45 protein-coding genes and 1 CRISPR repeat array (1 of these 46 running past the window's edge) are annotated in these 57,671 nt (G+C 49.2%); of the genes, 19 read left to right on the top strand and 26 right to left on the bottom strand.

All coding sequences use genetic code 11. From position 1 onward, the window contains the following. The 5 genes in view from ACQY6I_RS04555 to ACQY6I_RS04535 are tightly spaced (at most 23 nt apart) and all read right to left on the bottom strand, a layout consistent with a single transcriptional unit that may run on beyond the window. A protein-coding gene (locus ACQY6I_RS04555; RefSeq protein WP_428240289.1) for a HAMP domain-containing methyl-accepting chemotaxis protein crosses the window boundary here: on the bottom strand, positions 1 to 1,404 show its 5' portion. 558 nt of this gene lie to the left of the window's left edge; only the first 1,404 of its 1,962 coding nucleotides appear in the window; its start codon is at positions 1,402 to 1,404; its stop codon lies beyond the left edge, outside the window. Between the two features lie 23 nt (positions 1,405 to 1,427). After that, positions 1,428 to 3,608, bottom strand: coding sequence for a chemotaxis protein CheA (locus ACQY6I_RS04550; RefSeq protein WP_428240288.1), 2,181 nt, complete (start codon positions 3,606 to 3,608; stop codon positions 1,428 to 1,430). A gap of 19 nt (positions 3,609 to 3,627) precedes the next feature. Continuing rightward, the gene (locus ACQY6I_RS04545) at positions 3,628 to 3,930 is read right to left on the bottom strand and encodes an STAS domain-containing protein (RefSeq protein WP_428240287.1); all 303 of its coding nucleotides are present in this window, start codon (positions 3,928 to 3,930) and stop codon (positions 3,628 to 3,630) included. A gap of 22 nt (positions 3,931 to 3,952) precedes the next feature. Then, entirely contained in the window at positions 3,953 to 4,321 is a 369-nt protein-coding gene (locus ACQY6I_RS04540) for a response regulator (protein WP_428240286.1), read from the bottom strand. A gap of 13 nt (positions 4,322 to 4,334) precedes the next feature. Continuing rightward, positions 4,335 to 5,507, bottom strand: coding sequence for a methyl-accepting chemotaxis protein (locus tag ACQY6I_RS04535; RefSeq protein ID WP_428240285.1), 1,173 nt, complete (start codon positions 5,505 to 5,507; stop codon positions 4,335 to 4,337). Between the two features lie 410 nt (positions 5,508 to 5,917). On the opposite strand from ACQY6I_RS04535, the gene ACQY6I_RS04530 reads away from it, so the two are divergent. From ACQY6I_RS04530 to ACQY6I_RS04520, 3 genes are read left to right on the top strand one after another with little or no spacing between them, the layout of a single operon-like run. Then, positions 5,918 to 6,892, top strand: coding sequence for a rhodanese-related sulfurtransferase (locus ACQY6I_RS04530; protein WP_428240284.1), 975 nt, complete (start codon positions 5,918 to 5,920; stop codon positions 6,890 to 6,892). A 16-nt stretch (positions 6,893 to 6,908) separates the two neighbouring features. Beyond that, positions 6,909 to 7,502, top strand: coding sequence for a hypothetical protein (locus ACQY6I_RS04525; RefSeq protein WP_428240283.1), 594 nt, complete (start codon positions 6,909 to 6,911; stop codon positions 7,500 to 7,502). Beyond that, positions 7,502 to 8,593, top strand: a complete 1,092-nt coding sequence (locus tag ACQY6I_RS04520) for a rhomboid family intramembrane serine protease (RefSeq protein WP_428240282.1) — start codon at positions 7,502 to 7,504, stop codon at positions 8,591 to 8,593. The genes ACQY6I_RS04525 and ACQY6I_RS04520 overlap by 1 nt, the downstream gene beginning before the upstream one ends. Before the next feature lie 13 nt (positions 8,594 to 8,606). Here ACQY6I_RS04520 and ACQY6I_RS04515 read toward each other — a convergent pair whose 3' ends face one another. Both ACQY6I_RS04515 and ACQY6I_RS04510 read right to left on the bottom strand, forming a co-directional pair. Beyond that, positions 8,607 to 8,981 carry a DUF6164 family protein gene (locus ACQY6I_RS04515; RefSeq protein WP_428240281.1) on the bottom strand — a complete coding sequence of 125 codons (375 nt, stop codon included), beginning with the start codon at positions 8,979 to 8,981 and terminating at the stop codon, positions 8,607 to 8,609. Then, positions 8,981 to 9,910: a DUF808 domain-containing protein gene (locus ACQY6I_RS04510; protein ID WP_428240280.1), complete on the bottom strand. Its 930-nt coding sequence runs from the start codon at positions 9,908 to 9,910 to the stop codon at positions 8,981 to 8,983. The genes ACQY6I_RS04515 and ACQY6I_RS04510 overlap by 1 nt, the downstream gene beginning before the upstream one ends. Before the next feature lie 118 nt (positions 9,911 to 10,028). Between ACQY6I_RS04510 and ACQY6I_RS04505 the strand changes: the two genes are divergently transcribed. Next, positions 10,029 to 10,406, top strand: coding sequence for a hypothetical protein (locus ACQY6I_RS04505; protein WP_428240279.1), 378 nt, complete (start codon positions 10,029 to 10,031; stop codon positions 10,404 to 10,406). A 221-nt stretch (positions 10,407 to 10,627) separates the two neighbouring features. Then, the gene (locus tag ACQY6I_RS04500; RefSeq protein WP_428240278.1) at positions 10,628 to 11,290 is read left to right on the top strand and encodes a hypothetical protein; all 663 of its coding nucleotides are present in this window, start codon (positions 10,628 to 10,630) and stop codon (positions 11,288 to 11,290) included. Between the two features lie 106 nt (positions 11,291 to 11,396). On the opposite strand, the gene ACQY6I_RS04495 is transcribed toward ACQY6I_RS04500, so the two are convergent. Genes ACQY6I_RS04495 through ACQY6I_RS04470 form a run of 6 tightly spaced genes read right to left on the bottom strand, consistent with a single transcriptional unit; the run spans position 11,397 to position 18,178 of the window. After that, complete coding sequence (locus tag ACQY6I_RS04495; RefSeq protein WP_428240277.1) at positions 11,397 to 12,770, bottom strand: DUF58 domain-containing protein; 1,374 nt, start codon at positions 12,768 to 12,770, stop codon at positions 11,397 to 11,399. Next, a complete protein-coding gene (locus ACQY6I_RS04490; protein ID WP_428240276.1) occupies positions 12,767 to 13,759 on the bottom strand; it encodes an AAA family ATPase in 993 nt (330 codons plus the stop codon). The genes ACQY6I_RS04495 and ACQY6I_RS04490 overlap by 4 nt, the downstream gene beginning before the upstream one ends. Further along, complete coding sequence (locus ACQY6I_RS04485; protein WP_428240275.1) at positions 13,756 to 14,973, bottom strand: DUF4350 domain-containing protein; 1,218 nt, start codon at positions 14,971 to 14,973, stop codon at positions 13,756 to 13,758. Before ACQY6I_RS04485 ends, ACQY6I_RS04490 begins: the two co-directional genes overlap by 4 nt. Continuing rightward, positions 14,963 to 16,465 (bottom strand): hypothetical protein, encoded by a 1,503-nt coding sequence (locus ACQY6I_RS04480; protein ID WP_428240274.1) that lies wholly within the window; start codon positions 16,463 to 16,465, stop codon positions 14,963 to 14,965. The genes ACQY6I_RS04485 and ACQY6I_RS04480 overlap by 11 nt, the downstream gene beginning before the upstream one ends. After that, positions 16,452 to 17,420, bottom strand: coding sequence for a stage II sporulation protein M (locus tag ACQY6I_RS04475; protein WP_428240273.1), 969 nt, complete (start codon positions 17,418 to 17,420; stop codon positions 16,452 to 16,454). The genes ACQY6I_RS04480 and ACQY6I_RS04475 overlap by 14 nt, the downstream gene beginning before the upstream one ends. Continuing rightward, on the bottom strand, positions 17,417 to 18,178 hold the full coding sequence (locus ACQY6I_RS04470) for an RDD family protein (RefSeq protein WP_428240272.1): 762 nt from the start codon (positions 18,176 to 18,178) through the stop codon (positions 17,417 to 17,419). Before ACQY6I_RS04470 ends, ACQY6I_RS04475 begins: the two co-directional genes overlap by 4 nt. 248 nt (positions 18,179 to 18,426) lie before the next feature. Between ACQY6I_RS04470 and ACQY6I_RS04465 the strand changes: the two genes are divergently transcribed. Beyond that, complete coding sequence (locus ACQY6I_RS04465; RefSeq protein ID WP_428240271.1) at positions 18,427 to 19,488, top strand: alkene reductase; 1,062 nt, start codon at positions 18,427 to 18,429, stop codon at positions 19,486 to 19,488. Between the two features lie 218 nt (positions 19,489 to 19,706). Continuing rightward, positions 19,707 to 20,729: a DUF6976 family protein gene (locus tag ACQY6I_RS04460; protein ID WP_428240270.1), complete on the top strand. Its 1,023-nt coding sequence runs from the start codon at positions 19,707 to 19,709 to the stop codon at positions 20,727 to 20,729. A 220-nt stretch (positions 20,730 to 20,949) separates the two neighbouring features. On the opposite strand, the gene ACQY6I_RS04455 is transcribed toward ACQY6I_RS04460, so the two are convergent. Further along, positions 20,950 to 22,188 (bottom strand): M12 family metallopeptidase, encoded by a 1,239-nt coding sequence (locus tag ACQY6I_RS04455; RefSeq protein WP_428240269.1) that lies wholly within the window; start codon positions 22,186 to 22,188, stop codon positions 20,950 to 20,952. A 614-nt stretch (positions 22,189 to 22,802) separates the two neighbouring features. Between ACQY6I_RS04455 and ACQY6I_RS04450 the strand changes: the two genes are divergently transcribed. Further along, the gene (locus ACQY6I_RS04450) at positions 22,803 to 24,965 is read left to right on the top strand and encodes a methyl-accepting chemotaxis protein (RefSeq protein WP_428240268.1); all 2,163 of its coding nucleotides are present in this window, start codon (positions 22,803 to 22,805) and stop codon (positions 24,963 to 24,965) included. Between the two features lie 167 nt (positions 24,966 to 25,132). Here the strand turns inward: ACQY6I_RS04450 and ACQY6I_RS04445 are convergent, their stop codons facing one another. Further along, on the bottom strand, positions 25,133 to 25,474 hold the full coding sequence (locus tag ACQY6I_RS04445; protein WP_428240267.1) for a luciferase family protein: 342 nt from the start codon (positions 25,472 to 25,474) through the stop codon (positions 25,133 to 25,135). A 1,031-nt stretch (positions 25,475 to 26,505) separates the two neighbouring features. Here ACQY6I_RS04445 and ACQY6I_RS04440 point away from each other — a divergent pair. Further along, on the top strand, positions 26,506 to 27,474 hold the full coding sequence (locus ACQY6I_RS04440) for a transposase (RefSeq protein WP_428240266.1): 969 nt from the start codon (positions 26,506 to 26,508) through the stop codon (positions 27,472 to 27,474). A 532-nt stretch (positions 27,475 to 28,006) separates the two neighbouring features. Here the strand turns inward: ACQY6I_RS04440 and preA are convergent. Together preA and ACQY6I_RS04430 are read right to left on the bottom strand one after the other, a co-directional pair. Next, the gene (gene preA / locus ACQY6I_RS04435) at positions 28,007 to 29,281 is read right to left on the bottom strand and encodes an NAD-dependent dihydropyrimidine dehydrogenase subunit PreA (RefSeq protein ID WP_428240265.1); all 1,275 of its coding nucleotides are present in this window, start codon (positions 29,279 to 29,281) and stop codon (positions 28,007 to 28,009) included. Between the two features lie 21 nt (positions 29,282 to 29,302). Continuing rightward, on the bottom strand, positions 29,303 to 30,679 hold the full coding sequence (locus tag ACQY6I_RS04430) for an NAD(P)-dependent oxidoreductase (RefSeq protein ID WP_428240264.1): 1,377 nt from the start codon (positions 30,677 to 30,679) through the stop codon (positions 29,303 to 29,305). A 287-nt stretch (positions 30,680 to 30,966) separates the two neighbouring features. Between ACQY6I_RS04430 and ACQY6I_RS04425 the strand changes: the two genes are divergently transcribed. Then, entirely contained in the window at positions 30,967 to 31,623 is a 657-nt protein-coding gene (locus ACQY6I_RS04425; RefSeq protein ID WP_428240263.1) for a TetR/AcrR family transcriptional regulator, read from the top strand. Positions 31,624 to 31,655: 32 nt separating this feature from the next. Here ACQY6I_RS04425 and uxaC read toward each other — a convergent pair whose 3' ends face one another. From uxaC to ACQY6I_RS04395, 6 genes are all read right to left on the bottom strand, one after another. Further along, positions 31,656 to 33,068: a glucuronate isomerase gene (gene uxaC / locus ACQY6I_RS04420; protein ID WP_428240262.1), complete on the bottom strand. Its 1,413-nt coding sequence runs from the start codon at positions 33,066 to 33,068 to the stop codon at positions 31,656 to 31,658. Then, positions 33,061 to 34,536, bottom strand: a complete 1,476-nt coding sequence (locus ACQY6I_RS04415) for a mannitol dehydrogenase family protein (protein ID WP_428240261.1) — start codon at positions 34,534 to 34,536, stop codon at positions 33,061 to 33,063. Before ACQY6I_RS04415 ends, uxaC begins: the two co-directional genes overlap by 8 nt. A 3-nt stretch (positions 34,537 to 34,539) precedes the next feature. Continuing rightward, a complete protein-coding gene (gene manD / locus ACQY6I_RS04410) occupies positions 34,540 to 35,748 on the bottom strand; it encodes a D-mannonate dehydratase ManD (protein WP_428240260.1) in 1,209 nt (402 codons plus the stop codon). 61 nt (positions 35,749 to 35,809) lie between these two features. After that, complete coding sequence (locus ACQY6I_RS04405; RefSeq protein WP_428240259.1) at positions 35,810 to 37,087, bottom strand: TRAP transporter large permease; 1,278 nt, start codon at positions 37,085 to 37,087, stop codon at positions 35,810 to 35,812. Further along, a complete protein-coding gene (locus ACQY6I_RS04400) occupies positions 37,084 to 37,572 on the bottom strand; it encodes a TRAP transporter small permease (protein ID WP_428240258.1) in 489 nt (162 codons plus the stop codon). Before ACQY6I_RS04400 ends, ACQY6I_RS04405 begins: the two co-directional genes overlap by 4 nt. A gap of 81 nt (positions 37,573 to 37,653) precedes the next feature. After that, on the bottom strand, positions 37,654 to 38,637 hold the full coding sequence (locus ACQY6I_RS04395) for a C4-dicarboxylate TRAP transporter substrate-binding protein (RefSeq protein ID WP_428240257.1): 984 nt from the start codon (positions 38,635 to 38,637) through the stop codon (positions 37,654 to 37,656). A 234-nt stretch (positions 38,638 to 38,871) separates the two neighbouring features. Between ACQY6I_RS04395 and ACQY6I_RS04390 the strand changes: the two genes are divergently transcribed. After that, a complete protein-coding gene (locus ACQY6I_RS04390; protein ID WP_428240256.1) occupies positions 38,872 to 39,582 on the top strand; it encodes a GntR family transcriptional regulator in 711 nt (236 codons plus the stop codon). A 33-nt stretch (positions 39,583 to 39,615) separates the two neighbouring features. Here ACQY6I_RS04390 and ACQY6I_RS04385 read toward each other — a convergent pair whose 3' ends face one another. Then, the gene (locus ACQY6I_RS04385) at positions 39,616 to 41,109 is read right to left on the bottom strand and encodes an alpha/beta fold hydrolase (protein ID WP_428240255.1); all 1,494 of its coding nucleotides are present in this window, start codon (positions 41,107 to 41,109) and stop codon (positions 39,616 to 39,618) included. A gap of 1,313 nt (positions 41,110 to 42,422) precedes the next feature. On the opposite strand from ACQY6I_RS04385, the gene cas1f reads away from it, so the two are divergent. The 6 genes from cas1f to cas6f are packed head-to-tail and all read left to right on the top strand — an operon-like array spanning position 42,423 to position 50,583. Further along, a complete protein-coding gene (cas1f, locus tag ACQY6I_RS04380; RefSeq protein WP_428240254.1) occupies positions 42,423 to 43,382 on the top strand; it encodes a type I-F CRISPR-associated endonuclease Cas1f in 960 nt (319 codons plus the stop codon). Next, a complete protein-coding gene (cas3f, locus tag ACQY6I_RS04375; protein WP_428240253.1) occupies positions 43,379 to 46,777 on the top strand; it encodes a type I-F CRISPR-associated helicase Cas3f in 3,399 nt (1,132 codons plus the stop codon). The genes cas1f and cas3f overlap by 4 nt, the downstream gene beginning before the upstream one ends. A 2-nt stretch (positions 46,778 to 46,779) precedes the next feature. Further along, the gene (csy1, locus tag ACQY6I_RS04370; RefSeq protein ID WP_428240252.1) at positions 46,780 to 48,048 is read left to right on the top strand and encodes a type I-F CRISPR-associated protein Csy1; all 1,269 of its coding nucleotides are present in this window, start codon (positions 46,780 to 46,782) and stop codon (positions 48,046 to 48,048) included. Continuing rightward, a complete protein-coding gene (csy2, locus tag ACQY6I_RS04365) occupies positions 48,045 to 48,965 on the top strand; it encodes a type I-F CRISPR-associated protein Csy2 (protein WP_428240251.1) in 921 nt (306 codons plus the stop codon). The genes csy1 and csy2 overlap by 4 nt, the downstream gene beginning before the upstream one ends. Before the next feature lie 22 nt (positions 48,966 to 48,987). Further along, the gene (csy3, locus tag ACQY6I_RS04360; protein WP_428240250.1) at positions 48,988 to 50,013 is read left to right on the top strand and encodes a type I-F CRISPR-associated protein Csy3; all 1,026 of its coding nucleotides are present in this window, start codon (positions 48,988 to 48,990) and stop codon (positions 50,011 to 50,013) included. A gap of 9 nt (positions 50,014 to 50,022) precedes the next feature. Further along, positions 50,023 to 50,583, top strand: coding sequence for a type I-F CRISPR-associated endoribonuclease Cas6/Csy4 (gene cas6f / locus ACQY6I_RS04355; RefSeq protein ID WP_428240249.1), 561 nt, complete (start codon positions 50,023 to 50,025; stop codon positions 50,581 to 50,583). 305 nt (positions 50,584 to 50,888) lie between these two features. Then, positions 50,889 to 51,997: a CRISPR direct-repeat array (repeat unit 28 nt; unit sequence GTTCACTGCCGCACAGGCAGCTTAGAAA). Between the two features lie 211 nt (positions 51,998 to 52,208). Here cas6f and ACQY6I_RS04350 read toward each other — a convergent pair. Continuing rightward, the gene (locus tag ACQY6I_RS04350) at positions 52,209 to 52,502 is read right to left on the bottom strand and encodes a hypothetical protein (protein ID WP_428240248.1); all 294 of its coding nucleotides are present in this window, start codon (positions 52,500 to 52,502) and stop codon (positions 52,209 to 52,211) included. A 1,150-nt stretch (positions 52,503 to 53,652) separates the two neighbouring features. Here ACQY6I_RS04350 and ACQY6I_RS04345 point away from each other — a divergent pair. Then, positions 53,653 to 55,923 carry a glycosyl hydrolase family 18 protein gene (locus ACQY6I_RS04345; RefSeq protein WP_428240247.1) on the top strand — a complete coding sequence of 757 codons (2,271 nt, stop codon included), beginning with the start codon at positions 53,653 to 53,655 and terminating at the stop codon, positions 55,921 to 55,923. Between the two features lie 24 nt (positions 55,924 to 55,947). Here the strand turns inward: ACQY6I_RS04345 and ACQY6I_RS04340 are convergent, their stop codons facing one another. Beyond that, entirely contained in the window at positions 55,948 to 56,544 is a 597-nt protein-coding gene (locus ACQY6I_RS04340; protein WP_428240246.1) for a hypothetical protein, read from the bottom strand. 497 nt (positions 56,545 to 57,041) lie between these two features. Between ACQY6I_RS04340 and ACQY6I_RS04335 the strand changes: the two genes are divergently transcribed. Then, positions 57,042 to 57,671: glutathione S-transferase family protein (locus ACQY6I_RS04335; RefSeq protein WP_428240245.1), on the top strand; the 630-nt coding region annotated here is incomplete at its 3' end.

The raw sequence follows: 57,671 nt of genomic DNA, 5'->3' as shown, positions 1-57,671 counted from the left end.
ATCAATGATACTGATCTTCTCGGCAATGGCTTTCATGGCCAGGACGGTCTGACGCACGGCCTCGCCACCTTCGTCTGCCTCTCGGCTGGCTTTGGAGGCAATACCGTCAGTAACTTTGGCATTCTCGGTATTCTGGTTGATTGAGGCGGACATCTGCTCGACCGATGCTGATGTCTCCTCGACGCTGGCCGCCTGCTCACTGTTGCCCTGGCTCATACTCTGGGCTGTGGCGGAAACTTCTTCCGAGGCGCTGGAGAGGTTGCTGGCGGCACTGCGTACTTCGCTGATGATGTCGGACAGTTTATCCACCATGACTTTCATCGCTGCCAGAAGACTGGTGTTGTCGCCTCGACGCAACTGGATCTGAGTGGACAGATTCCCTTCTGCAATCTTGCTGACCATTTCGGCGGCATAACCAGGTTCTCCACCAATCTGACGCATAACACTGATGCCAATCCATAGACCAGCCCCTGCTGCCATCAGGAGAGCAACGGCACTGAATATTTCAACGGTTAACACGGCTCGGTCATTGGAAGATTGTACTCGTGGCCCCAGTTCATCCTGCTCTTCTCGAATGCTCTCTTTCAGCTTTTCGGCAATTTCAACAATTTCAATGCCGGCGATGTCCAGTTTTTCTGCTTTTAGGGTATTACGTGTGTGAATGGCATTGACGATTTCCTCAAATCCGGCGGCGTATTTTTCTGCTACCAACTGAATTTCACGCAGCGGCGAACGCAGAGTCGGGTTGACCAGATCTTTGTCCAGTTTTTCAAGCTCCTGTAGAAATAGAGCAAACTCTTTTCTGGCCCGGTCTGCAGAATCGTCATTGTTGCTCTCCAGAAATTTGACAATGTAGAGCCTGGCCAGCAACAAATTGTGCATGGCGGCAGAGGCATCAAAGGAAGTGGTAATGTCATTATTGTTCTGAGCACCGTCCATAATGCGGCTGAGATTTTCTTCCATGGTCGCGCCCTGTTTATTCAACTGGGTATTGAGCAGATCGTCCCGGTGTTTCATCAGTTCGACGATTTCCAGAAAGGTTGCCTGATACTCTTTGCTGAGTTCGGTCATCTGGACGAAAGCCTTGCGTTCCTCTTCGTTGCTGGTGGTTTCCAGAGATTCTTCCAGAATATCGCTGCTTTGACGATAAAGGTCCTCCTGTTGACGCAGAAGCACGGGATCCGCACTCACATAATAACGCAGTACGGCCAAACGCATTGCCAGCATCTGGGCTTCGACCCGGCTGGCGTTGTTGCTGTTTTTGGCCAGCTCGCGGTAATCGGTAAAACCGTTGGATGCAGTCGTTAATGCGTTATAGGACACAAGCGCCACGATGCACAGCAATACTACTATGACGCCGATCCCGAGGGTCAACCGCACACTCAATTTCATATTGTTTAACATAGCTGATCTCCGCTATTTACCTGTTAATGCATGGTTTGTTTCGGCAGCGCATACGCTGTGTTTTCCAATGCAGTGATTTGTTGTATCAGTCCTGGCACATCAATGATCAGTGCCACGTCGCCGTTACCCAGAATGCTGGAACCGCTGATCCCTTTCAGATGGCTAAAGATTTTGCCAAGGGGTTTGATGACGGTTTGAAATTCGCCCATCAAACGGTCAACCACCAACCCGGCTTTGACTCCGGCGTAGTTGACTACGACAACACTTTCGCGTTCAGGAGGCTTACCGTTGATGGCGAACATGTCGCGTAGTCGGACATAAGGCAGCACTTCGCCACGGAGATCGAGATAATCCCGATCAGAGTCTGTGGTGCCAATGTTGTTTGTCAGCTCGATACACTCGATGACGATGTCCAGAGGGACAACGAACGAGGACTGCCCGACGCCAACCATGAAGCCATCGATAATAGCCAGGGTGAGGGGTAAACGGATCTGAAATACAGTGCCTTTGCCGGCCTCGCTATTGACTTCCACACTGCCTCGTAGAGCGCTGATATTGCGTTTCACCACATCCATACCGACACCACGTCCGGAAAGATTGCTGACGGTTTCGGCGGTGGAGAAGCCGGGTTCAAAAATTAGTTTGAACAACTCAGAGTTGTCCGGTGGTTGGTCGGCGCTGACCAGACCCGAACGAATGGCTTTCGCCAAAATCCGCTCACGATCCAGCCCTCCACCGTCATCGGAGATTTCGATCACAATACTGCCGGAGTCGTGATAGGCATTCAGTTGTACGGTTCCGGTGGCCGGTTTTCCGGCCGCGATTCTTGTTTCGGGAGGTTCTATGCCGTGATCGATGGAATTGCGGACCAGGTGCATTAACGGATCACCGATTTTTTCTACCACGGTTTTGTCCAGTTCTGTATCCGCACCGGTAATCACCAGCTTGATGTCTTTGTTCAGTTCTTTGGAGACATCGCGTACCACCCGATGAAAGCGGTTGAATGTGCCGCCGATCTGTACCATTCGCAGCTGCAGGGCAGAATCGCGTACTTCTTCTACCAGCCGGGTCAGGGTGGACATGGATTCCAGCAGTTCTGTGTCACCATTGTTTACGGCATTCAGCGACGCACCGGCACCGGCAATCACCAGCTCTCCCACCAGGTTAATCAAATGATCGAGTTTGTCGGCATCAACACGGATGGACTGGTTTTCACTGCTGCCCCTAACCGCTGTGGGTTTTGCTGTGTTCTGTGCCTGAGGAACCGGCTCCGGTTTATCGATGGCTGATGGTATTTCCTGGCTGGGTGTGGCCACAGACTCATCGGTGACTGCCGGTGGAGCTATCAGGGTATCGGCTTCTGCGCGGGTCAGGGATTCACATTGCACCAGCAGATTGATCAGATCGTCGTCGTTTTCCGGTAACTCGCGGATTAATCGGGCAAAGTCATCCAGATCCGCATGGGGTGGAAGCACACAGACATGGCTGTCCTGGCGGATAAATTCAAACACCTCTTCAATGACGTTTTGGCTGGCATCGCTCTGATAACTGAGCTCAAAACCAAGGTAACAACTCTCCGGATCCATCTTGTCAAAATCAGGCATGTTGTGATTAATGAGTTGTATCCGGTTGATTTCGCCAAGGGTTCCGAGATAGTGCAGAAAAGATAACGGATCCATACCATCGCGCAATGAATCGAGGCCGAAACGTAAGGAAATATGCCATAGCTCAGAATGGGTTGGGCGATCTTGTGAGGCAGGGTTAGACGATGGTTTGTCAGCTGGCGCCGGTGTCGGTGTATCTGTCGGTTTCGATGCATAAGTCTGTTGCAGCTGCGAGATCAAATCGCTGCCCTGTTGTTGCAGTTCGGGACTCAAAGCTTCAGCGCCGGTTTCCAGGTCATCAATCAGGCGGCCGATGTGGTCACTGCATTGCAACAACAAGGCAACAAGGTTTTCAGTGATGGATGTTTCACCGGTACGACATTGGTCCAGAAGCGTTTCAACATGGTGGGTGAAAGCAACAATACCATCGAGGCCAAACAGACCGGCGGAGCCTTTGATGGTGTGGGCTGCCCGAAAAATGCTGTTGAGAGATTCTGTCTGATCAGCCATGCCTTCAATCCGCAACAGAATGTCTTCCATCTCCTGGAGCATTTCCCGGCTTTCGGCTATATAGGTTTTCAGTGCGGCATCTAGGTTCATGGGATACCTCTGCTAGGGCTCAGGATTCTGACTGAGACAAATATGACTGCAGTCCGAGTGTGGCAAAGGCGTCTGTTACACAGTCGTGCGGATGAGTCAGCGTCAGAGAATACTGATGTTTGAGACGGTTGTTATGCAGCACGAGCAGTAACTGGATGCCAGCGCTGTCGATCTCGTTAACGGCACTCAGGTCAAGTGTTATGTTGTGTGCATCAGCCAGCATTGCCGCGATCTTTTCTTTCAGCTCCAGAATCGTATAAATAGTCATTTCGCCGCTGATCGCAGCTTGGCAGTGGTCTTCTTTAAAAGCATACTCAAACATGCTGATTTGCCCTTAGATATGACTACAGTTGAACCAGTTTGGCGACTGCAGCGAGCATCGTCTGTGGCTGGAATGGTTTGACTACCCAGGCCTTGGCCCCGGCCGCCTGTCCTTCGGCCTTTTTGGCCGCTTGTGATTCAGTCGTTAACATGATGACGGGAGTAAATTTATAGCGAGGCATTTTTTTAACTTCCTTTAAAAATGTAATGCCGTCCATATTGGGCATGTTGACGTCGCTGATTATCAGGTGAACTCGTCCCCCAGTGAGTTTTGATAATGCGTCTTTGCCGTCACAGGCTTCGATAACATCATAACCGCTGCCTTTCAGAGCAATACTGACAACCTGACGCAGAGATGCGGAGTCGTCGACTATCATGATGGTTTTGGACATGGATTCTCCCTAATTAAAAAAAGGTAATATCTTGAGCCTTATCGTGGCTGGAATGCTGGCCCTGATGATTAATGTGCTGTTCGAGCATGGCGTAGCTGCTTTCCATATCTTCCAGCCAACGGTCGACATCAATCACCACAGCTGTTGGTTCATCCCGTTGCTCCAGTACCTGTTCCAGGTTTTCGAGGTTTCCACAGACTTGACTCAAAATCTGGCTGATGCGGTCCTGAAACTGTAGGGCGACCAACATATCTTCAATTTCTTCGCGAATGCCCTGACTTTCCTGCTGCATGATTTCGGTGGAATGTTTCAGGGTTTCAACAATATTGGTAAACGTGTTAATTACCTCACCGACACTGGCTTCTGATCTTGTCAAAACGGCCCCGTCTTCAACGGTTGCCTGTTCCGCAACCTGAAAAGCTTTGCTGATAGCATCGTTGATCGTATTGACCTTAACTGTCATTTCTCTGCCGGTTTCACTGGATAATGTCGATAATTTTCGTACTTCGTCCGCCACCACCGCAAAACCGCGCCCTGCTTCACCGGCCCTTGCAGCTTCAATGGCGGCGTTAAGTGCCAGCAGATTAGTCTGTTCGGCAATGGCGCCTACCTGGGCAGCCATTTGTTTCAGCTCTTCGGTATAACTGGTCAGTATCCGCATTTCGTTCAACATATGACTGCGGCCTTCCTGGGTGCTACGCAAAGAGGTAATGACTTCCTGAAGTTGTGTTTCAGCGGTTTGAAAGGTGTTGGCCATCTGGCTGTCAGAACCCTGTTCGCCGCTGATTTCACGGGAATTTTCCAGCGTTGTATTGAGGCGTTGTACCAGGGTGCCAAAACGGTTGGTCAGGTCGGTAATTGATTCTTCTGTCTGGTTCCGCGCTGATTCAATATGACGGCTCCAGATTGGCAAGGTTTGTTCACATAAATGCCATAGAGACAGATATACCGGTGTTTTGTCGACGGAGGTTTCCTGCTGGGCTTGTTCCTTCAGTGCTGAAATCAGTCTGGCATGAGCATTAAAACTCCAGTGACCGATCGTCACACCGGCAATGATTAATATCAATGCCAGAAGTACGGTCATGATGGTCAGATTGGCGACCAACATAACCGTGCCGGCTGAGGCAAAAGCTAGCAGAACCGGCAATATCCAAAAAAAACTGGAAGTTTGAAGGCGCGATTGCATGAACAACTATCCTCGAATGATCTCTATATCCATTGACTAACTATTGTGATTCAACAACTTATGCCGGTTAGGGAGTATCTTGCCGGATCTTACTACTCTTTAGAGTTGAATTTTTTTCAGAAACAAAACAATGAATCTAGTTTTAACTCTAGTTCAGTTCCGGTCTAAGTCAATTTCAGTTCCGGTAAAAAATGATGCTTTGACGAATTATGTAAATGGCTGGCCAGGGCGTGGTTGTGCGGCTGCGTGAGTTAGCGGTTTTTTTTGACTTTGACGCTTTTTTGCCGTACTGGTTTTTTTTGCATCACAGTCGGGTCGTTGGTAAATTTGCCGCCCTTTTAATAATTAATCCGTTTCCGTGCGGATTCGCTTCCGGTTTGCGACCGGATTTGCAGAGCAGGTTAAAGATAATGAACCAGATAGTTGTATGTGCACTCTATAAGTTTGTCACTTTCGAAGATTATGAAGCCCTGCAGCAGCCGCTGCTCGACCAGATGCAGGCATCGGGTGTCAGAGGTACGTTGATCCTAGCCCGCGAGGGTATTAACGGTACTGTGGCTGGAACCCGTCAAGGTATCGACGAACTGCTGGCTTTTTTGCGTCAGGACAGCCGTCTTGGCGACCTTGACTGGAAAGAATCATATGATCAGTCCATGCCGTTTTATCGCACCCGTGTGAAACTAAAAAAAGAAATTGTCACGATGGGGGTCGAAGGTATCGACCCCAGAAAAGTAGTGGGTACTTATGTTAAGCCGGAAGACTGGAACGATCTGATCAGTGACCCCGAGACGCTGGTCATCGACACCCGTAATCAATATGAATATGACATCGGCAGTTTTAAAAATGCTGTGAACCCGGCAACGGAAACGTTTCGCGAGTTCCCTCAATATGTGCAGCAGAACCTGGATAAGAGCAAACATAAGAAAGTGGCAATGTTTTGCACCGGGGGCATTCGTTGTGAAAAATCGACCGCTTATTTGAAAGAGCAGGGATTTGATGAGGTCTATCATTTACAAGGCGGTATTCTTAAATACCTGGAAACGGTTCCTGAAGAACGGTCTTTATGGCAGGGAGACTGTTTTGTATTTGATAACCGGGTGTCAGTGACTCACGGTTTAAAAATTGGCGAATATGATCTGTGTCACGCCTGTCGCCTGCCCATCACCGCAGCAGAACGGCAGCATCCGCACTTTGAGTCTGGGGTCAGTTGTCGGCACTGTTACGGGAAAACCTCTGAGCAACAGAAACAGCGGTTTCGTGATCGTGAAAAACAGCAACAACTGGCGCAAAAACGTGGTGAAACTCATATCGGTTCGGATGCTAATGAATTCGGCCGGAAACACCGGCAGCAGAAAAGAGAGAAGAAACTCAATCAGCAAAAATAAATAAAGGATGATAACAATGGTAGGCGTAATTTTTCGATTGTTTGCGGGAACGATTCTGGATTTTTCCAAACGGGACAACGTATTTTTCTGGATAAGCCAAATGGCTGTAGTGGTGTCGACCATCATCGGTGTCTATCTGGCGACTTCAGAAGGGCTTAAAAGTGCGGTGGAATTTCACAGCATCACCAGCCTGGAAAAGAAGTACTACACTCTCAATGCACTGCATCAAGAGCTTGCCAGTAACAATGATTTGATGCGCCAATATGTTAATCGTTTTTTAAATAAGGATGATAACGGTAAGGTGGTGTCTCACAACGGTGTTACTGCATTGCCGGAGCTGAACCTGTTTGTTTGGGACACTATGTCCAATTCATCAGACACATTGGATCTGCCGGTCGATATCCTGCGCGACGCCAACCGCTATTATCTGCAATTGGCGGATATTACTGAGTCTTTGAAACACAGTAGCGGCTATGAAACGCTACGTAATGGTAGTGCGTTGGAGCACTTGACGATAGAGGCTCAGGAAAAACTGTTGAGCAGAATAGAGCATCAGCTGGCTGAGTATCAGCAACGGCTGAAAGCATTCAAGAATTTGGGGAAATATTAATGAGTAATATGATGTGCCCGGCCTGTGGAACGCCTACCCTGGTAACGGAGTATATTTTCGATCAGGAAATCGAACGCTGCTCAAGTTGTGCCGGCAGTTGGTTTGATGAGCATGAGTTAAACCAGGTGATTTCGGATCAGGACCCTGACGTGGACCAACATGATCTGCGCCAGTATCTCGGTAGTCCTGTCGGTACCAGTCAGCGTCATTGTCATCGCTGTGAAATACCGCTGCATACATTTAAATTGCTGAAAAACTACCCGGTGGAAATTGATTGCTGCCCCCGTTGTGATGGTGTCTGGATTGATCATCATGAAGCTGAGCAGGTTCGGCATTCGATTGAATTGCACTCCGCTTTGCAACGTATCCATCAGAAAGTGACCTGGAAGTCATGGTTGTTTCAATTGCTGTTGCAGGTGCCGGTTGAATACAACGTCAAAACGAAATCATTTCCCTGGATGACCCTGTCGCTGCTGGTGCTGAATATTGTTCTGTTTTTGCCGTCTCTGCTGGCTCCGGAACTGGCTGATTGGTTATATGAAAACTTTGCCGTTTTTGTGCCGCTGGAGAATAGCAACCAACTGATATGGTCTGTAGTGACCTGCCAGTTTTTACATGGCGGTCTGTTGCATCTGTTTGGAAATATGTATTTTCTCTGGATTATCGGTGACAACATCGAAGATGTGCTCGGTCCGTGGCGTTATTTGGGGCTTTATCTGCTCACCGGTCTGGCCGGAATCGGGCTGGAAGTCATCATTGCTGTTGTCAGTGGTACACAGATGTCTCTGGTAGGGGCGAGTGCGGCGATCGCCGGATTGTTTGGCATGTACATGATCTGGTTTCGTCATGCCAAACTCAGTTACCTGTTTGTGTTGTATCAGGCACGGCTCAGTGTGTTCTGGTTCTTCGCAATCTGGCTGGGCCTCAATATCTTCGGGTTGCTTAGGGGCGACGGCAGTGTCGCCTACTGGGCGCATATTGGCGGCTTTGTCGCCGGACTGCTGGTCGGTTGGAGCTTGCGCCGTTGGGTTCTTGACCGGCAACCGTTACTGCGTATGCTGCAAACACCAGCCGTTCCATTAAAACAGTGAAAGCCGGGTGTCGTTAAAGCTGGATTCCTGAAAACAACCAGAAAGGGACGACACTCAGAGCCATCATGATAATCACCGCCAGCAGGTACATGACGAATACTACCGGCTGGCGGCGAAACCCCAACCACAAATTACCCAGAAACCCTCGTTTGTGAACAGCCTGACGTTCTTCATGAAGACGTTCATAGCGTTCCTGCTGCCAGTGGTTGATGAGTTCACGGGCGTGGTCAAACTGATCATTGTTACTCAGCCAGATAGCGGCCAGTGAAATGTTCCAGCGACCGGCGCTGGTTTCGTAAAACTCAATTTCATGCTGACGCAACAAATCACGCACTTCTTCGGCTTCATCATCCGGTACATTATTAAGACGAAATACCAGTCTGGCCATTAGTGCGACTTCCCGAACCAACGGCCAATCAGCTGTTCTACAAGCAAATACACCAGACCGCCGGCCGCCAGACCGATAGCACAGTTGATCAGGCTTGGTAACAATCCACCAACGATCATGCCAATCGCTGGTAACGAATGGGTAGAGGCCGAGACAGAGTGGAGTACTTCAGCCAAGCCAGGCAGGCCATGGGAGAGAATGCCGCCCCCGACCAGAAACATAGCAACGGTGCCGGCAATGGAGAGGGTTTTCATCAGATATGGCGCCAGTTTCAAGAGAAAACGACCGAACCATGCACGTAACCCAGTGGCACCACCACTGATCAGAAACAGGCCCGCATCATCGATTTTGACAATGGCGGCGACCAGGGCATAAACACCGAGAGTCATGACAAACGCAATGCCCGCGACCACTCCGACCTGAGTTATGAAAGGTGCACCCTGAACCGTGCCGAGAGCAATAACGACAATTTCGGCGGAGAGAATAAAGTCTGTCCGAATGGCTCCTTTGACTTTGTTCTTCTCATAGGCGACCAAATCTATGTCTGGTTGCTGCAATACCTGTTGTCGTTGCTGTTTATGCTCCGCGTCAGGTGTGTGAAATAAATGCCAGACCTTTTCAAATCCTTCAAAACAAAGGTATGCACCACCCAGCATTAATAATGGTGTAATCAACCAGGGAGCCACTGCAGAAATGAGTAGTGCCGCGGGTACCAGAATCACTTTGTTCAATAATGATCCTTTGGTGACCGCCCAAACCACTGGTAATTCCCGGTCAGCTTTGACACCCGTCACCTGTTCGGCATTCAATGCCAGGTCGTCGCCCAGTACGGCCGCTGTCTTCTTGGCGGCGACTTTGGACATTACGGCAATATCATCAAGTAACGTGGCAATATCATCAATGAGTGCCAATAAACTGCTTCCCGCCAACGCCATCTTCCTCTTTGCTGTTTTTGAAAGAGGCGGATCATAACATTGCCGGTAGTTTGCTCCTATGGTTGGATGTCGGTATTGTGCCGTGGTTATTTCCTAAACCATTGTGTGTCTCATGATATTCACCGACTCTTCAGACATTATCGTTAGCAGCCAGTTAGCGTCGGTTCGCGGACAAACCGTTGAACTGCTTTATTTTCGTAATGAACAGGTTCTGATGTTAACCACCAGCACCTTATGTTTGTATCGACATGAACGGTTCATCGCAGATGAGCTGGGTAATGGTTTGCTGGCTTACGTGAAGTTGCCCGCTGAACATCTTCTGGCGCAACACCAAGACCATTTTGTCGCAGAGTTACAGGCCGGTTATGTGGGGCTGGTGGATGGCAAAGCCTTGCTGATCACGCCGGTGGCGATACAACTTTTCCCGAATAAAACCGATGCATTGTATAACCGTGATGAGATCTGTCGATTAAACCTTTCGGAGAAATGATTTGGGTTGCAAAACGTGATCTGCAACTAATTCACTATCTGAATTTCGCCTCGTTTGTCTACGCTATACTGACTGATAGTACAAGTGCCTGCCGGTTTCCCGCTATGGGAACTCAGGAGTTAATATGGACAGACAGAAGGACATATATAATGAATGATGTATATTCGACCCCGCAATCGGATCTGACGCCGGATCGTGGCAATCGCCCAAAATGGGGGTCAGTGGAAGACGGTATCAGCGGTAACTACGAGTTTACGATAGGAGGGCTGATCAGCGAAGCCTGGCAAAGAACCAAGGGTGCCAAGCTTACGATTAATCTAGCTGTCATCATATATATGGTCATCGTGATTGGATTTAACATCCTGATGCAGGTTGTTATGAGATCAACTGGATCCATCGGACTTATCCTGGTATTGCAGTTAGTCTTTGCCTTCGTCAACCTGGTTTTCGGAATGGGTATGTTTATGATCGGCCTGCGCTTTGCTATTGGAGCTGAAGCTTCTGTGAGTCAGTTGTTCAGTTGCTTTGGCAGAAGCTTGCACATCTTTTTATGTTTAATTCTCATGTATCTGATGATTTTACTGGGGTTCATTCTGTTGATCATTCCCGGCATCTATCTGGGGCTTGCATATTATCTGGCGATGCCACTCGTGGTCGAAAAGAAAATGCCTGTATGGAAGGCAATGGAAACCTCGCGTAAGGCCATCACTAAACGCTGGTTCAGTGTATTTGGTTTGCTCTTCGTTTTGGGCTTTATTAATTTGATCGCGGCAATTCCGGTGGGTATTGGTCTGATTTGGACCTTGCCAATGAGCGTTATCTGTTTCTCAATGTTGTATCGTAATATTTTCGGTTATGAGCAGAGCACATTGGAAGCAGCATGATCTGCAATCCGATGTACCGGATCATTAGATTTACCAAGGTCGCGTGAGCGGCCTTTTTATTATGCGGGCCAGACAAGGGTAGTGTGCATACCGTCGTCGAAAGGCCCTACAGGTAACCCGCCCGTTTGATAGCCAGGTAACGGTTAATGACCTGAGCGGTCAATTGACTGGGTGTACAGTCAGCAAAAAATACTCCTTGTGCCTGCAGACGTTTCTGCAATTGGCGACGCTCGTGCAGGTAATCATTAATGCCGGCATAAATAATCGCCTGATCAAAACTGTGAACCGGCTGCGACAGTGTTTGATCAAGATTTTCCTCACGCAGATTGGCGACCAGCACCAGATGACATTTTTTTAACAGTTTTACCGCATTCAGAATGTCGTCACTATCCTCATCGCGCAGGTTGGTGGTGAGTACCACCAGTGAGCGTTTGCGATGGCGTTGCATCAGTTCACGGGCAGCTTCCAGATAATCGGGGGCGGATTTGTCCGGATAGAAATCATAGAACTGGTTGATCAGCCGGTTGATATTACTGGCACCTTTGATGGCTGACATATGTCGGGTGGCAGCCCCAAAGCTCATCATGCTGACCGAATCACCCTGGCGTAAGGCGATATACGAAAGCATCATCAAACAATTCAGACAGTGGTCAAAGTGAGAGCTCTTACCTTCTCTGGTCAGCATCCTGCGACCAGCGTCCAGCAGTAGAATGATCTGCTGATCACGTTCATCCTGATATTCGCGGGAAATCAGTTTTTGGCGATGGGAGGTGGCTTTCCAGTCAATTTGGCGCAGAGAATCGCCTCGCCGGTATTCCCGTAACTGATGAAAGTCCATGCCCTCACCACGGCGTTGTTTGCGATGGATACCAAGCTGACTGCTCTGATGGTCAACGGCCAGCAACTGATAATCGACCACAGAGGCGAAATCGGGGAATACCTTGACGGATGTTTCAACCGGATGAGATTGCTGCAACTGCCAGAAACCCCAGAGCGAAGCTACTTTTATATCGATGCGATTTAAGGTCAGAGGACCACGGCGACGGGGCTGTAGCTGGTAGCTGACGACGCTTCGATGACCTGGTTGTACCGGTACAGTTAACGGCAGTCCCTCAAAATCACAACTGTCCGGCACGTGATCGAACAGTTGCAATGCTACAGGCCGGGGAAAATTATGTTCCACCGTCAGGGTGACGGTAATCCATTTGTCCAGAGACAGGTTGTGGTTAATTTGTCGTTCAAGCTGGGCCTGCGGCAGTTGCCATGACATCATCAGATCCATTGCCGGAATCACAATGACCAGGGTGAGCAGTACCAACAGGGCATAAAACAACGTGTCATTGATGGGTTGTCCGGCGGCCAGTATCCAGCTGCCCGGCAGTTGCCACAACGTATAACCCTGTATCAGCAACAGTCCGGTGATGATCAGCAAACCGGCATGGAACATACGTTTGCTGGGGTGCAGCGTGCGTCGTGTCATTGACGTGGAGCCCCGGTCTCTTCAAGTAGTCTGTCCAGCACTGTATCAACGTCCATGCCTTCAATTTCCATCTCCGCCGATAGCAACAGACGGTGCCGCAGGACTGCGGGTGCCAGCTTTTTAACATCATCGGGAGTAATAAAGGAGCGTCCGGCCATCATGGCCCGAACCTTGGCGGCACGAATCAGGTTGATACTGCCACGTGGACCCGCTCCCCGGGCGATTCCCGGCCATTCGCGGGTGGAGCGGGTAATTCTGACGGCATAGGAGATGACTTCGTCATCGGCGAGAATCTGCCAGGCAATTTGTTGCCAGTGACTCACTTGTTCAAGCGTAGTCATGGTGTTAATTCGAGCCAGGTAATCGACTGTGGCTCCCTGAGGGTCGGTGACCTGACGGACAATATCCTGCTCATGCTCAAGTTCTGGGAAATCGATTTTCAGCTTCATCAGAAAACGGTCGAGTTCGGCCTCGGGTAGCGGGTAAGTACCTTCCTGTTCGATAGGATTCTGAGTGGCCAGCACCATAAACGGGGTTGGTACTTCGAAAGGCGTTCCGTCGATAGTGACTTGATATTCCTGCATGACCTCCAGCAGCGCCGCTTGGGTTTTGGCGGGTGCCCGGTTGATTTCGTCTGCCAGCAGCAGGTTGGTGAAGACCGGACCTTTGCGGACTTTGAAAGTCTGGGTTTCCATGTGGTACATGGAGTGACCGGTCACATCACTGGGCATAAGGTCAGGCGTGAACTGAACCCGTCCGAATTTACCCTGAAACGCCTTGGCCAAAGCCCGTACCAACATGGTTTTTCCCAAGCCAGGCACACCTTCAATCAGTACATGACCGCCGGCAATAAGAGCAATCAGGGTGTGTTCGATGACATCGGACTGGCCGACAATCGCTTTTTCCAGTTCCGCTTTCAGGCCTGACAGTTGTTCGCTGATAGCTTGGACTTCTTGATCAATAGCGTGATTAATAGGGGCGTCGCTCATAATTTATCCTTTATATGTTGTAGCGCTCTGATGGTATGGGTAAAGCCGGCATGGTCTTTTGGGGCCGGCTGGAATAACGCCACTGCGACGGCGTCTTTGGTTATCCGCAGTTGTTGAGACAGCTGGCGGATTTGTTCGGCTTCGCTAAGCCGGTCAATATGCTGAATACGTTGTCTGAGTAACCCCCGCACCTCGGCCCGCGTCTGCTGTATGAGAGATTCGCCTTTGTCCATCCGCCATAGAAATCCGGCGCTGGCACGAATATGTTCGAGGATTTGCCGCTGGCCGTGATTATCTTCCCTGCGAACCGGACCAAAACGCATCATGCGTGACCATAGCCAGAGCATCAGCAGAATCACAGCTGCAATCACAACAGCGTAAAAATGGCGCCATAAAATCACAAACAGATTCGGATAATCGTGGTTGTAATACACGTGCAGGGTGTTGCCTGAGGTCGGCGCCAGCTGGGCCAGAATATAGGCATGATCAAGGCAGCCAATGGTTTTGTTTTGCCAGAATTTAAAACTGACCAGATAACTGATCATGCCATCACCATACTGATACTGCAGCATGTGATACTGCCCTGGTTCGCCAATCAGGCCGAAGACATCACTGTCACCATCCAGGCTGTCATTAGTGATGAAATCGGCTTCGACCTGATGATCATCGTCTGCGAATGAGAAGGTGTCCTGTGCATACAGGACATCGCAGTGGTTAATCAGGTTCATGCCGGTCAGGTCGTCCAGCGTATCGAGGGTTTCGAGTTGGTCATAATCGAAATCATCGTAGCCGCGAATCCGTTCTACTGAAAACAAATCAAACACAGGATCTCTGACGTGGTCGATATCCTTCAGATAGGGGTTATCTGTGCTGACCATCAGATGACCACCGCCAGCGACCCATGTCAGCAGCGCTTCAGCGCGCCGGTCCGATAATGACCCGTAGGCGTCCATCAACATAATGGTGTCATCGACAGGAATCGTGCTGGCAAGATCCGGTTCATCAAAGGTACGAAAATGGTTCACGGAGGCAAAGCCAATATCCTGGGTCTGCAAAAACTGTTCTGCTGCTAGAAATGGCTGTTGTCGGGCTTTGTTGCTGAAGCCGAGATCGTGTTCCGTTTCGATCCACTCCAGGCTCTGATAGAACACAGTCCCGAGTATTAATAAGACAATCGCCAGTATGACCCAGAGCGGAAAGCGGTTATGGCTCATGAGTTTCTCCCTGACGTTGGCCAAAATGAGCGTTCCATTGCGCACATAACTCATTGAACAGCGTGCTTTCTGGTTGCTGGTGCGCGTAGGCTTGAGTCTGCCAGGCCCGGGTCAGAAGAGCGAAGTAAGTACTCAGCTCATGGCCTTCGCGGGTTGTTACCAGGGCCACACAATCCTCTTCGGTGGCACCCCGGCTCAGACGCAGATCATGATGGTTGACCAGACGTGACAGGCTGCCGCGATACAGCAGGGCCAGGGCTTCTCGATAGGCCTGGCCCTGCCATAAAGAAACAGCTTCAGTGACCAGTTCATCGGGGAGTGACTGTTCACGAATGTCGAGTTCAAACAAATGAGTGGGAGCGGCCCCGATGGACTTATCTTTGCGGGCAGGCAGTGAAATAGTCATCAGGGCATCGCGATAGCGATAGAGTACATACAAAATACAGCTGATCAGCAGTCCCCAAAGCAGGAGTTTAAATATCAGTGCAAGGCTCTCCAGGCCGGAGAAGCCGTCAAAGTCAAAATCCGGAGGTGTAGGGTCATCCAGGTCTTTTTCTTTGCTTTGGTGATCATGCAGAAATTTTGGAATGCGACTGGTTTTCAGGGTATGAAAATCCGGGCCTTGCAGAATGGTCTGAATGTCCTCGCGGGCATTCTCAGGAGTCAATTCTGCTGCCTGAGCTGGCTTTGGTGCGGCGCTAAACATGAGAGTAAGTGCTAGCACTGCCATCAACCCAAGGATTCCTGAGGTGTTATGGCGTTCTGGTTTTGGTTGCATACGCTGCGTCATCTGCTGGAACATGAGCTCTAGATCCCAGCCTTCGAGGATGATGCGGCGGTTCAGATACAGTGCAAACCCACCGGCCACATAAAGTGGGCCGATCAGTATTATGGCAATCATTGAGGCGACGAGTTGTAGAAACGCTGCATCCATCAGATATTTCCAGTCAAATTCTATGTTTTGTGGCAGCACCATCATGATCAGGGCAACCAGCGCGAAGCTGGTAAAACTTTCGATGTGAATACCCACTATCGTCAGCCACGAGGCAGCTGTACCTGTTAGCCCCTGATGCAGTACCTGTAGACGCTTCTTACGGGCCGCTCCCTTCTGGCCTTCCAATTGGATGATTGGCAGATCGAAACTACGGCTGGTGCTCAAGCGCCGCCATGTCAGCGAGGCAAACCACTGTATCCGCATCATTTTGGGGGTGTGTCTCAGTGTTTCGCGAATACCAGGCACCTGTCCGAATACCGCCCGACTGAGAAAATACAACTGACTGCGCTCAAACATGGGCTTGAGCCACCAGATCAGCAGGCCGGCATAATATGGTTCTGGCAACAGCCATGCGCTGATACAGGTTATCGGAACAATCCAGATCAGCCACAGCAGATATAGTTGCCACCACCAGCGTCGGACCAGATGAAAGCCCAGGTCGATGGCTTCGTAGCGATCACGCGCCCGCAGGGTGAAGACAATATCAGCGGGACTCATGTTTACTTCTCCCGGCAAGTGTGAAGTAAGCGATCACCAACAGCCACATTGCTGCACCAACGGAGTATTTGACCGTTGCCGGAAGAGTGTGATCCGAAGACCAGAACGCTTCAATAAATGCAGCGATCAGTAACATGATGGTCATACCATAAAGTATTGGTATGCATTCCCGTGCCGCCTGTTTCAGTGCCTCGGCACGGGTTCTGGCTCCAGGTGACAAAAGTGTGAAACCGAGTTTCATGCCGGCGGCGCCGGCGAAAGTGATCGCCGTTACTTCAAAAGCACTATGGGCGATGACAAACGTCCAGAATGTTTCGTTATAGCCGATTTCGGTCAAATGACCGCCGACAACACCAAAAAACACGCCATTGAACAGCAGAAAAAAAATACTGCCGAGAGCAAAGACAATCCCCGTAGCAAAGGTCCGGAAGGCGATACCGATATTGTTTTGGATATAAAAGCCGAACATTTGCAGATCCGTTGAGGACTCCCGTTTCTTACCCAGGGATTCTGAGCTGGGGTCATACATGGATTCATATTCACTCAATTGATGGGAATCGATGACCAGGTAAACCAGATCCGGTTCCACTTGAATAGCGCCGATCAGCAGAATGGCCGGCAAGTACATTAATAGGGTGGCGACCATCACGTAGCGCCATTGTGTGCGGATCGATTGTGGAAACTGAACTGCCAGAAAATGGCTCAGACTCAGCCAGAAATAGCTTGGACGTTTATGCAGCATCTGGTGACCGCGAAGCATCAGATCATTCAGATAGACAATCAGATGCTGCGAGTAACCACGATGACGGGCAATCGCCAGATGCTGACAAAGGCGTCGGTAATGACTGGCAAATTGCCTGAAGGAATCCCGGTGACCCTGCTCGAGGTTTTCCAGCTGGGTGCTGAAACTTTGCCAGAAGGGTTGGTTATGTTGTTCAAATACTTCCTGCTTCACGATGACTCCGTAACGTCCCTGGAGGTGGATGGATCATTTGATTCACCAGGTTTCCGGCCCAGCAGATAATTGGCCATCTGATCGAGTGTTTCGACTGCCTGCTGGTCCTGTTCGTTTAAAACCGGGGTGAGAATATTGGCCAGCTCCTGACGGCGGGCCGAAGACAGTACCTGCGCCCGCTGGGCAAACTGCACCACTGCCTGCTGTTCCGCTGTCGTGAGGGCAAAAGAGGGCGCTTTAACCCCAGAAGTGGTTTCGACCGCAGTATTTTTGACGGTTGTCATTCTGACCACCAGGGTTCCGGCGGCCAGGTCTCCTAATCGTTTGAACTGGCCATTACAGACCATGCTGATCATACCGAGCAGATAGAACATCGGCAGAATATCCGCCGCCCGTAGCAGATTGCGCAACAATGATGAAGAGAAGGTTATTGGGCTGCCATCGTCATGTATGACGTACAGCTTGAACCATTTTTTTCCAGGCGTGGCACCCTTGGTCAGTTCAAAAAATACCGGATAAAACCATTCCAGCAGGAAATAAATCACCAGGGCAATACCGGTCCCTGCTTCGCCCAGAAACGCGAGTATCAGCATGGTCAGAGCAATGACCAGCACGCGAATAAGGAAGTCGGCGGTGTAGGCCAGTGATCTCGACACCACTCCTGCCGGTGTAACGGTAAAATCAACTCCCTCCGGAGTTTCAACTGCAATCGTAGTATCGAGTAGCATCCTGGCCTTGTGTAGATCTGAAAAGAGCATTGCATTTTATCGCGTCAGGCGGAATTTCATAGGTGAACGGGCGGATTTTTTGAACCCTGTGCTGAATTTCTGCCTGACTCCATTGGTTTTGGTTAGCATCATAGGCATTGTCGGAGCCATTTGAAAACTTTGTATAAACATAGCTTACAGGTATTGTTTCTGTGGAGCACAGAATCCATATACCGCGGCGTCCCGAGTGTTCAAGATCGGGACCTTATTGCGTTCTTAAACTTTCCAAGGATACCGTTATGCCAATGTTTCACGATCCTCTGCAGTTGGGGGATTATCAACTGAAAAATCGCATCATCATGGCACCTTTGACTCGCAGCCGGGCAAACAATCCCGGGCGAGTACCGAATGAGCTGATGGTGCAATATTATCGTCAACGCGCCTCTGCCGGCCTGATTCTGTCAGAAGCCACTTCTGTGACGCCTTTGGGCGTTGGATATGCTGATACACCGGGGATCTGGTCTGAAGAGCAGGTTGAAGGATGGAAGAAGGTGACCGATGCCGTGCACGATGCAGATGGTCGTATCTTCATGCAGCTCTGGCATGTTGGTCGGATATCCGATCCTATCTTTCTGTTCGGTGAGTTGCCTGTGGCTCCGTCGGCCATTAAGCCAGCCGGTCATGTCAGTCTGGTACGACCCATCAAAGAATATGTTACTCCCCGTGCGCTGGCGACAGAAGAGGTGAAGAATCTGTCGGTGATCTATCGCAAAGCGGCTGAAAATGCCAAAGCAGCCGGTTTTGATGGCGTGGAAATTCACGCGGCCAACGGTTATTTGATTGACCAGTTTTTACAGGACAGCACCAATCATCGTTCTGATGAATATGGTGGCAGCATCGAGAACCGCAGTCGTCTGTTGTTGGAAATTGTGGACGAAGTGATCGATGTCTGGGGAGCCGGTAAAGTGGGTGTACATCTGGCCCCTCAGGGTGACTCCCATGACATGGGTGACTCAGACCCGGAAGCTTTATTTTCTCACGTGGCCCGGCAACTGAACCAGCGTTCTATTGCTTTTATTTTTGCACGAGAAGCCCAACAGGTGGAAAAACCGATATCGCCGATTATTCGGGAGAATTTTTCTGGCGTATTTGTGGCCAATCAGCAGTTAGATCGTGAGACTGCGGAGCAGTTGTTAATGGATAATAAAGCGGATGCCGTTTCGTTTGGTCAACTGTTTATTGCCAACCCGGATCTGGTAAAACGTTTGCAGCAAAATGGTGAATTCAATCAGCCTCAGCCGGAAACATTTTATGGTGCGGGTGAAAAGGGGTATATCGATTATCCATTTTTGTCCGCCTGACATGTGTTAGTGCAACAGGTGTTCTCGCCAGGCAGATCTTCTGATCTGCCTGATTTCAATAGGTTATCAAGCTTACAATATCAAGATTTACTTGATCATTTAAATTTATCCCTCAAAAAAAACAGCTTCGTTGATTTCTGCCTATAGTTAACGTTGTATGGTGCCTGTCTGGCCATATACAGGCATTCCTTAAAAAATAAAAAAAGAAGGGGTGGGGCATGAATCAGACTCCCGTTGCGATGGATAATGATCATCCGGAAGTCTCTCTGGGACATTTGGTCACCGTGGAACAGGCGGCTGAAATGATCCTGGCTGGTGAAGTGCTTAGTATTGCTGGTGATGAGGACATGTTGCGTCAATTACCACGAGGCTCTTGGATTGGTGGAACAACTGCGTATTTCATGGCTGAAAATGGTGGTGAATGTGAGCCGAAAAAAGTGTTCGTTAATCATCTTCCCGAAGATTGCCGTGACCCCAGGCTATGCATTTACGATAGCAAAAATATCGACCAGATATGCAATGATGCACCCGAAAATGGCTTTACCCTGCTGATTATTCCTGCGCATTCTCTGGTTCACAAACGATTCGCTGAAGATGCCCCTGGGTTTGAGAATATCTACTTGCAACCGCTGATCGGCTGGGTAGCCGGTGTTGATGTGCATGATCTGCTGACGCGGACTGCAAAAGTGGTGTATGGCCCTAGCGGTGAGTTGTATGACGATAAAGCTGTTGCCCTGCATGTGGAAGTGAATGAAGAGCGAATAGTGACAATTGAAACGGTGAATTTGTTTGAACCCGGAGATGGTGATGTATTGTGTTTTCCTGAATCCGGTTTCACTGCCCGTCAGGTCGAAGTTAACGGCCAGTTAACGGATCTGGTCAGTTACCTGCGTGATAACAGGATAGATACTGAGCTCCCCCTGGTTACGAAGTATCGGGATGGCGCCGTTCTCAATGTCGGATTTCAGATAATTGCAGACGACCATGTGAAGTTTTATGCGCCTGTATTCCGTGGTCAGGAATATCGATTAGCACGGAATATAGGTTCCTATTCCCAGGCTTTCGCTGAGCATATTCCCAGCACTTCAGGACAGATCGCCTTCTGCTGTAACTGCATACTGAATTATTATTATGGTGAACTTGAAGGAGTGAGCACTGGCCAAATGCGTGGGCCGATAGTATTTGGTGAGATTGCCTACCAGTTGATAAACCAGAGTATGGTGTATCTGCGAATAATCTGATCTTCCTTTCCCAATGGCCAGAGAGGACTAGTACTTTCACTCGGCTGTTAATATGGCAATTAAAGAGAGCGTTCTGATCTCTTTGATTGGTCCTTTGAGTATTCTGACGATATTGTGCGGGGTATTTTGATTTCTCTGGGCCGGCATAAACAGTGGCCAATAATGATGCGTCCCTGCATCACACTTTAACCAGGCATATAAAGCGCGCCTGGTGAGTTGCTTATCTTTTAAGAGTAAAAGTATAGCTACCGCTACCATTGTATGACATTACCACAAACTGATAATACCCGGCTGGTGCCTGAACATTGATGGCTTCGTTGGAGCTGTAGCTTTCTGACGTTGCGACTGTAACCCAGCTGTTGCCATTCCATTGTTGCAGAGATAAATCAAAGTCGGCATTGTTGGGACCACTCAAAGTAGCAGACAGTATGCCGCCCCCATACTGGAACCAGTTACCGTTTGGCTGGATGTTAGAGTCTCCTGAACCGGATAGCCGACCGGAATATTGTTCACCCTGATTTTGGCCATCGTCTCCAGAATCACCATTGTCTCCGGAGTCACCATTATCATTACCCGGGTCGCCATAAATTTCTGCGACGGCTGCAAAATCGCCATTGGACATTTCTGATACCATTCCCATGGTATAGAGGTCCACGTCATCCTGTTTAGGCACAATGGTTGGCTGGTTATTTTTCGAGAATGCCCAGGCACTATAATGCATGATTGAATAATAATCGTAGTCGCCGACATCGTGCCGGTTACTGGTGCTTATCTTTTTAAAATTATATTCCATGCCTGGCTGAATATTATCCCAGTGAATACTGACATAATTGTCCCGATCACCGCGAGTCTGTTCATGCTCAAATCCCACCGCATGACCAAATTCATGAATGGCAGCAGCCGTGCCGCAGTTATACGCCAAGGTGACGGCCTGAGGACCACCGATTTTACCAACATAGGAACTGCAGCCATCTCCGTTGGTGATCAGCAGATAATCGGCTTCATTGGTGCGTTCTACAAATTTGAGATTGGTGTGGGTGTTCCAGTAGTTGACCGCATTCAAAGCATCCGTTCTGGCTGAGCTGGAGAGGTTGCTATTCAGAACAAATGGCACAATTCCGTCCGGCCATTTGAAGCCGGAAGACGGATAAATGGTCACCGCGCGAGAAGAAGGTTTTGCCGGGGCGGTCGGCTGGTCCTGATCTTCTGCTACCAGCAGACCATGTTGTAACAGGTCTTCTGTGCGACCCAGCATCATGTCACCAACATGTGCGATACCATCGATGTCAACTGCTTTGATTGTCTGACCGTTGGATGTTTGGATTTCCACCATGTTCCGGCCAGTACTGCTATAACCCCAAATGGAATCCTGGCCGTTACCGGAAGCAGTTTCAGAACCTGAATCATTACACGCAGTTACGAAAAGTATCGCGGCGGTGAGTGGTATGATTTTATTCATTTATTGTACCTGTTCTATGTGGATGTTGAGTCGATGTCTTTTTTTGTAAACGTTATCAGCAAATTGCGTTAAGTTTTTATAAATTTGCAAATCAGTTTGGTTTTTATGAACTGGTATACATTGGTGAAAAGACAAATGTGATCTAGAACAAAATATTAGTGGAACGGAGTTGTCAGAGAGTGTGAAAAGGTGCTCAAAACGGAAAATATACGGATAAGTCCATGGCTGAAATATTTTCATAAATTTCACCATCCTGCTTTCGATTGATTCGCTATTCAGATAGAAGGATATGTGCATCATTATGGTGTTGTTTTAGCCCGCATGGGTATTTTATCGATAGAGGTCGAAAAATATTTGAGCTGGAAGATCATACAGATTGCTGTATCTGCTGATGATGGAAGGCAGAAACCTTTATGTTCAAGGGAGACTGATGACAGGAATGGTCCGTTGTAATGAACTTTCATGGATAACTTCTGCGGTCATCTTTTTACTAGCGAATCCTGTTAACTGAACTACTCTCACATATTGAGAATTGACATATTTCGCAACGAAAACCTTAAAACGGATCAGCGAAACCATAGCTTGTGCTGATAGAATAACAAGAGATATGTGGTATGAAATTGAAGTCTATCCAGAGCAAGATCGCAGTAATTGGCGGAGCCTGCCTACTGGTAACGGCCGGGGTATTAGTCTCATTCAGTATATATTCTTCCCTGACAACCCAGAAGCTGGTGTCAGATCAGGCCAGTACCCAGGTGGAAAATGAAGCGCTTGCAGGGTTGCTGAACCTGGCTCATCGATATGTCAATCAGACCTCTGAAAAGCTGAATCGTGGAATTGGTGCCGCACGGACGCTGGCGAATGTTTTTTCGGTATCAAAAAGTAATGTTAATGTTGGAGATTCTCTGATTCTTGGGCGTGATCAGATTAACGGTATCCTGTTGGAAACGCTGAACACCTCACCAGATCTCCATGCAACTTTCACCTATTGGGAGCCAGATGCACTGGACGGTCAGGATGCCTGGTTCATGAATGGTGATCGAGGTAATAATTTTGATACCGGGCGTTTTGCTCCCTACTGGGCTCGCGCCGACGGCTCCATCCAAGTAGTGCCACTACCTGAAATCGAGAGTTCCTCCAAGTATCCTAACGGAGTGTCCAGGAACGACTGGTACATGACTCCCAAAGAGCAGGGTAAAGAAAGCATCTCTGGACCGATTCCGTTTATCGTCAAGGATAAAACCAAGTGGCTGGTGAAGCTGACGGTGCCTATTATCGCCAATGACCAGTTTTATGGTGTGACCGGCGTCGATTATGACCTGTCTTTTTTGCAGAAACTGAGCGAGCAGATTGACCGCGATCTCTATGATGGTCAGGGGGAAGTGGCCATTGTCGGCGAGCTTGGGCTATTGGTGGCTCACAGTAGTCAGCCTGATCAAGTTGGCCAGCCGTTAAAGGATATGCTCGGAGAAGGCTGGGATGTGGTGGAAGTTTTGATGAGTCAGGGAACCGATGATGCCTACCTGGAGCCAGAAAATAGTATGGTACGTGCGGTGGCTCCAATATGGGTGGGGGAAGCTGAAACGAACTGGTCAATCTTTATTCAGATACCGCAAGAAGTAGTATTAAGTGGGGTCAGCGCTCTGGCTCAGGAAATAGAAAACAGCAGTGAACGTAATATTCTTTTTCAAGTGGTTGTCGGAATCGTGATTGCGGCTCTGGCATTAGGTGTTTTGGCGTTGTCGGCCCGTTCCATTGCCAGGCCGTTGAAGCGAGCTGCACAGCTGGCACGAACGATAGAAACTGGTGACTTTTCACAACGGATGGAACATCAGAGCGAAGATGAAGTCGGTCAGTTGGCGGGTGCTTTGGATAATATGGCGGATAGTCTGCAATCGCAGGTGTTGGTCGCGGAGAAAATTTCTCAGGGGGATCTCGCGTTGGCGGTCAAAAAAGCCTCTGAGCATGATCAATTGGGTACGGCACTGGAACGAATGGTAGCCAATCTCAATCAATTGATCAGTCAGATCAAGGATGGTGCATTGACTATCAATAAACGGGCCGGCAACGTGGCGGAAATGAGCCATGAGCTATCCAGCGGTGCCACCCAGTCTGCCTCAGCTGTCACTGAAATCAGTGACACGGTTAACCAGATTACTACGCAAATCAAAAGTAGTGCAGACAATGCCGAAAAAGCCAGTGCTTTGTCTGGTCAGTCCCACCAATCCGCCACGAAGGGAAACCAGCGAATGAGTGATCTGAAGCGGGCTATGCAGGAAATTGAACAATCGGGGCAGGACGTTACTAATATCATCGGCGTTATCGAAACCATTGCAGAACAAACCAATCTGCTGGCGCTTAATGCTGCCATCGAAGCCGCCCGGGCAAGTGAACATGGCCGCGGTTTTGCTGTTGTGGCAGACGAAGTTCGGCAGTTGGCCGGACGTAGTGCAGAAGCCGCGCAGCAGACGACTGCATTGATCAGCCAGTCCGCGGAACGTAGTCGTAATGGTGTCGTGATCACCGATGATACCGCTGCCGCTCTGGAGATCATCGTCAACAGCGCCGCTGAGGTATCGGGTTTGGTATCGGATATCGCCACTGCATCCAGTGAACAGGCCAGTGGTATGGATCAGATTGGCCAGGGTATTCAACAGATCGATGAAGTCACTCGTTATAACAGTGATATTTCAGAAAAATGTGCCAGCGCTGCCAATGAACTTACGGAACAGGCTGCTCAGCTGACTGCACTGGTGGATCAATTCAGAACCCGTTAATGCTTGTCGACGACAGCCTGTTCCTGGGGCAGTCACCACGCCTGATAAAGGATTGTCCATATGGACATTGGCAGTTCCGCGCTTTCACCCTCATTTACGCCAATACACTGAGGTTTTTTCGAGGCCCCTTTGAATTATAGACAGATACTCAAAGCTGGAGAGTTTGTTTACTTTCGGGTGCGAGGAGGACTACCTGGCAGCTGTCGTATGGCCAGCTTTACCAGTTCAACCACTCTGTCAACATCCTCAAGGTTTTCATATTTCAACTCTATCCATTGAGAGTTCATCGACCGTTTGGGATGAAATTTTGAGTTGGTCGGGTGTCTGAGCTGCTGCTGTGAAATAATCTTCCTGGTTAACTTTAAATCAAGTTCAAAATCATTATGAAAGTGGGCAAACTCAATACCATTAAAGAACAGCGACGAACCACCTGCAACCGGTGAAGGTAGGTTCTGCACGCCAAACATCGTTTCAAGTTTGTCAGTCAGGGCATTTTTCAGGTGGTTCATGATTGATCCAACGTATAGTAACTTTATGAATGTACCAGTGGCATACACGAACATATCCTCGTTGGCTGTGCAACAATATCGATGACAATCTGCTTTCCCGTTCACGGCTATAGGAATTTAAGGCAACTCTGAAAAATACCCACAATATGAGGTAATCCGGCCATAATCGATCCATAGGGAAACGCATGATGTTCCAACCCAGTTGTTCAGAGGGAAAGGCCAGGCGAAATGCAAACAGGCCCAGCGTGAAAAGGTTCTGACTGAGATCGACACATATTACCCTGGAATGACATGGAAAAGCCTATCCAGCGTTATTACGCCAAATCCCTCAAACCGTTCCCCTTATCCAGCATGCTCCGGATTCATTGCACGCAATTGTTTTATAGCCTGTGTGATCCCGGGGAGGAAGACTCTTTCCGAATCCATGCGTTGGTTTGCAGGCATCACTGTAGATACCGTTCCAGATGAGACCATTATCCTGAAGTTTCGCCATCTGTCTGAACAACCTGCCTTTAGGTCAAAAGATCTTTAATCGCATTAACCTGCCCTTGTTAAAAAGGAGCTGACGTTCAAGGAAAACACTATCATGGATGCCACGATTATCGCTGCACCAACCTCTGCCAAAAGCCGAGACAAGGAACGGGATCCAGAGATGCACCAGACCATGAAGGACAATAAGTGGCATTTGGTATGAAATGACATATCAGAATAGACAGTGCACTTGGGGTGATTCATAGCCTGACCACTACCCCAGGCAACATCCGCGATATCACAAGGTTATAGGGGACACCCACTTAGCTATGGGGATAGGGGACACCCACTTAGTTATAGGGATAGGGGACACCCACTTAGTTATAGGGGGATAGGGGACACCCACATTGGGGATAGGGGACACCCACTTAGTTATAGGGATAGGGTTATAGGGGACACCCACTTAGTTATGGTTATAGGGGACACCCACATTATTTAACCTTGATTCTGAATTCCAAGAAGGGCATTATTCGATACTGTATATTTATCAGGATGGAGCCATGGCCCGATCAAGGAAATCACAAATATCACTCGATGCCACCTCTTACTATCATTGTATCTCCCGTTGTGTCCGGCGGGCCTTTCTCTGTGGTTTCGATCCACTCACTCAAATCAGCTATGAGCACCGCCGCCAATGGGTCGAAGACCGTCTTTTGTGGTTGGGTGAGATTTTCGCCATTGATATCTGTGCCTATGCCGTTATGACCAACCACGTACATGTGGTACTTCATGTGAATCTCAGGCAAGGTGCACAGTGGTCGATAGAAGAGGTCATTACCCGATGGCATCGTCTCTACAAAGGTGTTCCCTTGAGTCACCGATATCTCAATGGTGATCGTTTGTCTCCTGCGGAACAGAAGATTCTTGTCTTGCAGGCAGAACAATGGCGCGAAACATTAACCTCCATCAGTCGTTTCATGGCTGTATTGAACGAAGGGATTGCCCGGCGAGCCAATCAGGAAGATCAGTGTACCGGCCGTTTCTGGGAAGGTCGCTTTAAATCCCAGGCCTTGTTAGATGAAAAAGCGTTAATAGCTTGCATGGCCTATGTCGACCTCAACCCCATCCGTGTCAACATTGCACCCACGCCAGAAAGTTCGGATCACACCTCGATCCACAGACGCATCCAATCCATCCAGAACAACAGTCAGCAACCGAGTGAGCTCATGCCGTTTGTCACTCATATCAAACAAAAGATGCCGGAAGAAGGCCTGCCTTTTCTGCTCAAAGACTATCTGGAACTGATGGATTGGACCGGGCGAGCCATGCGGGAAGACAAACTGGGCTACATTGACAACCAACAGCCACCGATACTTGCGCGCCTGGATATCTCGGAGGCTCAATGGCATCGTTTGACTCAGCGTTTTGAAAAACAGTTCAAATGTTTTGCCGGTCAAAAGTCATCATTTGAAAGAATTAAAGACTGTTTCAGCCTGAATCGAATGCCCCCCAATTTGTTGGCAGGTTAATCATTAAAATCTATCAAAAAAAGAATACTTGATTCCCGCAAGGAATTTGGTGTGTTTTTAATTCGCTCATAGATTTCAATTTCCTATTATCAGTTCATATTTTCCATTTTATTAGCATCTTAATGGTTCTGTTTGAACCGTTTTTAGTTGTTCAATGCAAAAAATGGTGAACGTTAATCCAATTGACCGAATTGGGTGTCTGCTAAATAACGTCGGTCTCTACCTCTTTTATATGGATGTCCCTGAAACCGTTGCTAACTCCTGATTTGGGTGTCCCATAAAATTAATTGATACGGTGGGTGTCCGCTTAACTAATGCAAAAAATGGTGAACGTTAATCCAATTGACCGAATTGGGTGTCTGCTAAATAACGTCGTCTCTACCTCTTTTATATGGATGTCCCTGAAACCGTTGCTAACTCCTGATTTGGGTGTCCCATAAAATTAATTGTTACGGTGGGTGTCCGCTTAACTACTAACTCTTGAGAATCGTAGAGGCAGACCAGCCAGGTCTGCCGCTGTTTCCTGAGATGATCAGCTGGCATCGCGGTATGGATTGCGAGGATCTTGAGTCCAATTCATGTATGGTTTGTCACTGTCCTGTTTGACCATAGTGATGCAGTTTTCTACCGGACAGGTGATCTGACATAGATTGCAGCCCACACACTCAGCATCAATGATTTCAAATTTGTTGCTGCCATCGGCTTGGGCAACGGCTTTTATGGCTTGATGAGAGGTGTCCTCGCAGCCGATGTAGCAGCGGCCACAGCCGATACATTTTTCATCGTCGATACTGGCTACCACTTTGTAGTTCATGTTCAGATATTTCCAATCAGTGGTATTAGCGATGGCCAGTCCTTGAAAATCAGTTAGTTTTTCATAGCCTTTGCTGTCCATCCAACGACTCAGGCCGTCTTTCATTTCGCTGACGATACGAAAGCCATATATCATTGCAGCCGTACACACCTGAACACAGCCCGCCCCGAGAGAAATAAATTCAGCAGCATCGCGCCAGTTATTGATGCCGCCGATACCGGAAATAGGTAGTCCTTTGGTTTCCGGATCACGTGCAATTTCGCTGACCATGTTCAGGGCAATAGGTTTAACCGCCGGTCCGCAATAACCACCGTGCGTGCTTTTACCGTCGACGATGGGTCGGGCCACCATGTTGTCCAGGTCGATGCTTGTAATGGAGTTGATGGTGTTGATCAGAGATACGGCATCAGCATTACCTTGATGAGCTGCACGGGCGGAAAACCGAATATCAGTAATATTGGGAGTTAGTTTCACGATCACTGGTAATGTGCTGTGTTGCTTGCACCAGCGGGTCACCATTTCGACGTATTCCGGCACCTGTCCAACGGCCGCCCCCATGCCTCGTTCTGGCATGCCATGAGGACAGCCGAAGTTCAATTCCAGGCCGTCGGCGCCGGTCTGTTCAACCTGTTTGACGATTTTTTTCCAGGATTCTTCTTCGCACGGTACCATCAATGAAACCACCAGGGCCCGGTCCGGCCAGCTCTTTTTCACCGCTTCTATTTCTCGAAGATTTACTTCCAGTGTACGATCAGTAATGAGTTCGATGTTATTGAAACCGGCGACGCTACCAAAGCCATCATAGGTGGCGGAATAACGTGAAGAAACGTTGACGGCTGCCGGGTCCTCGCCGAGGGTTTTCCACACCACGCCGCCCCAGCCAGCTTCGAACGCTCGTTCGACGTTATATTGTTTATCAGTCGGCGGGGCAGAGGCCAGCCAGAAAGGGTTGGGGGATTTAATGCCTGCGAATTCAGTCGATAAGTCGGCCATGAGAATACTCCTGAGTGTTGTTTATGCTGTTTGCTGGCATAAGGATTGATGAATCGCCAAAGCGGCCAATTTACCTTGCTGAACCGCTTCCACAGTCAGATCCTGCCCGATTCCGGTGCAGTCTCCCCCAGCGAAAACCTTGTCCATGCTGGTCTTAAAGTGCTCATCAACATGGATTCTGCCGCTCTGTATGACCGGCAGTTCGGCATCATTTGTATCAGGCAGAGAGAGTGTCTGCCCTACAGCTTTGAAGATCGCCTCGCAGCCAATCTGATAATTGATATGGGTGTCCACTAAATGATTCTGGTGCAGTTCGGTGCGACGGAAGGTCATGCCGGTCAAATGGCCATTTTCATCAATGTGGATACTTTCCGGCCGGCTCCAGGTGCGAATGTGAACTTGATGTTGTTTGGCAATCTGTTGTTCATGGTGGGTTGCACCCATGTCTTGTTCGCCACGGCGATATACCAAAGTCACTTCTTCTGCCCCGAGTCGTTTCAACTGGCAAGCGATATCGATAGCAGTATTGCCGGCCCCAATGACAACCGCGCTTTGAGGCACGGATAACTCGCTGAGATCGGTGGCCTGACGCAGAGTTTTGATATAGTCGACAGCATCCATAACCGCAGTATTGTGTTCATGGTCGAGTTGCAGTTGTCGCGTTGCCTGTAAGCCGATGGCCAGAAATACCGCATCAAATTCGGTGACCAGCGTATCCAGCAAAATATCCCGTCCCAGTGCCTTGCCGGTATGTACGCTGATACCACCGATGCCCAGGATAAAGTCCACCTCCTGCTGCGCGTAATTGTCAGTCAGCTTATATCGGGCGATGCCATATTCATTCAGCCCGCCGGCTTTGTCTTCGGCTTCAAATATTTCAATCTCGTGTCCTAACATGGCCAGTCTGTGGGCGCAGCTGAGTCCGGCCGGACCCGCGCCAATGACAGCGATCTTTTTGCCGCTGGCCTCAGCACGTTTAAATGGGTGTCCATGGAAGGAGGCGTGATCGGTGGCGTAGCGTTGCAGCAGGCCAATGAGTACGGGAGCGCATTCGTCCTCTTTGTTACGCACGCAGGATTGTTCGCACAGAATTTCTGTTGGACAGACACGGGCGCAGCTGCCGCCCATGATATTGCTTTCCAGAATAGTCTGGGCTGCACCCTCCACGTTACCGGTATGAAGGCTGGCGATAAAACTGGGGATGTTGATACCCGTTGGGCAGGCCTTGATGCAGGGGGCGTCGTAGCAATAAAGGCAACGGGCACTTTCTATCGTGGCCTGGCGTTCGGTCAGCGGTGGCTGAAGGTCACTGAATAGGGTGTCCAGTGACGGTGGCGATAAGTGGGTGTCCAATGAAGGCGTCTCGGCCGTTGGTCTTGCGGTGTGGGAAGTGGTCATCTCTCGGTTGTCTCCAGATGCTTAATGTCGGGGGATGGCCGGAGCGCCGGCCCTGTATGGGAGTTAGCATTCAATGTGCCATGATTTGACCGTACGGTCAGGAGTTGTGTGTCTGATGTGATAACTGTCTGAAATAAAAGGAAAAACAATTGCAGTCAGATAGGACGGTTTTTTGCATTGATTCATTATGGGAGGGAAAAATTTTGCTTTGGAACAGAGTTCTTTGCACTCTTTTCAGGCATCATAGAACGTTCCATGTGCAGACACTGTTATTTTTCAGGCAGGCTATGAATTCAACCACGCAGACAAAACCCAAACGCCCACGCAGAAGTCTCGCAAAAATTCGCAAAGACAATTCCGATCAGATCCTTTTGGTTGCCGAACGTATTTTTGGTGAACGCGGTTTCAGTGGTACCACGATTTCCGCCATCGCCGAGGAGGCGGGATTGCCTAAAGCCAATGTGTTGTATTACTTCCGCAGCAAAGAAGCGCTTTATAAAGGCGTTTTGAATAAGCTGCTGAGTATCTGGCTGGTGAGTATGGGGGATATGAATGCCGAGCAACACCCGCGCGAAGCGCTCAGAAATTACATTCTCAAGAAAGTCCGTCAATCCAAGGAGCACCCACATGCCTCGCGTATCTTCGCAGCGGAAATTCTGCATGGCGCGCCCTATTTGAAAGCGGAGCTGGAAACCGTACTCAAAGAACAGTTTCAGCAGACCTGTCAGGTATTTAGAGAATGGATTGCCAAACAATGGATGGACCCGATCAGTCCTGAACATCTGCTGTTTATGCTCTGGTCGTCCACCCAGGCTTATGCGGATTTCAGTGTGCAGAGCTGTATTCTGTTGGAGAAAAAAGAGCTCAGCAATGATGATTTTGAAGCCGGTATCGAGTTGTTAACCCGGCTGGTTCTGAAGGGGTGTGGTATCAGTCAGGTATGAGTCGGGCTGTGCGCCTGCACAGCCCTTCAGTATCAAATGGAAATATCCAGATTGAAGTAACGGTTGGCGTTGTGGAAGCAGATATCGCTGACCATTCTGGACAGCAGGGCTTTATCATTCGGTGCTTCGCCGTCTCTGACCCAATGCCCCAACATACGGCAGAGGATGCGCCGGAAGTATTCGTGCCGGGTGTACGACAAAAAGCTGCGCGAGTCCGTCAGCATGCCAACAAAGCGGCTCAGTAGTCCCAGTTGGGCGAGTTGCTGCAGCTGGCGCTCCATGCCGTCTTTCTGGTCATTGAACCACCAGCCGGATCCAAACTGCACTTTTCCCACCGTTTTGTCGCCCTGGAAGTTGCCGCACATGGTTGCCAGCATTTCGTTATCACTAGGATTCAGACAATAAAGGATGGTTCTTGGCAGTTGTCCACTGATTGCCTGGGCATCCAGCAGACGTGACAGCGCTTCAGCATAAGGGCGGTCATTGATGGAATCGAAACCGGTATTGGCACCCAGAGAAGCGAACATGGCACCGTTGTTGTTGCGCAGTGCACCAATGTGGTATTGCTGCGCCCAGCCCAGTTGATGGTAGCGTTTGCCCAGATACACCAGTACTGCGGCCTGGAAGGCAGCCTGTTGGTCGGCATTGGGTTTTTGGCCGGCCAGACGGGCCTGCAGGATGCGGTCGAGTTCTGCTTCGGTTGCTTCACCGTAAACCATATTGTCAAGGCCATGATCCGCCACACAGCAGCCATGGCTGGCAAAATGTTCAAGGCGCTGATCAAGCGCCTGACAGAGCGATTGGAAGCTGCTGATATCTGTACCGCTGACATTGGATAGTGTTTCGATGTAGGTCGTATAGTCTTCTGCCTGCATCAGGAAACAGCGGTCCGGACGCCAGCTCGGCAGTACCTTGATGGCAAAACCGTCTTCAGCAATTTTCCGGTGAGCGCTCAGGTCATCAATGGGATCGTCAGTGGTGCCCACCATACGCACGTTCATCTGCTCCATAATGCCGCGTGCGCGGAAGTTATCCTGGGTCAGCAATTCATTGGCCCGTTGCCAAACGGACTCGGCGGTATCACCATTCAGTTCAACATCGGTTATGCCGAACGGGCGGCGCATTTCCAGGTGAGTCCAGTGATAGATAGGGTTTCCCAGCGTATAGGGAACTGTCTCGGCAAAGGCCTGAAATTTATCCCGGTCGGATGCATTACCGGTGATTTTGGCCTCGTCAATGCCGTTGGTGCGCAGTGCACGCCATTTATAGTGATCACCGCCCAGCCATATTTCGGTCAGGTTGCGAAAGCGGATGTTATCGGCAATTTCATGCGCTGGCAGGTGACAGTGGTAGTCAATGATGGGCATATCTTTTGCCACATCATGATAAAGGAATTCGGCGGTATCGGTGTCGAGCAGGAACGATTCGGTTAGGAAATTACTCATTCGCTGATTGCTCCATGGTTGTAAGGGTCTGTTGCAGCAACTCCTCCAGGCCAAGCCGGCTGAAGAGTTCCAATTGTCTTTCGATATCCTGACTCAGCGCCTGTTTGAATGCCGCCGACAGTGACGCGAATACCGGCAGAGCCAGAAATTCGGTGACCAGTGCGGTGACTGGCAGGTCGGGCTGATGCAGTGCCAACAGGGTTTGCGCCATTGGATCCTGAAGTTCAAATGGCTGGTCCTGAAGATCGTGGCTGCGAGTATACAGTAGCCAGGCAGTTAGCCCCAGACTGACGCAATGCGGGAACTGACCCTGATCAAACAGCTGCTGAGCACCCTGCAGCCAGCGTTGTGGAATCTTCTGACTGCCGTCCATGGCAATCTGATAAGTACGGTGTTTCAGACTGGTATTTTCGAATCGTGTGATCAGGTCATTGGCATAGCCGGGCAGATCCACCTCGGCGTTGATTGCCCCGAGGGTCGGCTGTGCCTCTTTGAGCATGTAATAATGAATCAGCTTGCGCAGTGGTGGATGGGTCATGGCTTCAGAGACAAACTGAAAACCACTCAAATAACCGAGATAGGCCAATAACGAGTGACTGCCATTCAGCATTCGCAACTTCATAGCCTCAAACGGCGCCACATCCTGAGTTAACAGGACACCCACTTTATCGAGTTCTGGTCGGCCCTGACAAAACTGATCTTCAATCACCCATTGGCTGAAGGCTTCACATACCACACCGGCAGCGTCCTGCTGACCACAGGCCGCAGTCAGTTGGGCGCTTGATTCAGTGGTCATGGCCGGAACAATGCGGTCGACCATGCAGGAGGGAAAACTGACAGACTCTCGTATCCATTCGGCCAAAGACGGATCCAGTCGCTCGGCCAGCCCACAGACCATCTGTTCGGCACAGCGACCGTTATGGGGCATGTTGTCGCAACTTAGAATCGTCAGCCCCGGCAATCCCAGGCGCCGGCGTTCACTTAGGCCACGAACCAGAATACCGGCGGCTGATATGGGCCGCTCCGGGTGCTGAAGGTCGTGGGCGATACCCGGGTCTGTGTCCTTAAAAGCCAGCGTGGCCGGATCGATACCGTAGCCTTTTTCGGTAATGGTCAGTGTGATGATGTGGGTGTCCACTGAGGCGATGCGTTCCACCAGTTTCCAGCTGTGTTCTTCGCCTGCGGCATAGAGAACGGTTTGAATGGCGGTAATTTCCCGTAAAACTGCCTGCTCGCTGCTGGTACATTCGAGGACATGGTAGTGGCCGTTTTGTTGCTCCAGTTGTTCAACAATGGTCCGGTTGGAGCGGATATTGGCTGCGCAGATCTGCCAGCCGCCGTGTTCATTCAGATAACGCTGGATGTACACGGCCAGATGGGCGCGCATGAACGCGCCCAGGCCAATGTGAACAATGGTTTTTTCAGGAGTGGAGTGTTGATAGGTACTGGGGATATGCGTCAGTTGCATGAGTTACCAATTCCAGAGTGTGCCATCTTCCAGGCGGTTGACCGGCAGGCACGCCCGTTGGTAGGGGAGTTTGGCTGCCAGTGTTTCATCGATATCGACACCATGGCCAGGCTTGTCTCCCGGAGTGAAAAAGCCTGACTTAAATGAGTAATCCACAGAGAACAATTCCATGGTCTGCTCATTGTGCGCCATATGTTCCTGAATACCAAAATTGGGTACCCAGTAATCAAAATGCAGGGCCGTTCCCATGCCCACCGGTGAAATATCTGTGGCCCCGTGACTGCCGGTGCGGACATGATTCAGCGCGGCCAGATCTGCAATTCTGCGCATATGGGTGATACCACCAGTATGGGTGACAGAACAGCGGATATAATCGATCAGTTGTTCCTGAATTAACTGTTGGCAGTCGTAAATACGGTTGAAGACTTCGCCCACGGCCAGCGGGGTGGTGGTGTGCTGACGGATCAGCCGGAAGGAGTTCTGATTTTCTGCCGGTACTGCATCTTCCAGCCAGAACAGGTGATAAGGCTCGCAGTCCTTGCCGAGTCGGGCCGCTTCAATAGGCGTCAGCCGGTGGTGGATATCGTGAAGAACGTGCAGTTTATCGCCAAAACGGTCACGCACGGCCTGAAACAGTTTGGGCACAAAACTCAGGTATTTTTCCGTAGACCAGACGGATTCTGAGGGTAGGGCTGAATCGGCTGGCTCGTAAGGTTTGCCGTCTTTGGGAACGCCGTAAGTGCTGGCAATGCCGGGTATACCACATTGAACCCGCACGGCTTTGTAACCGAGGTCCACGTAACGTGCTACTTCATCGAGGGTGGCGGCAATGTCCTCTCCGGTGGCATGGGCGTACACCATAATGCCATCGCGACTGCGGCCGCCGAGTAATTGATACAATGGCAATCCGGCCACTTTGGCTTTGATATCCCAAAGCGCCATATCCACTGCTGCAATTGCGGTCATAGTCACTGGGCCACCGCGCCAGTAAGCGCCACGATACAGGTACTGCCAGATATCCTCGATCCGCTGCGGATCTTTATCGATCAGACAGGGAACCACATAATCCTCAAGGTAAGAAACGACGGATTTTTCACGACCATTCAAGGTGCCGTCGCCAATTCCGTAAACCCCTTCATCGGTGATCAGTTTAAGGGTGACAAAATTGCGGCCAGGGCAACTTACAATCACTTTGGCATCTACGATTTTCATAATTTAATTCCGATTTATCAGGCGACCGGAAACTGGTCGCTCAGTGTTGTTAGGGCAACCGTTACATCAATAGATTCGGCAAAAACAGCACCACGTGCGGGAACAAAGCCAGTATTGCAACCATCAGTAATATCACCAGAATGAAGGGCAGAGATTCGATCACGTAGCGGTCGGTTGGGCATTTGAGAATGCCGCAGACGGAATACATGGCCACGCCGACCGGAGGTGTCATGCCACCAAGGGTGACCACGATCATCATCAAAATGCCGAAGTGCACCGGGTCGATACCGAGTACCTGAATCATGGGTACAAAGATAGGCGTCAGCAGCAGCACGCTGACGGTGGCTTCCATTACCATGCCAACCAGAACCAGAAAGCCCAGAATCAGCAGCAACATCAGGTCTGGATTGGAGGTCACTCCGTTCATGGTTTCAGCAATACTTTGTGGCAGGCGTTCAAACACAATCGCATACCCCACCAAAGCCGATAGCATGATGATCAGCATGATCATGCCGATGTCATTAATGCTTTCATGCAGTGCTGAGATGATTTTTTTCACCGTCAGAGTCCGATAGGCGAAAAAGCCCACCAATACCGAATACACCACCGCGAAAGCACCCGCCTCTGAAGGAGTGAAAATGCCGAAGCGGATGGTGATCACCAGCATCAGCGGAAACAACAGCGCCCATTTGGCATCCTTCATTCCACGCCAGACCTCCCCAGCGGTAGGACGACGACTGGCTTCCGGTTGATAGCCCCGACGTTTGGCGATGACCCAGGCGGAGAACATCAACAGCGCCATCATCAGAAAGCCCGGGAATATGCCGGCAATGAACAGTTTTGCGATAGAAACATTACCGATATAGCCGTACAGGATCAGGCCGATACTCGGTGGAATCGTTGAGGTAATCAGTGATGATACAGCGATGACGCCGGCAGTATATCCAGGAGACAACCCGGATTTGATCATCGAAGGTCCGAGCACTCTGGCTTCCATACAGGCATCAGCCACAGCCGATCCGGATACCCCGCCCATCAGCGTACTCAGAACAATGGAGACGTGAGCCAGGCCACCGGAAATCCATGACACCAGAGTCTTGGAAAAGCCGATCAAATGATCGGAGATACCCGTACGGTTCATCATATGACCGGCCAGCACAAAGAATGGCACCGCCAGTAATGGAAAGCTTTGGCTGGCTGAGGCAATTTTCTGCACCGAAATGGTCAATGGCAGATAATCGGACATCAAAAAGTAACTCAGGCCGGCAATACCGATACTGAAGGCCAGTGGCATTTCCAGCAACAGCAGCACTACAAACAGAACTACGACAAGGGTCATTGCGTTACCTCCTGAGGAGCTTCTGTTTTGTGACCGATCAATACCAGAAATTTCCGGACGATGATGCTCAGGCACGAGAGTGTCATGAGTGCGGATCCCACTGGAACTGCGACCGTTACCCATGCATAACTGATGGCACTGTCACCGAAACGACGTTCGACATTCAACCAGGTCAGTTTGGCGCCGTTGTAAATCAACACCAGCAGGAAGGCGATGACCAGTAGATATAACAGTAGATCCAGTGCCGCTTTTGCCCGTACCGGCAAATGTCGGGTAATCACATCCACACCGACATGGCCGCCATTACGCAAGGCCTGATTGGCACCCAGTATGCAGACCCAGATAAACAGAATCTGGGACATATCCACCGACCAGATCACCGGATGACCCAGCCAGCGCATGGTTGCCGCAATGAACACCAGCAACACAATCAGCGCCAGGAATATCATCGCAACATATTCTTCAAATTTGATCAGAAACTTCATCAACGCCACCTGTTGGAACATAAACGACCCGCGTATTGCCGGACAGCAATTATCCGGCAATCAGTGATATCGAAACCGGTCTTACTGACCCAGTACCTGCATCACCTGTTCGCGTTCTTTCTGCAGATTGAGAGTTTGATACACACTTTCTGTGGCTTTCACGAAAGGGGTTATATCCACCTCTGAAATCGTGACGCCTTCTTTGGTCATCAGGTTTTCGTAGTCGGTCAGTTTGGCCTGAGTCAGCTCGGTGGCGTAGTCGCCTGCTGACAAAGCCTCTTCTTTAACGATGGCCTGATACTCTGCCGGCAGGCTGTCGAACCACTGGCTGCTGCCCACGAGTCCGGAAATCAGTTGGATATGTCCGGTTTTGGTGATGTGGCTGATCACCTCATAAAGGCGGGAACCATATACGGCAGGCATTTGCGCCTCTGCACCATCAATTACATGTTGTTGCAGGCCGGTATACACTTCGGTCCAGCCCAGTGGCGTAGGGGTTGCACCCATTGCTTTGATGGTTTCCAGCCAGACCGGGGCACCGGGTGTGCGCATGCGAATGCCTTTCAGGTCGGCCGGTTGGGTGATGGGTTTGTTGGTTAGCAGATGGCGGCTGCCCTGCCACCAGTTAAATGACAGAATTTCCAGACCGGCTTTTTGGCGCAAATCGTTGGCCCAGCCGTTGAACAAATCAGACGTCACCAGCTTATCGAGCTTGCTGATATCCGTCACGATATAGGGTGCCCCCAGCACCGACAGTGATGGCGTGAACACACCCAGACGACCTGTATCAACCAATACTGCAACGTTCGCCCCGGCGCGTGCCTGTTCCAGTACATCCTCGTCTTTACCGAGCTGAGAACCGGTGAACAGTCGCAATTCCACTTTACCATCGGTACGGGATTCGACACGCTGTTTCATGCGCTCCAGGCCTTTATACATCGGGTCATCCTGAGTTAGCGCAATATTGATATTAAGAGAATACTGGGCTGCCATTGCTGAAACAGCGATAAGAGTGCTACCAAACAGCACGGATAAATTTGCAATCCACTTCTTTTTGTTAATCATGGCTTGGTCTCCAAGGTCTGAGCATCCAATCGACTGACCAGGACCGGATGCTGTTACTATGTTGTTTTTGTTTTGCTTGCTCAGGCTTAGGGCTGGCTGAAAGGTCTTGTCCGATCTTATCGCATCAGCCGGGCAGGTATGACGGAATACCCACCGGTAATTCACCCTACGTATTTAGCCTGACGGGTATGTTATCGAATTAAAATTTTGATTACCATACTAGTATGGTAGTTAATGAGCGCCATTAAGGCTGCGGGAGGAATATTGCGTAAGTTTTCTGATATAAGTCATTTGCCCAAAGCGCAGCAGATCTATATAAGGTTGCGCCATGACATCGTCACCCTGACTCTGAAGCCGGGTCAGACGCTGTCGGAAAAAGAAATAGCCGACCGTTTCGATGTCAGCCGCCAGCCGGTACGGGAAGCCATGATTAAACTGTCAGAGGTTGGTTTGCTGAAAGTTGTGCCCCAAAAAGGCAGCTTTGTCGTGAAAATATCCCGAACCGAAGTAGAAGCATCCAGTTTTATTCGTCGGTCGCTGGAAGCCGCCATTGTACGGGAAGCCTGCCACAAAATTTCCAAGGCCTGTCTGATTCACCTGAACATGCTGCTGGAAAAGCAACAAGATGCCTGTGATCGGGATCATTTTGAAGACTTTCTATTGCTCGATGAAGAGTTTCATTACTCCATCGCCGAGGATATCGGTTTGATCCGCGCATGGTCGGTGATTGAATCCCAGAAAGCGCAAATGGACCGGGTACGTTTTCTGAGTCTGCCGCATGCCTCGCCAATTCCTCAACTGATCGAACAGCATACGGCGATCGTGCGAGCCCTGGAAGCCGGTTCAGAGGAACAGGCCGAAGCGGCCATGCAATCACATTTGTCCAGTATTCATCAGGTCATCGATGAGCTGGAACAGCAGTATCTGGATTATTTCCAACAGTAATCCTATTTACGGCAGCCTCGTGCGCCTTACGCATTATGGTTGCGGCCTATCGGGTGCAGGCTGTTCAGACCATTGTAAGAGAAAGTTCACAACCTCCCGCCGGATGTCGTCGGTCATTTCATGGCCGACATCCGGATACAGCACAAAACGGGTATTACTGATGCCTTCATGGGCAAAAATATCCTCGACCACCCGAAAACGTTGCTGCATCGAACGCCCAAAGGTCTTAAACACCACTTCCTCGTCCTCGACATCAAAACTGTCCCGATAAGTGACAGAGTCGTTGTTGTCCCTGGCACCGAGAAACACCAGCCGGTGAACCTGTGCAAACGCCTGTTGATCAAAAGGTCGGCCGGTCATTTCAGCGTAATCGCTGACTCCCAGAGGATACCGCAGGGCTTGATGATCCCACTGCTGCACCGGTGACATAGGCAGGCCGCCCGGAGCACCGATGACTGCGGCTTTGACTTGTTCAGGGTGCAGATAACTGAAACGATCCACAAACATGCCTGATGCTGAAAAACCGGCCATCAGTACCCTCTCTGGCAGCACTATCGACAGCTCATTGCTTAGCTTTTGCCTGGCGTTATTGATCATGGCGATCAATTGCAGGTCGAGGCGTTTTATCGGTTTCAGGGTGTTGTTTTGAAAGTGTTCGCCATCCTTGTTCCACAATAGCGGGATTTCCGTGCCAGGTTTCATATCACTCAAGTGACTGATCTGAGTAACCCGAAAACCATCATGCCTGTCATCTTCCGGATTAACGATGGTGCCCGTTGAATCTTTGTACAGATTGCTAAATATAAAGCCGTTGTCACGGGGTAACTCCATCAGATTGAATGGTCTGTCAGGATTGAAGCCCGATGCAAACACCAGCGTCATATCCAGATCCGCAACCTGCTCGAAATGTGTCTGTGGTTTGAAGTCAGCCGCTTCACAGCGATAGATCATGTTGTCCTGAACAACGAACAAATGGTCGAGAGAATAGCTGATGTAGTTATCATGGTTTTGTGTCAGCCAATTACCCTGCCAGTGAATGGTGATGGCGGTTTTGTCAGTTTGGCTGATCAGTATCGAATCACGGTCCAGTGCATGGGTATAGTATTTCCAGCCGCCATGAAGATCCGAAAAACGTGGGAATACCGGTGTCAGCAGAATGAATGGCAGATTCTGATCCTCTACTGCCTGTGCAACCGGACGCAGTTGATTTTCTGCTGCGGCAAAATGAACCGAGAAATCATCTGAGCTGGACCCGGTATTGTTCGGTAGTACCAGAATATCCGCAGGCTGTTGGAAGGAACGGACGTGATCTGGAATATACAATAGATAAGGCCAGTAAAATTGTTGCTCCGGCCTGGCGTCTATTACCTGCAGGTTATTCTCAAAACTGCCTGAGTTAGTTGGGCGCATATCGAGCGAGCTGCAAGTGACCGTTGCAATCGTCATCATGACAAGTATGGCTAATGTACGAATATTAAAGCGGAATGGTCGACATAACTGTCTGAGCGTCCCTATGGTTTTGGACATTTCAGAATCCTTTTTGCACATGAGAATACAACAACTACAAGAGCGTAAATGGTTTGCATTTGCCTTAACATCAGGTAATAAGTACATGCATGGTAAAAAGGTTTTATATATAAAAAATGATCTGGATTAGCTTTCTCTTAAATGGTCGACGAAAGAATGATAAAAACCCCTATGTATGAATAGAAATTGAAAAAACTTTCGTATTTTACAGTGTGTGGAGGTTACAGCAGGCTTGTTGGAGAGACTGTCTTGAATAGGCAATTATCTGCACATCGCTTCACAATATGAATTGCAATTCAGAGCATAAGACTTTCAAAGAATCGTGTAGGTACAACATCAGCAAGGGTAATAGCGAAATTGTCCATGACACATTAAAACAGAGTGATCGAATGATTAAGATTGTTAATACGGATTTTATGGTGTTTGTTAATGTGATAATAAAAATAATGTGTGTTTCGGTAACGACTTAACGCTGGGAAATATCCCGTAAAAACAACCAGTGCCTTAAAAATAATATAACTCTCGATGTTTTTTGGGTATGAAATATCAAAATAGTATTATTGGAGAATCATCATGGATGACGAAAAAGCATTTTATCTTGACTAAGTAAAAAGAACTGTGTTGATCTAATGGATATCTATTAGTAAAAATATCCTTATTTGGTGTCATACTAATTAATGAGAATAATCCGGTTGCTGATACCAGGGCAATTGATTAATTTTGCATCGGTAACGCAGTAACGGAAGACTCATCAGAATGAACACCACCGACGCATCCAACACCGGTGCCGCCAAAAAAAACGACCCATTCGAACTTCTTAATAATCCAAATCCTGCCCAGATTTCCATATATTTTTCAGATATGACAGGCTATTTTTAGTCATGATTTTCATGGATGGAGCCGGGAGTCGACCATTTGGAGCAACGACTTTTGTTCATATTAATAGGCAAAAACAATACCTTTTTCATGTAATTTTTTGTTGTGATTTGAACTCGTTTGTCGCAATTTCTCATGGGCTTGAGCGTCTTAATTTGAGGATCTTCATCAGTTCGTTGGACACACATCCTCAAGCGAATGAATATTTCAGAGTACCGAGTCATCATCAATCATCCGTACCCGGTATACCACCACAACCATCTACGGACATGTGTCAAATTTTATGACACAAGCGAACAGGTTTTTCCACTATTTTGGGGAATATACGGGGTGATGTGTCAATACAGTTGACCTGTGGATACGACCAGTCTTGAGCGATTGAGGGAGATTGCAAACAATCTCCGTATTGCGTTAACAGGCAGAGCCGGGAATAAAACATGGAACAAATGACAGACCTGAAAGCCATACTTCATTCCAAACGGGCAAATATCTACTACCTGGAAAAATGCCGGGTGATGCAGAAAGACGGTCGGGTGCTATATCTGACCGAAGCCAAAAACGAGAATCAGTATTGGAACATTCCAATTGCCAACACCACCTGCCTGTTACTGGGTACCGGCACTTCCATCACCCAGGCCGCTATGAGAATGCTTGCTCAGGCCGGTGTGCTGGTTGGCTTCTGTGGCGGAGGTGGCACGCCACTGCTAATGGCCAACGAGATCGAATGGCTCACCCCGCAAAGCGAATACCGGCCGACAGAATACCTGCAAGGCTGGATGCAATTCTGGTTTGATGATCACAAACGCTTGCAGGCGGCCAGGCAATTCCAGTACGCCAGAATCCGTTTTTTACGTCAGGTATGGCGTAAAGACCGCGATCTCAAAACCGAAGGTTTTGACAGTAGCCACAGCGACATCGAACAGGCACTCAACCATTTTGAACAGAAAATTCAAAGTGTCCGTAAAGTTAGCGACCTGCTACAGACCGAAGCCTTGCTGACCAAACAACTCTACAAATTTGCCGCCCGCCATACCGGTTATGGTGACTTCACCCGCGAGCGGGAAGCTGTGGATATCGCCAACACTTTTCTGAATCATGGTAACTATCTCGCCTACGGACTCGCCGCCACCGCCCTCTGGGTACTTGGCATTCCCCATGGTTTTGCGGTGATGCACGGAAAAACCCGCAGAGGCGCGCTGGTGTTTGATATTGCCGATCTGATCAAAGATGCCCTGATTTTGCCCTGGGCCTTCATCTGCGCCAAAGAAAACATGAGCGAGCAAGAGTTCCGGCAACAATGTCTGCAGGCCTTTACCGACCACAAAGCCCTGGAACACATGTTTAACGAAACCAAAAACGTTGCCCTGACAACAGAATGGCAGGAATCACAATCATGATGGTAACGTTCATCTCCCAATGCGAAAAAAAATCCCTCATCCGCACCCGCAGAGTGCTCGACGCCTTTGCCGACCGCATCGGCGACAACACCTGGCAGACCGTGATCACTCAGGAAGGACTCCTGGCCGTCAAAAAACTATTGCGAAAAAGCGCGAGTAAAAATACTGCCGTAAGCTGCCATTGGATACGTTCACGCTCGCGCAGTGAATTGGTTTGGGTGGTGGGTAATAAAGATAAATTTGATCCTCAGGGCCGGGTGCCGGTGAACAGCACTCAGGTTCAGCGAACCTATCGAGATGATCTGGCCGATTGGCACTATCTGCCGCTGATTCAATCACTGGCCTCTCTCGCAGCACTGCTGCATGATTGGGGTAAAGCCAGTGCCCGGTTTCAGCAAAAACTGGCACCGGATTATCGTGGCCCGGCGGCAGATGCTCTAAGACATGAATGGATCTCCTGTCTGTTGTTAAAAGCCCTGATTAATCAGTGCCCGTCAGAGTCTGATGACGGCTGGCTTACCCGGCTGGCCAATGGCGATATTGATGAACAGGCGCTACGCCAGACTGACCTATGCTGCCTCACAGCACCGCTGTCCGAATTACCGCCAATCGCCCAACTGGTTGCCTGGTTGATCGTTACCCACCATAGAATGCCATTACCCAGAGAACCTTATGCTCAATTGTCGAATGATTGGGCAGGAGAGGCTGCAGATAAACTGGAGCAGGTACTAGGGTCTATCAACAGAGATTGGGGTTACTGGAATGAAAATGTTCGGGATACTTTTAAGGATTGCCTGACCTTTCCGCAAGGGCTGGTGACTAATTCCACACCCTGGATCAAGACCATCAAGCGCTGGGCCGGCAAACTGTTGCAACAGCAGACAAACATTGACCGTATTATGGAAGATGGCAGCTACCGGCTGATTCTGCATCATGCTCGTCTGTGCCTGATGTTGGGCGATCACTATTTCTCATCACTGACTCCGGATAAAACCGGTGTCTGGAATAATACCACCGGTATGATTGCCAACACCCAGAAAGACGGCCAGCCCAAACAGGCGCTGGATCAACACCTTCTCGGGGTCTACAAACAGGCCAAACACAATGCCAGCAGACTCCCGCAATTGGAACGTGGTCTGCCGGTGACAGACAATACAACGGCACTCAAAAAAAGCAGTGGTGGCAATTATAAGTGGCAGGATACTGCTGCCCGAAAAATACGGGAATGGACCACTCAGCATAAACATCTGAAACACGGTTTTTTTGCCGTTAATATGGCCAGTACCGGCAGCGGCAAGACCTTCGCCAATGCCAAAATTATGCTGGCGTTGTCAGATGATAACGCCAGTCTCCGTTACATTCTGGCGCTCGGACTCAGAACCCTGACCTTGCAGACTGGTGATGAATACCGCCAACGGATTTTTCAAAACAGCGATGGCAGTGATCTCGCGGTATTGATTGGATCGAAAGCCATTGCTGATCTTCACAGCGATGCCCAGCAGCCAGATACCAATTACGCCGATGACAGTGAAAGAGGGTCGGAATCCCAGCAATCCCTGCTGGATAAAGATCAGCAAATTGACTACGACGGCGGTATCCCGGAAGACGGACTGGACACTGTTTTGCCGAATGCAAAGAGTCGACAGTTACTCTATGCCCCTATATTGACCTGCACCATTGATCACATCATGGCAGCGACTGAAACTACCCGGGGTGGTCGCTACATCCTGCCGTGTTTGCGCTTGATGTCCTCTGATCTGGTGATCGATGAAGTGGATGATTTTACCGGTGCTGATGCCATCGCCATTGGCCGGCTCATTCATCTGGCTGGCATGTTGGGTCGCAAAGTCATGATCTCATCAGCCACTATTCCGCCATCACTGGCTGAAGGATATTTCCAATGTTACCGTCAGGGCTGGCAACTGTTTGCTCAGACCCGCAATGCCAGCGCTACAGTGGGATGTGCCTGGATCGATGAATTCAACACCCATGTACAGGATAACGATGGGCAGCAGAACACACTGGCTTGCCAGCAATACGCTCAGGCTCATGATGTGTTTATCCAAAAGCGCATTCATGAACTGAACCTGCGACCGGTGAGACGCAAAGCCGACATTATAAAAATAGCGTCTTTACCCAATCAGCAGGATGATGCAAAGCAAATAGCCTACTTTAACCACATCATCCAGGCGGTGGAAAACAAACACCATCATCATTGCCAGGCAGACCCTGACACCGGCATAAATGTTTCTTTCGGCGTGATCCGAATGGCCAATATCACGCCCTGTATCGAGCTCACCCGTTATCTGCTGGATTATCAAACAACCGCAGGGATCGAATTCAGAGTGATGGCCTATCACAGCCAACAAGTATTGTTATTGCGGCATGAGCAGGAACGTCATCTCGATGCTGTCTTAAAAAGAAAAGAACCGACGGGTGAACCGCCGGTCGCATTTCACAATCCCGTTATTCGTTCTCACTTGAATGCGTTGGCCAGTCAGCCTCATCCACCGCAGCATCTGCTATTCATTCTGGTAGCAACGCCGGTAGAAGAAGTTGGACGTGACCACGACTTTGACTGGGCCATTGTCGAGCCTTCTTCTTACCGCTCCATTGTGCAGTTGGCAGGTCGGGTGATGCGTCACCGCGAGTATGATGTACAGCACCCCAATGTCGGCATCCTGCAATACAACTGGAAAACCATCGAGCGGGGCGAAAAAGCATACGCCTGTTATTTCACCCATCCTGGTTATGAATTTAAGGGCAAGATTCTGTCCAATGGAAAACTCCGATGTGCATCCTGTGCAACCCATGACCTCAGCACGCTGATTAACGAAAGCGTAGTGACAGAACGCCTGGATGCCATTCCAAGAATTACCGAGACACCTCTTGCAGGATTTGGTCTGGCCCGGCTGGAGCATCTCGTGACTGCACACTGGCTGAAAAATTACGAAGCAAAAGGTCCGGAAACCTTACAGGGGTATGTGAACCAACATTGGTACCTGACTGCTTTGCCGCAGGCCTTAAACCGTTTTCGACAAAGCCGGCCGAGTATTCATCTTTATCGGTGCTTTGACCATCGGCAAAACAGCTACTTTACCACTCGTGACGAACAAGGCGAGGCGGTTTACACCACCCATGGTGAACTCGCAAACCAGGATGATTTTTACCGAATCACTGCATTGTCATTATCGGCATCCGCACAGCAACGGCTGTGGCTGGTACGTGATTATCACGCGTCCTTGCAGCATCAATCCACACGGAGAGATATCAGTTTAAACAGCGCTTCACTCACCTACGGTGAGGTGGTCATCCAAGAACCCTACGAAAATACCGAAAGTCCAGACTATTCCTACAATGATCAACTTGGCCTGTTTAAGGTCAAAAGGAGGTGAATATGCCAGACCCGGCGATTCAGGAATTTTTTAATAAACGACAGGAAGACTGGCTCAAGAAAACTCTTAAGCCAACTATGACAGCTGAAGAAATCAGCGACAACGAACGCTTATGTGCTGAAAAGTTTTCCAAGGCACAATGGCTGCCGGATGCCGCTAAACGGGCCGGACAAATTAACATTGCCAGCCACCCCTGTACCTTTAGCCATCCGAGTGCGCGAAAAAATAAAAATGGCTATGTAACCTCCATCATTGCAGAGGCACCGGGCAGTGCCGATGGCTTTGTCAGAACCGGTAACGTGAATACCGAACACGATGCCCTTGGCAATGCTGCCGCTATTGATGTGTACAAGTTTCTGACTCTGACAATGGAAGATGGTCAGACGCTCATAGAACACATTCGTAATGACAGCAACCTGGCCAGAGAACTGCTAACCGTTGAATCAGACAGCTATGACAATCTGAAAACCGGATTCATGGCCATGGTCACCAACGATGCCACCAGCGTGACCAGTTCCAAGATCAAACAGGTTTACTTCCCCATTGATGATGGTCAATACCACCTGCTTTCAGTGCTGAGTCACTCCGGACTGATCTATGAATTACGCAATAGAATTGATCGGCTGCGTTTTTCTGAAGAGATCAAGAGTCTTAGAGAAAAAAGGCGAAACAATGAATACTCCGAGCAGGGTTACGCTGAAATCTACGATATCACCACCATCGGATTCGGAGGCACCAAACCACAAAATATCAGCGTTCTGAATAACCAATATGGCGGTAAGGCACGGCTGCTGTTATCGGTCCCACCGCATCTCGAAAAACGGGATATTCACTTTCCCGTTCGAAACTTTTTCATCAACTCCATTCGTTACTACGACATCCAGGAACCTTTGCAAAAACTGCATGGCATCTTTCGCACCGGGCTGGATGGCGATATTCCCCGCCGTAATCTTGAAAGCGGTCGTGATCATCGCATAGAAGACATTCTCGAAACGGTTATTAACCGGATGGTGGCGATACGCACGGTTGCCTCAGAGCAGTATCGTGCCGACACCAGCCAGCTGGAACAGCACCAGAAAATCTGGTTGTGCGATGAATACCGGCAAATACGCGCCGAGCAGGATCAATGGTTACAACAACTGTGTGAGGAGATTGCCGAATGGATTGCCAAAGCCTATCAGAAAGTAATTAAAAAACCGGTCACCCTGGGTATGGAAGAACGGGACTACATCCGGCAAATGATACTGGTTAATAAGGAGTGGTTGAGATGAACGAAAAATTTCTGTTGATGCCTCATCTGCAGGTACAAAATGCCAATGCTCTTTCCAGTCCGTTTACCATTGGTTTTCCTGCCATGACTGCCTGGCTCGGTGCCGTGCACGCCATGGAACGCAAACTGATTGAAAATAACCCAGTGTTACGTTTTAACGGTGTTGGTGTGGTATCCCACCAGTTTGATCTGCAAACCTATCGTGGGCCGGGGGATTATGAATACTCCATAATCGGTACTGCCAACCCGCTTGATAAAACTGGTGCCCGGTCGGCTTTTATCGAAGAGCCACGCTGTCACCTGGAAGTCAGTCTGGTTATCGCCTATGACGGTATCGAAAAACAGGATGAGACAACCTTTCTTGATCAGGTCCATCACCTGTTGATCAGTCAGTTGAAAATAGCTGGTGGTGACATCCTTCGCACTCAGGCTCCCAAAGTTTTCAGAGATTTCGATCTACTGAAAAACCGCCTGATGCCGGGTTATGCCCTGATAGAACGCAGAGATCTGATGATCAATGCCATGGAGCAGGGACGGGATGCCTTTGACGCCCTGTTGGATTTTCTCTCTGTTCATCATCAAAGCGAACAAATTCAGGACAATAATGAAACCACTATAAGCTGGCGTAGCCAGCGGAAGACAACCGGAGAAGACGGCAAACGCGGCTGGATCGTTCCCATCGCAACCGGATTTCACGCTATCAGTGAATTGGCTGAAGCCAAAAATCAGCGTGACCCGGCTACCCCGCATCGCTTTGTCGAATCCCTCGTCACTCTGGGTGAGTTTGTTATGGCCCACAAAATGGACTCATCCGAACAACTGTTGTGGCACTACCATCACGACATCACAAAAAATCTTTATCTCTGTCAGCAACAGCGGACAGATCCCCAAACCCTATTATCAGAAGATGGCTTTTAACGCTTGATCAAGGAGAAAACCAATGGCTAAAAATGACAACACCGCATCTGTTCTGGCATTCGAAAAAAAACTGGTTCCCTCAGATGGATACATGTACGGCACCACCTGGGAAAACCGTGAATCCGTTGAACCGCTAAAACTGAAAGAAAAGTCAGTCCGCGGAACCATCTCCAACCGACTGAAATCCACCATTCAAAACGACCCGGCCAAACTCAATAAAGAAGTTGAAAAAGCCAACCTGCAAACTGTAGATGCCTGTGCGCTCGAACCAGAACAGGATACTCTGAAGCTGCACTTCACACTGAAAGTGCTTGGAGAAATTCATCGCCCGTCAGCTTGTAACAATGCCCTGTTCAAACAAAGTTATTCACAGGCTGCAAAAGCTTATATCGCAAAAGAAGGCTTTAAAGAGTTATCCCGCCGTTATGCTCTGAATATCGCCAATGGCCGGTTTTTATGGCGCAACCGTATCGGTGCAGAAGCCATTGAAGTCAACGTAAAAGCTTTAAACAAAAGTGCCGAGCAACAATGGCAGTTTGATGCCACGCAATACAATCCACGCGACATGAGCATCACTAATCCGGACATCGACAGCCTGGCTGAACGCATTGCCAGTGCCCTGGCCAGTGATGACGACTTTCTCATGCTCGAAATTACTTGCTACGCCAAAGTCGGTAAATCCCAGGATGTCTATCCGAGCGAAGAACTGGTATTGGATAAAGGCAAAGGCAACAAAAGCAAAGTGCTTTATTCTGTTGATGGCATCGCTGCCATGCACTCACAAAAAATAGGAAATGCACTTAGAACCATCGATACCTGGTATCCGGAATTTGATGACCCTGAACAGTCCGTGGGGCCAATAGCGATTGAGCCTTATGGCGCTGTGACCAATCTTGGAAAAGCCTATCGTACCCCAAAAGACAAACAGGATTTCTACACCTTTTTCGATAGCTGGGCACGTGGCGGCGAATTGAGTCGAATCGAAGACGAACACTATGTTATGGCAGTGCTGGTTCGTGGTGGTGTATTTGGCGAGAGCGACAAATAAGAGGGGATTATGGATCATTACATCGACATCAAACTGATGCCTGATCCGGAGTTTCCGCTACCAGTGCTCATGAATTCGCTTTACAGTAAATTTCACAAAGCACTGTGCGATATACGCGCAACCCGGATAGGTGTCAGCTTCCCTAGTCATCAAAAAAGCCTGGGCAATCTTTTGCGTCTGCATGCTACTGCTGCAGAACTGGACACCCTTATGAGCCGAAACTGGATAGGTGCCATGATCGGTTATTGCCAGATCAGCAATATACTCCCGGTACCACCAGGTGTTGGCTATCGAACGGTCTCTCGCAGACAGCCCAACATGACTTCAGCCAAACTGAGACGATTGCTGAAAAAAGGCAAAATCACTCAAGCGGAAGTAAACGGTTATGTTGCTAAAATGAATGGCAGCACACTTGATAACCCATACCTGGAACTAACCAGTGCATCCAGCGGGCACAAATACCTGCGATTCATTCAATTGGGACCGATAACCGATACTTCTGTCGCAGGTGAATTTGATCAGTTTGGGCTTTCCAAAACCGCTACCATTCCCTGGTTTACAGATAGTTAATTACACAACCTGAAACACTCATCCAACACGAGCTGATAGATACACAACAGCACCCTCAAAAGCAGAAATGGAACCACCCGTTTCTGCTTTTTTTATCGTTATAAAAACAGCCATATTAACGATGGCATCCACCTATAAACTGCAATACCATAAAGCCCGGAATTGGATGAAAATACCAATCTTTTTGGCTCCTTAAAAAACTGTTTGAAAATCAATAAGTTACAAAATCGCTTAAAAACATTGGTTAAAACCCCAAAAATTGCCTAAGTGATTGTTGTAACTGAATTTTTGAGGTTTATACTTCAGTTCACTGCCGCACAGGCAGCTTAGAAAGACATCAGGAAATTGGGCAGAGAAAAAGGATCGTTCACTGCCGCACAGGCAGCTTAGAAACATGGGCGTGGCATCACTGGCTGGCGCTGCTATGTTCACTGCCGCACAGGCAGCTTAGAAATTTCGAGTCTACTATCCACGTCATTTCTTTCTGTTCACTGCCGCACAGGCAGCTTAGAAAGCTTCAATCTCCATCACATCGCGTGGCATGCTGTTCACTGCCGCACAGGCAGCTTAGAAATTTCCAATTGAACCCCAGCTCATAAGGAGAACGTTCACTGCCGCACAGGCAGCTTAGAAATGTGAGGGCATCGGAAAGACCTAACTTACCTAGTTCACTGCCGCACAGGCAGCTTAGAAATGTCAAGGAAACAGTCAAAGCACAGAAATCGTGTTCACTGCCGCACAGGCAGCTTAGAAAATAAAATAAACGCTGCAATAGCAGCGCCCCCAGTTCACTGCCGCACAGGCAGCTTAGAAATCAATGCTAAAGCGGCGAGCACAACGCCCACCGTTCACTGCCGCACAGGCAGCTTAGAAAAGTGCCGGCTTAATTTTGGGCAGGACTTCTTTGTTCACTGCCGCACAGGCAGCTTAGAAAACAGCACTCAGAGCAGCAATATTCTGAAACACGTTCACTGCCGCACAGGCAGCTTAGAAAATTCAGACCATCCTCCTGTTGTCCGTGTACGAGTTCACTGCCGCACAGGCAGCTTAGAAATGACTCGCTCAAGAAATTCAATTACAGTCTTTGTTCACTGCCGCACAGGCAGCTTAGAAAACGGCAAAAAATCGTTTTACCGTTACGCAAATGTTCACTGCTGCACAGGCAGCTTAGAAAAGACGGGCTGAGTGTCGGCGGTTCCCTCGACCGTTCACTGCCGCACAGGCAGCTTAGAAATTTTGGCAATTGTATCTCCCGTGGCGCTAACAGTTCACTGCCGCACAGGCAGCTTAGAAAGTACACTATGTATACCTTGGCTCCCGCGTTTCGTTCACTGCCGCACAGGCAGCTTAGAAAATCATCACCAACAAGATGTCTGTGCTTAGTATGTTCACTGCCGCACAGGCAGCTTAGAAAATCAGCTAATGTTCTGTCAGCCTCGTTCACTGCCGCCCAAGCAGCAATAAAAACCTGAAAAACCTCTGCGCCAGGTTTTTTGTTTTCATGATTATTATTTATTCATGCAGTATAAAACCGGTTGTTTGGTTTTTTGTGGTAGTCAGTATAGTTTCTTGTTCGGTTGTTGATAAAAGCCCGGATTTATTCCGGGCTTTTTGGTTTTTGGGGTTTAATTTTCCGGTAGTGCGAGCAGTGAGCGGCACAGGCTGAGTATGAGGGTTTGGCCGATGAGGGCTTCTTCGTCCATACCGTTGAAGGAGGGATGGTCGTAGAGGCCGAGTTGGGCCTGCATAAACGAGAGTATAGCGCTAACCTGACTGCAGGCGTCGCGGCGGGTGTAGGCCAGGCCAAAGGCTCTGAAATCGGGCAGGTGATGGATTTGTCCGTGTTCGTCGCGAACGCTCAGGCAGCGGTGACACAGCAGTTCTTTCGTTTGGGCTTCGGATAATTGAATAGATGACATGAAGTTTTCCGTGAACATGTGAAAAACAATGCCCCTCAATCCGGTGCTAAGCGGAACTGGGGGCAGGCCGAAACGGGTTAGCACTACCGCTCTTCACGGAAAGCGGCCCAGCCGAAGCTGGCCCGCCCGGCCTGCCAAAACAGACAGGCGTGCGTAAGCACCAGTACAAAAAAAGACGCGGATGCGCCTTGATGTACCGCCGTGAAGAGTTTTCAGGGTGCTAATCCCGGCGCTGGTTTTTTGCCAGCGCGGCGCAACAGTAACCCGAAGTCTGTGGCGAGTAAAGCCCCCAGGGGCACTGGTAGTCAGGTATCCAAGAGGTAGACGTTGGCGGTTCTTTTGATTCATTGGGTATGGATTGGTAAGTACTGCCAGCGCGCGTTTATCCGGAAAGGCGTAATGCCGTTATTCATCTGGTCGGGGTAGCGGCATGATGCCAAGAGGCGCCAGTATTAATCGTCAGCCATGTGTGCCTGGAGAGATGAGTATGTTGCTCACAGTATTGCTCAATATGTCAGGGTAGCCTGTTTGGTTTCCGGGCGAAATCCACCTCAAGTAAGTTGAGATTCAAGTCTTGTGTTGTCGTGACGTATTAATTCATGCCGGCCGGATTGGCGCGCTGACTCTGTGCTCGCTTGATGCATTCATCAATATTTTCACATTTTAAGCTGTACATCACACTTATGCTGATTTTCCTGTGACTAAAGTATGATGACTCTTTTTGTGATACCTACCATATTGTGCGTTACATTCTGTTTTTCATAATAAATATATAAATTTCCGTCTATCTGAGGTGTTTCTGAATGATGTAGTTGAGGCGTTGATCATTCAGTATTTGTATCACATTTTTATACATGTTTTACGGTGTCCGGTGGGGTTAATCGACGGTCTAAGAAAACAGGATGTTGCGTTGCTAAGAGTCATAAGTATTGACGGTAAGTTATAACAACAATAATGGAAACTATGAATAACGACCTGCGTCGCCAGTGCGGCCCTAAAATCTGTTTAAACCGGTGATTTATACCTTATAAGTTTCTGATTTTATGCCACGGTTATTGATCCGTGGGGTAACCCAAGAGCACTCTAAACGGATTGGTCACAGATTTTTTCCTTATTCTGGCTTTCTCACCGACATTATTCAGAGATTCCAATGACTACAATCACAAGCGAGGTTTTCATGAACCACAAATATTGGCTGTTGGGCATGGCGACATTACTGTCGTCGTTTTTGATGGCTCAGTCGAATGAGAAGGCCGTTGCAGTTCCGCCGGGTATTCATCAATTGGAGTGGGAAGCGCACCGGGATGATGTGCCCCCGAGACAATTTTTGCCGCAATCATTGGTTAAACCAAAAACGGCAAAGCCGGTGGATTTGATTCCAAAAGTCAGAGTCACTGATAAAGAGGTATTTGGGTATTTGCCGTATTGGGCCTATGACAGCTATCCGGGATTAAATTATGACCTGTTGACGACCATTGCTTACTTTGGTGTGGAGATTGATGGCAGTGGGACGATTGTGAGCCGTCATCATTGGCCGGCGGCCGAGTTGATTGATCGGGCTCACCGTGAAGGTGTCAGGGTGGTGTTAACGGTTATTTTGTTTAATGGTTCTGAGATTACCCGTCTGTTGGCGTCGTCGGAAAACCGCCAGAGGTTAATCGATAATCTGTTGGTAGCTGTGAAAGATGCTAATGCCGATGGGGTCAGTATTGATTTTGAGGGGGTTCCTTCGGCTGATCATCAAAAGGAAAATTTGGTGTCGTTCATGTCTGATTTGAGTGCGGCGTTTCATGAACAGATCAAAGAGTCTATGGTGACGATGTTTACACCTGCGGTCGATTGGCGACATGTATTTGATTATGACGCGCTGGCACAGGTGACCGATGGGCTGATTATGCAGGGGTATGATTTTCATTGGCGAACCTCCAAAACTGCCGGGCCATCGGCACCTCTGACCGGAACCCGTTGGGGAGCGTTGAATGTAACCAATACGGTAGACGATTATCTGGATAAGACTTCTGCGAATACCGAAAAACTGATTCTCAGTGTGCCGTTCTTTGGTTATGAGTGGAAAACCGAGGATGATCAGTTTGAGTCACCCACGCAAGCTGCGGGAACGTCAATTCCGTACCATATTGCGCATCCCAATAGTGAGGTGTATGGCCGCCTGTGGGACAGTGAATCGCAGACGCCCTGGTATAAATATTGGGATCATGAATGGTTTCAGGGGTGGTTTGATAATGGCCAGAGCCTGAAGCTCAAGTATGATCTGATTAATAATATGCGGCTGCAAGGCGCGGCTATTTGGGCGTTGACATATGATGGTCAGCGACCGGAGTTACAGCAGGCTTTAAAGGATGCATTTGGAACCTCACTGCCGCCGCTATCTCCAGCTAACTTTTATTTGCGGAGTATTCATTCCGGGGTGGAGATAACAGTTGATGCGATGAATGATGCCGAGGGATATAAGGTGTATTTCAGTCTGGATGGCGTGCATTTCGATGAAGGTCATTATTTTACTCATGCTTCAAATCGATATCATTGGTTGGTGCCGGATTACGTGGGTTACTTTAAAGTGACAGCGGTGAATGGTTATGGAGAAAGTCAGCCAACAGAGATTCTGGCGGCCAATCCTTCACTGGCTAGTGCTCCTGTATTGGTGGTTTACGGAGCGGAACGTGTAAAGGGTTACGATTTTGCCGATAAGATTGTGCGCCATGTTGCCAGTGCTCTTGAGCTGAATAATGTTTCCTTTGATATGGCGACAAATGATGCCATTGAAGGCGGGCATATCAGTTTGCAGGATTATCAGGCGGTTATCTGGATAAACGCTAACGAAAGTACTGGTACCGATAGTTTTAATGCAATGGAGCAGCGTACTGTGAAGGATTACTTGCAGATGGGGGGTAATCTGTTTGTGTCCGGTTCTGATATTGGTTTCGATTTACAGGCCAAGGGGAGTACGGCTGATCAATCTTTTTATCACGACTTTTTAAAAGCTGTATATGTTCGTGACAGCGTTTCTGTGTATACCGTTGCGGGGGTTTCCGGCAGCGTGTTTGAGCAGCATGATCGTGTGACGTTTGATGATGGTTTTCATGGTACCTATGATGTGAATTCCGCTGATGTGATCAGTCCTGTTGATGGTGCAAGCTTATGTATGCGCGATGAGGCGACCGATGCAGATGTGGCAGAGGGTGTTTGTGTTCAATACCAGGGGGTGTTTGGAGATGGCAGTCGGGAAGGCCGACTGGTGTACCTGACGGTACCCTTTGAGACTGTTTATTCGCGCGATTCCCGCCAAGCATTGATGACAGATGTACTGGATTATTTTGGCTTGTGTTCTGCGGCAAATCGCTGGTGTCATGCTCCCTGGTGGAAGCAGTTCGTTCGTTCCGGACAAAAGCGCATCGCCGATTGATGCGCTGGCGGGAGGTCGTTCTGATTACGCCTCGGCGACGATCAGGCTGCCTGGCGAAAGATCCTGCAGTGTCTGTTGCAGGCGTGAGCGGGCCTGTTCGGTATCGCCATTCTGAAGGGCATCACCAACCTGACTCAGCGCATTCGCCAGGGATGTGCTCTCACTACTACCATTTTCATTGAGTGTGGTAACCAGGGAACCGTAGGATGACTGGGCGCTCTCGGTGTTGTTGGATTCCAGTGCTTTGATCAGTTTGGTGAGCTCGCTACTGGAATCTTCGCTGAGTAAGGGTGATGCAGCAGGTTTGGTGGATGTCGTTGGTGGCGTTTCGGTAAACGTGTCCGCTGCATTTTGCAGGCTGCTCAGGTCCTTGCTTTCCAGACCATTTGCGACTGCTGCCAGAAACTGACCGACGGGATCATTATCATTGCCAGTGTTGGCCGGGAGAGATGTTTTGAGATTTTCGTAGGTGTTTTGAATGCGGTTGAGATCACCGCTATCAATGGCTTTGGTCAGTGTTTGTAACTGGCCGCTAAGGCTTTGATCGCTTTTGGGCTGAGTCTGTTGTTGTAACGAATGGGAGAGAGAGGAGCCTGGAGCCTGAGAAGGGGAAATACTCATGATGAAATCTCCTGCGCATACCAGCATTTGAGGGGGTGACCGCCGATGCCTGATAAATATCGGTTATTGCGGTCTCACGCTGTAGATATGGGGGTGTTTTTTCTGATTGCAGGGAGTTGTCCCTGGATTAACGGTTTAGAATTGTAATTCCAGGGGTATCATTCTGACTGGGAATGCGTTTTTATCTGTGTATCCGAAGATAATGGGTTATTTCCACCTCCCGGGTTCTGGTCATTTAGCCATGGTTGCCATAAGCAGGGCTGTTCAAACGGTGTTAGCGGAGCTACGCTTGAGTCACATCTCTTGATATGGCTGTTGTTCCCGTAAAGGCACATGGGTGTCCGCTGTTGTGTGGCAGACGTTCTGGTGGGATTTGTGAGATTAAATAGGCTCGTATGCATCTTAGGTCCATACTGATGCATTCCAGCACCACGACTAACCTGACAAGTTCATTGCCAGGTTAATAAATTGATTGAGTCACCGAAGGAGTATTTTTAATGGTTAAGCCTGAACAACCGATCAAGTTCTATCAGCATCCAATATCCGGTCATTGTCATCGGGTGGAAATGTTGTTGTCTATGCTGGATTTACCGTATGAGTCGATTCTGGTCGACCTGCTTAAAGGCGAACACAAACAGCCGGAGTTTCTGGCATTGAACCCATATGGTCAGGTGCCGGTGATCGATGATGCCGGTTTCGTACAAATGGATTCCAATGCGATTCTGGTTTATCTCGCCAGTCGCTACGATGATGGTACCTGGTTGCCGCGTGATCCTCAGGGCGCCGCGCATGTGCAGCGCTGGTTATCTCTGGCGGCCGGCCCATTGGCCTATGGCCCATCAACGGCGCGGAGGATGGTGGTGTTTAAATCGGATGCTGACCTCACTCCGGCAAAAACGGAAGCAGAAAGATTGCTGACATTTATGGAAGCAGAACTGCATTCACGGGCTTTTTTAACCGGGGAAACTGCGAATATTGCTGATCTGGCAATGTACTCTTATGTGGCTCAGGCTCCGGAAGGCTATATCTCTCTGGAGCCTTACGAGGCGATCAGAGCCTGGTTGCAACGGGTTGAGCAATTGCCTGGTTTTGTGCCCATGCAGACGATCGCTATCGGATTGCGGGCC

Origin of the sequence: Gynuella sp., from assembly GCF_050297175.1 — a bacterium.
Lineage (GTDB): Bacteria > Pseudomonadota > Gammaproteobacteria > Pseudomonadales > Natronospirillaceae > Gynuella.
This window is presented reverse-complemented; position numbering and strand designations above follow the sequence as displayed.

Excerpts from the sequence above, each read along its gene's own strand:
- ACQY6I_RS04385 (WP_428240255.1), bottom strand. The coding sequence starts at position 41,109 with ATGTCCAAAACCATAGGGACGCTCAGACAGTTATGTCGACCATTCCGC.
- ACQY6I_RS04505 (WP_428240279.1), top strand. The coding sequence starts at position 10,029 with ATGATATTCACCGACTCTTCAGACATTATCGTTAGCAGCCAGTTAGCG.
- ACQY6I_RS04430 (WP_428240264.1), bottom strand. The coding sequence starts at position 30,679 with ATGACCACTTCCCACACCGCAAGACCAACGGCCGAGACGCCTTCATTG.
- csy2 (WP_428240251.1), top strand. The coding sequence starts at position 48,045 with ATGAACGAAAAATTTCTGTTGATGCCTCATCTGCAGGTACAAAATGCC.
- cas3f (WP_428240253.1), top strand. The coding sequence starts at position 43,379 with ATGATGGTAACGTTCATCTCCCAATGCGAAAAAAAATCCCTCATCCGC.
- ACQY6I_RS04455 (WP_428240269.1), bottom strand. The coding sequence starts at position 22,188 with ATGAATAAAATCATACCACTCACCGCCGCGATACTTTTCGTAACTGCG.
- ACQY6I_RS04465 (WP_428240271.1), top strand. The coding sequence starts at position 18,427 with ATGCCAATGTTTCACGATCCTCTGCAGTTGGGGGATTATCAACTGAAA.
- ACQY6I_RS04515 (WP_428240281.1), bottom strand. The coding sequence starts at position 8,981 with ATGGCCAGACTGGTATTTCGTCTTAATAATGTACCGGATGATGAAGCC.
- ACQY6I_RS04530 (WP_428240284.1), top strand. The coding sequence starts at position 5,918 with ATGAACCAGATAGTTGTATGTGCACTCTATAAGTTTGTCACTTTCGAA.
- ACQY6I_RS04490 (WP_428240276.1), bottom strand. The coding sequence starts at position 13,759 with ATGAGCGACGCCCCTATTAATCACGCTATTGATCAAGAAGTCCAAGCT.
- uxaC (WP_428240262.1), bottom strand. The coding sequence starts at position 33,068 with ATGAGTAATTTCCTAACCGAATCGTTCCTGCTCGACACCGATACCGCC.
- csy1 (WP_428240252.1), top strand. The coding sequence starts at position 46,780 with ATGCCAGACCCGGCGATTCAGGAATTTTTTAATAAACGACAGGAAGAC.
- ACQY6I_RS04545 (WP_428240287.1), bottom strand. The coding sequence starts at position 3,930 with ATGTTTGAGTATGCTTTTAAAGAAGACCACTGCCAAGCTGCGATCAGC.
- csy3 (WP_428240250.1), top strand. The coding sequence starts at position 48,988 with ATGGCTAAAAATGACAACACCGCATCTGTTCTGGCATTCGAAAAAAAA.
- ACQY6I_RS04440 (WP_428240266.1), top strand. The coding sequence starts at position 26,506 with ATGGCCCGATCAAGGAAATCACAAATATCACTCGATGCCACCTCTTAC.
- ACQY6I_RS04535 (WP_428240285.1), bottom strand. The coding sequence starts at position 5,507 with ATGCAATCGCGCCTTCAAACTTCCAGTTTTTTTTGGATATTGCCGGTT.
- cas6f (WP_428240249.1), top strand. The coding sequence starts at position 50,023 with ATGGATCATTACATCGACATCAAACTGATGCCTGATCCGGAGTTTCCG.
- ACQY6I_RS04415 (WP_428240261.1), bottom strand. The coding sequence starts at position 34,536 with ATGCAACTGACGCATATCCCCAGTACCTATCAACACTCCACTCCTGAA.
- manD (WP_428240260.1), bottom strand. The coding sequence starts at position 35,748 with ATGAAAATCGTAGATGCCAAAGTGATTGTAAGTTGCCCTGGCCGCAAT.
- cas1f (WP_428240254.1), top strand. The coding sequence starts at position 42,423 with ATGGAACAAATGACAGACCTGAAAGCCATACTTCATTCCAAACGGGCA.
- preA (WP_428240265.1), bottom strand. The coding sequence starts at position 29,281 with ATGGCCGACTTATCGACTGAATTCGCAGGCATTAAATCCCCCAACCCT.
- ACQY6I_RS04400 (WP_428240258.1), bottom strand. The coding sequence starts at position 37,572 with ATGAAGTTTCTGATCAAATTTGAAGAATATGTTGCGATGATATTCCTG.
- ACQY6I_RS04495 (WP_428240277.1), bottom strand. The coding sequence starts at position 12,770 with ATGACACGACGCACGCTGCACCCCAGCAAACGTATGTTCCATGCCGGT.
- ACQY6I_RS04460 (WP_428240270.1), top strand. The coding sequence starts at position 19,707 with ATGAATCAGACTCCCGTTGCGATGGATAATGATCATCCGGAAGTCTCT.
- ACQY6I_RS04520 (WP_428240282.1), top strand. The coding sequence starts at position 7,502 with ATGAGTAATATGATGTGCCCGGCCTGTGGAACGCCTACCCTGGTAACG.
- ACQY6I_RS04340 (WP_428240246.1), bottom strand. The coding sequence starts at position 56,544 with ATGAGTATTTCCCCTTCTCAGGCTCCAGGCTCCTCTCTCTCCCATTCG.
- ACQY6I_RS04345 (WP_428240247.1), top strand. The coding sequence starts at position 53,653 with ATGACTACAATCACAAGCGAGGTTTTCATGAACCACAAATATTGGCTG.
- ACQY6I_RS04390 (WP_428240256.1), top strand. The coding sequence starts at position 38,872 with ATGAGCGCCATTAAGGCTGCGGGAGGAATATTGCGTAAGTTTTCTGAT.
- ACQY6I_RS04470 (WP_428240272.1), bottom strand. The coding sequence starts at position 18,178 with ATGCTCTTTTCAGATCTACACAAGGCCAGGATGCTACTCGATACTACG.
- ACQY6I_RS04425 (WP_428240263.1), top strand. The coding sequence starts at position 30,967 with ATGAATTCAACCACGCAGACAAAACCCAAACGCCCACGCAGAAGTCTC.
- ACQY6I_RS04550 (WP_428240288.1), bottom strand. The coding sequence starts at position 3,608 with ATGAACCTAGATGCCGCACTGAAAACCTATATAGCCGAAAGCCGGGAA.
- ACQY6I_RS04350 (WP_428240248.1), bottom strand. The coding sequence starts at position 52,502 with ATGTCATCTATTCAATTATCCGAAGCCCAAACGAAAGAACTGCTGTGT.
- ACQY6I_RS04525 (WP_428240283.1), top strand. The coding sequence starts at position 6,909 with ATGGTAGGCGTAATTTTTCGATTGTTTGCGGGAACGATTCTGGATTTT.
- ACQY6I_RS04395 (WP_428240257.1), bottom strand. The coding sequence starts at position 38,637 with ATGATTAACAAAAAGAAGTGGATTGCAAATTTATCCGTGCTGTTTGGT.
- ACQY6I_RS04445 (WP_428240267.1), bottom strand. The coding sequence starts at position 25,474 with ATGAACCACCTGAAAAATGCCCTGACTGACAAACTTGAAACGATGTTT.
- ACQY6I_RS04480 (WP_428240274.1), bottom strand. The coding sequence starts at position 16,465 with ATGAGTCCCGCTGATATTGTCTTCACCCTGCGGGCGCGTGATCGCTAC.
- ACQY6I_RS04540 (WP_428240286.1), bottom strand. The coding sequence starts at position 4,321 with ATGTCCAAAACCATCATGATAGTCGACGACTCCGCATCTCTGCGTCAG.
- ACQY6I_RS04405 (WP_428240259.1), bottom strand. The coding sequence starts at position 37,087 with ATGACCCTTGTCGTAGTTCTGTTTGTAGTGCTGCTGTTGCTGGAAATG.
- ACQY6I_RS04450 (WP_428240268.1), top strand. The coding sequence starts at position 22,803 with ATGAAATTGAAGTCTATCCAGAGCAAGATCGCAGTAATTGGCGGAGCC.
- ACQY6I_RS04485 (WP_428240275.1), bottom strand. The coding sequence starts at position 14,973 with ATGAGCCATAACCGCTTTCCGCTCTGGGTCATACTGGCGATTGTCTTA.